The sequence below is a fragment of the Faecalibacterium prausnitzii genome (assembly GCF_003287405.1).
Taxonomy (GTDB): domain Bacteria; phylum Bacillota; class Clostridia; order Oscillospirales; family Ruminococcaceae; genus Faecalibacterium; species Faecalibacterium intestinale.
Genome location: NZ_PRLD01000002.1, coordinates 230,687 through 288,357, shown reverse-complemented (window position 1 = coordinate 288,357; position 57,671 = coordinate 230,687). Strand labels below are relative to the sequence as shown.

General features: G+C 60.6%; 44 protein-coding genes (2 of these 44 running past the window's edge). 15 read left to right on the top strand and 29 right to left on the bottom strand.

The features are described 5' to 3' along the window. A protein-coding gene (locus tag C4N24_RS03650; protein WP_170126622.1) for a YabP/YqfC family sporulation protein crosses the window boundary here: on the top strand, positions 1 to 102 show its final stretch. It extends 186 nt beyond the left edge of the window; only the last 102 of its 288 coding nucleotides appear in the window; its start codon lies off the left edge, out of view; its stop codon occupies positions 100 to 102. A gap of 9 nt (positions 103 to 111) precedes the next feature. After that, complete coding sequence (locus C4N24_RS03645; protein WP_112090357.1) at positions 112 to 1,248, top strand: sporulation protein YqfD; 1,137 nt, start codon at positions 112 to 114, stop codon at positions 1,246 to 1,248. A 117-nt stretch (positions 1,249 to 1,365) separates the two neighbouring features. Here the strand turns inward: C4N24_RS03645 and C4N24_RS03640 are convergent, their stop codons facing one another. After that, complete coding sequence (locus C4N24_RS03640) at positions 1,366 to 2,685, bottom strand: thymidine phosphorylase (RefSeq protein ID WP_112090356.1); 1,320 nt, start codon at positions 2,683 to 2,685, stop codon at positions 1,366 to 1,368. Between the two features lie 37 nt (positions 2,686 to 2,722). After that, positions 2,723 to 3,901 (bottom strand): phosphopentomutase, encoded by a 1,179-nt coding sequence (locus tag C4N24_RS03635; protein WP_112090355.1) that lies wholly within the window; start codon positions 3,899 to 3,901, stop codon positions 2,723 to 2,725. 421 nt (positions 3,902 to 4,322) lie between these two features. Between C4N24_RS03635 and pyk the strand changes: the two genes are divergently transcribed. Together pyk and C4N24_RS03625 are read left to right on the top strand one after the other, a co-directional pair. Then, positions 4,323 to 6,074, top strand: coding sequence for a pyruvate kinase (gene pyk, locus C4N24_RS03630; RefSeq protein ID WP_112090354.1), 1,752 nt, complete (start codon positions 4,323 to 4,325; stop codon positions 6,072 to 6,074). Positions 6,075 to 6,090: 16 nt separating this feature from the next. Then, positions 6,091 to 6,543, top strand: coding sequence for an S-ribosylhomocysteine lyase (locus C4N24_RS03625; protein WP_112090353.1), 453 nt, complete (start codon positions 6,091 to 6,093; stop codon positions 6,541 to 6,543). A gap of 139 nt (positions 6,544 to 6,682) precedes the next feature. On the opposite strand, the gene C4N24_RS03620 is transcribed toward C4N24_RS03625, so the two are convergent. From C4N24_RS03620 to C4N24_RS03565, 12 genes are all read right to left on the bottom strand, one after another. Beyond that, the gene (locus tag C4N24_RS03620) at positions 6,683 to 7,525 is read right to left on the bottom strand and encodes an HAD family hydrolase (protein WP_112090352.1); all 843 of its coding nucleotides are present in this window, start codon (positions 7,523 to 7,525) and stop codon (positions 6,683 to 6,685) included. A gap of 13 nt (positions 7,526 to 7,538) precedes the next feature. Beyond that, the gene (locus C4N24_RS03615; protein ID WP_112090351.1) at positions 7,539 to 8,531 is read right to left on the bottom strand and encodes a LacI family DNA-binding transcriptional regulator; all 993 of its coding nucleotides are present in this window, start codon (positions 8,529 to 8,531) and stop codon (positions 7,539 to 7,541) included. Between the two features lie 196 nt (positions 8,532 to 8,727). Continuing rightward, positions 8,728 to 9,525 carry a hypothetical protein gene (locus tag C4N24_RS03610; protein ID WP_112090368.1) on the bottom strand — a complete coding sequence of 266 codons (798 nt, stop codon included), beginning with the start codon at positions 9,523 to 9,525 and terminating at the stop codon, positions 8,728 to 8,730. Between the two features lie 73 nt (positions 9,526 to 9,598). Continuing rightward, on the bottom strand, positions 9,599 to 10,654 hold the full coding sequence (locus C4N24_RS03605) for a hypothetical protein (protein WP_112090350.1): 1,056 nt from the start codon (positions 10,652 to 10,654) through the stop codon (positions 9,599 to 9,601). A gap of 27 nt (positions 10,655 to 10,681) precedes the next feature. Further along, complete coding sequence (gene ftsH / locus C4N24_RS03600) at positions 10,682 to 12,826, bottom strand: ATP-dependent zinc metalloprotease FtsH (protein ID WP_112090349.1); 2,145 nt, start codon at positions 12,824 to 12,826, stop codon at positions 10,682 to 10,684. A gap of 30 nt (positions 12,827 to 12,856) precedes the next feature. Next, the gene (hpt, locus tag C4N24_RS03595; RefSeq protein ID WP_112090348.1) at positions 12,857 to 13,405 is read right to left on the bottom strand and encodes a hypoxanthine phosphoribosyltransferase; all 549 of its coding nucleotides are present in this window, start codon (positions 13,403 to 13,405) and stop codon (positions 12,857 to 12,859) included. Next, on the bottom strand, positions 13,389 to 14,825 hold the full coding sequence (tilS, locus tag C4N24_RS03590) for a tRNA lysidine(34) synthetase TilS (protein ID WP_112090347.1): 1,437 nt from the start codon (positions 14,823 to 14,825) through the stop codon (positions 13,389 to 13,391). Before tilS ends, hpt begins: the two co-directional genes overlap by 17 nt. Further along, positions 14,825 to 16,225: a replicative DNA helicase gene (gene dnaB, locus C4N24_RS03585; RefSeq protein WP_015537881.1), complete on the bottom strand. Its 1,401-nt coding sequence runs from the start codon at positions 16,223 to 16,225 to the stop codon at positions 14,825 to 14,827. Before dnaB ends, tilS begins: the two co-directional genes overlap by 1 nt. Positions 16,226 to 16,311: 86 nt before the next feature. Further along, positions 16,312 to 16,767: a 50S ribosomal protein L9 gene (gene rplI / locus C4N24_RS03580; protein WP_112090346.1), complete on the bottom strand. Its 456-nt coding sequence runs from the start codon at positions 16,765 to 16,767 to the stop codon at positions 16,312 to 16,314. A gap of 200 nt (positions 16,768 to 16,967) precedes the next feature. Then, complete coding sequence (glf, locus tag C4N24_RS03575) at positions 16,968 to 18,071, bottom strand: UDP-galactopyranose mutase (RefSeq protein WP_112090345.1); 1,104 nt, start codon at positions 18,069 to 18,071, stop codon at positions 16,968 to 16,970. A gap of 3 nt (positions 18,072 to 18,074) precedes the next feature. Next, entirely contained in the window at positions 18,075 to 20,072 is a 1,998-nt protein-coding gene (locus C4N24_RS03570; protein WP_242983175.1) for a DHH family phosphoesterase, read from the bottom strand. 48 nt (positions 20,073 to 20,120) lie between these two features. After that, positions 20,121 to 21,950 carry a ribonuclease J gene (locus C4N24_RS03565; RefSeq protein ID WP_112090343.1) on the bottom strand — a complete coding sequence of 610 codons (1,830 nt, stop codon included), beginning with the start codon at positions 21,948 to 21,950 and terminating at the stop codon, positions 20,121 to 20,123. Positions 21,951 to 22,353: 403 nt separating this feature from the next. Here C4N24_RS03565 and rnhA point away from each other — a divergent pair, with 403 nt between their 5' ends. Together rnhA and C4N24_RS03555 are read left to right on the top strand one after the other, a co-directional pair. Beyond that, entirely contained in the window at positions 22,354 to 22,818 is a 465-nt protein-coding gene (gene rnhA / locus C4N24_RS03560) for a ribonuclease HI (protein WP_015537876.1), read from the top strand. After that, positions 22,815 to 23,357 carry an ATP-binding protein gene (locus C4N24_RS03555; RefSeq protein WP_112090342.1) on the top strand — a complete coding sequence of 181 codons (543 nt, stop codon included), beginning with the start codon at positions 22,815 to 22,817 and terminating at the stop codon, positions 23,355 to 23,357. Before rnhA ends, C4N24_RS03555 begins: the two co-directional genes overlap by 4 nt. A gap of 68 nt (positions 23,358 to 23,425) precedes the next feature. On the opposite strand, the gene mgsA is transcribed toward C4N24_RS03555, so the two are convergent. From mgsA to C4N24_RS03510, 9 genes are all read right to left on the bottom strand, one after another. After that, positions 23,426 to 23,830 (bottom strand): methylglyoxal synthase, encoded by a 405-nt coding sequence (gene mgsA / locus C4N24_RS03550; RefSeq protein WP_005923510.1) that lies wholly within the window; start codon positions 23,828 to 23,830, stop codon positions 23,426 to 23,428. Positions 23,831 to 23,987: 157 nt separating this feature from the next. Beyond that, entirely contained in the window at positions 23,988 to 26,225 is a 2,238-nt protein-coding gene (locus C4N24_RS03545; RefSeq protein ID WP_112090341.1) for a peptidoglycan D,D-transpeptidase FtsI family protein, read from the bottom strand. Between the two features lie 19 nt (positions 26,226 to 26,244). After that, a complete protein-coding gene (gene mreD / locus C4N24_RS03540) occupies positions 26,245 to 26,778 on the bottom strand; it encodes a rod shape-determining protein MreD (RefSeq protein WP_112090340.1) in 534 nt (177 codons plus the stop codon). Positions 26,779 to 26,793: 15 nt separating this feature from the next. Further along, on the bottom strand, positions 26,794 to 27,624 hold the full coding sequence (gene mreC, locus C4N24_RS03535; RefSeq protein ID WP_112090339.1) for a rod shape-determining protein MreC: 831 nt from the start codon (positions 27,622 to 27,624) through the stop codon (positions 26,794 to 26,796). Positions 27,625 to 27,799: 175 nt separating this feature from the next. After that, entirely contained in the window at positions 27,800 to 28,822 is a 1,023-nt protein-coding gene (locus C4N24_RS03530; RefSeq protein WP_112090338.1) for a rod shape-determining protein, read from the bottom strand. Between the two features lie 162 nt (positions 28,823 to 28,984). Continuing rightward, positions 28,985 to 29,548, bottom strand: coding sequence for a Maf family protein (locus tag C4N24_RS03525; RefSeq protein WP_112090337.1), 564 nt, complete (start codon positions 29,546 to 29,548; stop codon positions 28,985 to 28,987). A gap of 19 nt (positions 29,549 to 29,567) precedes the next feature. Continuing rightward, the gene (gene dut / locus C4N24_RS03520; RefSeq protein WP_055185030.1) at positions 29,568 to 30,014 is read right to left on the bottom strand and encodes a dUTP diphosphatase; all 447 of its coding nucleotides are present in this window, start codon (positions 30,012 to 30,014) and stop codon (positions 29,568 to 29,570) included. A gap of 31 nt (positions 30,015 to 30,045) precedes the next feature. After that, positions 30,046 to 32,115, bottom strand: a complete 2,070-nt coding sequence (locus tag C4N24_RS03515) for a U32 family peptidase (RefSeq protein ID WP_112090336.1) — start codon at positions 32,113 to 32,115, stop codon at positions 30,046 to 30,048. A gap of 36 nt (positions 32,116 to 32,151) precedes the next feature. Continuing rightward, entirely contained in the window at positions 32,152 to 32,619 is a 468-nt protein-coding gene (locus C4N24_RS03510; protein WP_112090335.1) for a cell division protein ZapA, read from the bottom strand. 425 nt (positions 32,620 to 33,044) lie between these two features. Here C4N24_RS03510 and C4N24_RS03505 point away from each other — a divergent pair, with 425 nt between their 5' ends. From C4N24_RS03505 to C4N24_RS03485, 4 genes are all read left to right on the top strand, one after another. Further along, positions 33,045 to 35,450, top strand: coding sequence for a glycogen/starch/alpha-glucan phosphorylase (locus C4N24_RS03505; RefSeq protein ID WP_112090334.1), 2,406 nt, complete (start codon positions 33,045 to 33,047; stop codon positions 35,448 to 35,450). A gap of 73 nt (positions 35,451 to 35,523) precedes the next feature. Continuing rightward, a complete protein-coding gene (locus C4N24_RS03500; protein ID WP_112090333.1) occupies positions 35,524 to 37,380 on the top strand; it encodes a glycoside hydrolase family 13 protein in 1,857 nt (618 codons plus the stop codon). Positions 37,381 to 37,551: 171 nt separating this feature from the next. Further along, positions 37,552 to 38,013, top strand: a complete 462-nt coding sequence (locus C4N24_RS03490; RefSeq protein WP_097779655.1) for an NfeD family protein — start codon at positions 37,552 to 37,554, stop codon at positions 38,011 to 38,013. Positions 38,014 to 38,028: 15 nt separating this feature from the next. Beyond that, complete coding sequence (locus C4N24_RS03485; RefSeq protein ID WP_112090331.1) at positions 38,029 to 38,934, top strand: SPFH domain-containing protein; 906 nt, start codon at positions 38,029 to 38,031, stop codon at positions 38,932 to 38,934. Between the two features lie 96 nt (positions 38,935 to 39,030). Here C4N24_RS03485 and C4N24_RS03480 read toward each other — a convergent pair whose 3' ends face one another. From C4N24_RS03480 to C4N24_RS03465, 4 genes are all read right to left on the bottom strand, one after another. Beyond that, positions 39,031 to 39,429 (bottom strand): hypothetical protein, encoded by a 399-nt coding sequence (locus C4N24_RS03480; RefSeq protein WP_112090330.1) that lies wholly within the window; start codon positions 39,427 to 39,429, stop codon positions 39,031 to 39,033. Between the two features lie 25 nt (positions 39,430 to 39,454). After that, a complete protein-coding gene (locus tag C4N24_RS03475) occupies positions 39,455 to 40,741 on the bottom strand; it encodes a diaminopimelate decarboxylase (protein WP_112090329.1) in 1,287 nt (428 codons plus the stop codon). 84 nt (positions 40,742 to 40,825) lie between these two features. Then, positions 40,826 to 42,724 (bottom strand): polysaccharide biosynthesis protein, encoded by a 1,899-nt coding sequence (locus C4N24_RS03470; protein WP_112090328.1) that lies wholly within the window; start codon positions 42,722 to 42,724, stop codon positions 40,826 to 40,828. A gap of 149 nt (positions 42,725 to 42,873) precedes the next feature. Then, positions 42,874 to 44,439 carry an oligosaccharide flippase family protein gene (locus tag C4N24_RS03465; RefSeq protein WP_112090327.1) on the bottom strand — a complete coding sequence of 522 codons (1,566 nt, stop codon included), beginning with the start codon at positions 44,437 to 44,439 and terminating at the stop codon, positions 42,874 to 42,876. Positions 44,440 to 44,647: 208 nt separating this feature from the next. Here C4N24_RS03465 and C4N24_RS03460 point away from each other — a divergent pair, with 208 nt between their 5' ends. From C4N24_RS03460 to C4N24_RS03440, 5 genes are all read left to right on the top strand, one after another. Next, the gene (locus C4N24_RS03460; protein WP_181573043.1) at positions 44,648 to 45,481 is read left to right on the top strand and encodes an Mrp/NBP35 family ATP-binding protein; all 834 of its coding nucleotides are present in this window, start codon (positions 44,648 to 44,650) and stop codon (positions 45,479 to 45,481) included. A gap of 393 nt (positions 45,482 to 45,874) precedes the next feature. Beyond that, positions 45,875 to 47,227 carry an NADP-specific glutamate dehydrogenase gene (gene gdhA, locus C4N24_RS03455; RefSeq protein WP_112090326.1) on the top strand — a complete coding sequence of 451 codons (1,353 nt, stop codon included), beginning with the start codon at positions 45,875 to 45,877 and terminating at the stop codon, positions 47,225 to 47,227. A gap of 113 nt (positions 47,228 to 47,340) precedes the next feature. Further along, positions 47,341 to 48,918, top strand: a complete 1,578-nt coding sequence (gene hcp, locus C4N24_RS03450; protein ID WP_044960262.1) for a hydroxylamine reductase — start codon at positions 47,341 to 47,343, stop codon at positions 48,916 to 48,918. A gap of 264 nt (positions 48,919 to 49,182) precedes the next feature. Next, positions 49,183 to 53,718, top strand: a complete 4,536-nt coding sequence (gene gltB / locus C4N24_RS03445) for a glutamate synthase large subunit (RefSeq protein ID WP_181573042.1) — start codon at positions 49,183 to 49,185, stop codon at positions 53,716 to 53,718. 14 nt (positions 53,719 to 53,732) lie between these two features. After that, complete coding sequence (locus C4N24_RS03440) at positions 53,733 to 55,211, top strand: glutamate synthase subunit beta (RefSeq protein WP_112090325.1); 1,479 nt, start codon at positions 53,733 to 53,735, stop codon at positions 55,209 to 55,211. 76 nt (positions 55,212 to 55,287) lie between these two features. On the opposite strand, the gene C4N24_RS03435 is transcribed toward C4N24_RS03440, so the two are convergent. Together C4N24_RS03435 and C4N24_RS03430 are read right to left on the bottom strand one after the other, a co-directional pair. Next, complete coding sequence (locus C4N24_RS03435; RefSeq protein WP_112090324.1) at positions 55,288 to 56,994, bottom strand: PASTA domain-containing protein; 1,707 nt, start codon at positions 56,992 to 56,994, stop codon at positions 55,288 to 55,290. 169 nt (positions 56,995 to 57,163) lie between these two features. Beyond that, positions 57,164 to 57,671: the final stretch of a TRAP transporter large permease gene (locus C4N24_RS03430; protein ID WP_055184998.1), read on the bottom strand. 833 nt of this gene lie beyond the right edge of the window; only the last 508 of its 1,341 coding nucleotides appear in the window; its start codon lies beyond the right edge, outside the window; its stop codon occupies positions 57,164 to 57,166.

Here is a 57,671-nt window from a genome sequence, read left to right as displayed (position 1 = left end):
CGTTTCACGGTATACGGCAGCGGGCTGCGCATCTGTACCCTGACCGCCGCCCGGCTGACGGTGCAGGGGCAGTTTTTGCGTACCGATTTTTCCGATGAATAGGAGGCTGCCATGGAAGCTGCAAGCCTTTGGGCGGGGGTACGCTTTACCGCCCGGAACGGCAGCCCCGAGGCGCTTTTGACCGACGCTGCCGGGCAAGGGCTGCATTTATATGGCATTTCTTCCCTGCCCGGCGGCTTTTGCGCCCATTGCGCAGCTTGGCAGTACCGGCGGCTGGCCGCACTTGCCCGGCACAGGCGGGTACGGCTGCGAGTGGAAAAACGGATGGGGCTTTATTTTTTGCTGCGTCCGCTGCTGCAGCGCAAGGGGCTTTGGGCGGGGCTTGTCGCTTGGGGGCTGGTGCTGGTCTGGCTGCAAGGATTTATATGGGCGGTGGACTACGGCAGCCTGACCACCGGGCAGCGGGCGCGGGCGGGTGCAGTGCTGCGCAGCTGCGGCCTGCAGCCCGGCACTGCCGTAACCGAGGAGCTGCTGCGCTGCGGAGAGTATGCCCTGCTGGAAAGCGGCGAGTTCTCTTGGGCAAGCCTGAATTTTGAAAAAGGCCGGCTTGCGGTGGAAGCCGCCCCTGCCCATGCCCGCCCCGAGATCGCCGCAGGCACGCTGCACGGGCTGCGGGCAAAGTGCAATGGGACGGTGCTGCGTACAAATCTTACCAGCGGCACTATGCTGGTAGCTCCCGGGCAGACTGTGGAAGCCGGGCAGGGGTTGATCGGCACTGCGCGCAGCGAGCGGGACGGCACCTTGATTTTTGCCCCGGCGGCGGGCACGGTGGTGGCGCAGCTGGAGTGGCAGACAGACCAGAGCGTTCCGCTGGCAGAGACGATGCCGCAGCTGACCGGCAAAAATACAACGAATTACAAGCTGTTTTTTGCAGAGCATTCTGCCGCGCTTTCCCCCTCTGCGCCTGACGGGGACGGGCTGTGCCGCACCCGGCATCTGCAATTAGAGGTTTTCGGCCTGCCCCTGCCCTGCGCGGTGGAGGAGACCACCTATTACGGGCAGCAGCAGGAAACGATGTACCGCACCGAAGCACAGGCGCTTACGCTGGCACGGCTGCAGGGGCTGCGGGCGCTGCACGATGCTTTCCCGGATGCGGAGATCTTCGCCCGCCGGGAGGAGTGCACCGTGCAGGAGGATGCCCTGCACTATCATGCAGTGTATACCGTGGCGGCAGATATCTGCACATAGCAGCCCTTAAAACGCATACAAAAAAGCCGAACATCTGCAAAAAACAGGTGTTCAGCTTTTTTACATTTTCGCTTCTATAAAACCGCTCTTTGGGGCACGCCCGCCGCGTAAAAGATCTTAGTACCGCTCTACGCCGTCCTTGGTGACAAGGGCGTACACCAGCGGGGCTTCCTCCGGCTTTTCCGCGCCGTACATAAGGCCGCTGCGGTACTCGGCGGCGGCGGCTTCAAACTTGTCCGCTGCGCCGTAGAAGGTGGCAAGGCTTTCGCCCTTATGGACATAGTCGCCGCGCTTTTTGTGCAGGGTGATGCCGGCGGAAAAGTCCAGCGGGTCGCCCTTTTTCTGGCGGCCTGCGCCCAGCAGCACACTGGCAGAGCCGATCTTTTCGGCATCGTTGGCCACAATGTAGCCGTCCTGCTCGGCCAGCAGTTCGTAGCTGGCGGCGGGCTGAGCAAACAGGCTGTAATCATCCAGTACCCGGATATCGCCGCCCTGTGCGGCAAACATTTCCTTGCACTTTTCAAAGGCAGAGCCGTCCGCAATGACAGCCTCGGCCATAGCGCGGCAGTGGACGGCATCGCCCTTGCCCGCCAGCACCAGCATATTGGCTGCCAGTTGCAGGCACACCTCGGTCAGGTCTGCCGGGCCGTGGCCTTTGAGCACGTCCATGCTCTCCATCACTTCCAGACTGTTGCCGATGTTGTGACCCAGCGGGGTGTCCATATCGGTGATCATGGCGGCTACCCGGCGGCCATGGTGGGTACCGATGGCGACCATCAGCTGCGCCAGCTCGATACTCTGGTCGACAGTCTTCATAAAGGCGCCGGTGCCGGTGGTGACATCCAGCAGAATGGCGTCCGAGCCGGAAGCCAGTTTTTTAGACATGATGCTGGACGCAATGAGCGGAATGCAGCTGACGGTGGCGGTAACGTCCCGCAGGGCGTACATCTTTTTATCTGCCACGGCGATACCCTCGCTCTGGCCGATGACCGACAGGCCGATCCGGTTCACCTGTGCAAAAAATTCCTCCTGCGAGAGGGCGGTCTTTGTGCCGGGCACGCTCTCCATCTTGTCGATGGTACCGCCGGTGTGGCCGAGACCCCGGCCGCTCATTTTGGCGATCTTCACCCCGCAGGCTGCCACGATGGGCGCGATGACCAGCGTGGTCTTATCGCCCACACCGCCGGTGGAGTGCTTGTCCACCTTGATGCCCGGAATGGGCGAAAGGTCTACCATCACGCCGCTGTGCGCCATCACATCGGTCAGTTCGGCGGTCTCCTCATTGGTCATGCCGCGCAGATACACCGCCATCATCCATGCAGCCATCTGGTAGTCGGCCACTTCCCCGCTGACAAAGCCGTTGACAATAGCTTCCAGCTCTTCCCGGGTGTGGGTGCCGCCATCCCGCTTTTTTGCGATCAGATCATAAATACGCATCGTTTCACGCTCCTGTTCTTCTTACTTCCGTGGCGTTTTATGCCCGGATCTCCTGCCACACGCTTTTGCCGTCCAGCGTGGAAGCGTCCACTTCCAGATACTCGCAGATGGTCTTGGCAATGGTGCCGAAGCACAGCTTAGTGCCCAGATCCGTACCCGCCTTTATGCCCTTGCCGCAAACCAGATACGGCACATACTCGCGGGTATGATCGGTGGTCTTGGTGTAGGAGGGGTCGCAGCCGTGGTCGGCGGTGATCATAAGCAGGTCACCCTCCCGCATCCCCGGCAGGAAGTCAGCCAGAAAACGGTCGAATTCCGTAGCGGCGGCAGCGTAACCTGCCACATCGCGGCGGTGGCCGTAAAGCATATCAAAGTCCACCAAGTTCACAAAGGCAAGGCCTTCAAAATCCCGGGTCTGCAAGGCCTTGGTAAAGGCGATGCCGTTGGTGTTGCCGGTGGTCTTGATCTTTTCGGTCACGCCCTCACCGTCAAAGATATCGTAGATCTTGCCCACGGCGATCACGTCCTTACCGGCATCCTTCAGCAGATCCAGCATGGTGGCGCGGGGCGGCTTCAGGCTCAGGTCGTGGCGGTTGGTGGTGCGGTAGAAGGTGTCCGCGCTGTTGCCAAGGAAGGGGCGGGCGATCACGCGGCCCACGCCGTACTTGCCTTTGAGCATTTCCCGGGCGATCTCACAGTAGCGGTACAGCTCCTGCACCGGCACAAGCTCCTCGTTGGCGGCAACCTGAAAAACGCTGTCGGCGCTGGTGTACACGATGAGGGCGTTTTCCCGCATGGCCTGCTCGCCGTAGTCCTTCAGCACCTGCGTGCCGGAATAGGGCTTGTTGCACAGCACCTTGTGGCCGGTCTTTTGCTCATACTCCCGGATCAGCTCCTCCGGGAAGCCCTCGGGGAAGGTGGGCAGCGGCTCCGGGCTGACCACACCGGCGATCTCCCAGTGGCCGATGGTGGTATCCTTGCCCATGCTCTGCTCCTGCAGGCGGGCAAAGGCAGCCGCCGGGGCATCCGTTTTCTCCCCTGCGGTCACGCCGTCAATGTTGAACAAACCCAGCTTGCGCAGATTGGGACAGTTGAAATTGGGGTGGTTCGCAATGGCACCCAAGGTGTTGGTGCCTGCATCGCCAAAGGCAGCGGCATCCGGCTCTGCGCCGATGCCAAAGCTGTCCAGAACGATCAGAAAAACACGTTTTTCCATAATGGTCACTCCATTCTCCGGGCGTACCCCGGAACAGTACTACTTTATTACCCTTATTATAAGCAAAAAGCTCCTCAGATGCAAGAGGAAACAGCCTTGTGCGCTCTTATCAGTTTTTACGTTTTACAGCAGTTTTCCCCCCATCAGGCAGTCCACAGAAAGCCGCGCCACATCGTTAAGTTTTCTACAATCCCGCTCACAAACATAAACAGATACAAAAACTTGTATTCAAGCAAAAATTCCTCTTGCTCTCTTGCGCCGGAACGATTATAATAATAAGTGGTAGAGTTTTGTGTTTTCCGCTCTGCCACATAAACCGACCCGCTGTACCGGGAGCTTTTGCTCCCATTGGTCATACACAGCAGCCTGCAGGGATGCTGTGCCGGATATAGGTAAGAGAGAGTTGACGGAGGTATATTGCATGAGAAAGACGAAAATTATTTGTACCCTTGGCCCTTCCACCGATAAGGAAGGCGTGCTGCGCGATCTGATCGCCAACGGCATGAACGTGGCCCGCTTCAATTTTTCCCACGGTTCCCACGAGGAGCATCTGGGTCGCCTTGAAAAGCTGAAGGCTCTGCGCGAGGAGCTGGGTAAGCCCGTGGCCGCACTGCTGGACACCAAGGGCCCCGAGATCCGCCTGAAGGACTTCAAGAACGGCGTTGAGAATCTGGTTGCCGGCCAGACCTTTACCCTGACCACCCGCGATGTGGAGGGCACCAACGAGATCTGCTCCATCACCTACAAGGATCTGCCCATGGACGTGGAGCCGAACGGCACCATCATGCTGGACGACGGCCTGATCAAGCTGCAAATCCAGACCGTGAACGACACCGACATCGTCTGCACCGTACTGAATAGCGGCAAGATCAAGAACAAGAAGGGCGTCAACGTGCCCGGCGTGCATCTGTCCATGCCGTATATGAGCCAGCGCGATAAGGATGACATCATCTTCGGCATCCAGCAGGGCTACGATTTCATCGCCGCCTCCTTTGTGCGCACCGCACAGGACGTGTACGAGATCCGCAACCTGCTGAACCAGTACGATTCCAACATCCGCATCATTGCAAAGATCGAGAACCGCGAGGGCGTGAACAACATCGACAGCATTCTGGCTGCTGCCGATGCCGTGATGGTGGCCCGTGGTGATCTGGGCGTGGAGATCGACTTCACCGAGCTGCCCGGCATCCAGAAGACCATCATCGAGCGCTCCTTCTCCTTCGGCAAGCCCATCGTCACCGCTACCCAGATGCTGGACAGCATGATGGTGAACCCCCGCCCCACCCGCGCCGAGATCTCGGACGTGGCAAACGCCATCTATGACGGCACCTCTGCCATTATGCTGTCCGGCGAAACCGCTGCCGGTGCCTACCCCGTGGAGGCACTCAAGACCATGTCCGCTATTGCCGAGCGCACCGAGCAGGAGGGCTTCCATCTGCGCGGCCGCACGATGGATTCTAACCCCGGCAAGATCAGCGTCTCTGACGCTACCGCCCATGCTGCCTGCCTGACTGCACGGGACGTGAACGCCGCCGCCATCGTGACCGTGTCCGAGTCCGGCACTACTGCCCGCCTGCTGAGCAAGTACCGCCCGCAGCAGCCCATCATTGCCTGCGTCATGCGCGAGCAGGTGCAGCGTCAGCTGTCCCTGAGCTGGGGCATCACCCCGCTGATGATGTCTCTGGCACACAGCACCGATGAACTGATCGAGATGTCCACCGCGCTGGCCAAGGAGAACGGCTACCTGCACAACGGCGAGCTGGCTGTTGTGACCGCAGGCGTGCCCGTGGGCGTTTCCGGCACCACCAACATGATCAAGATCCACATGGTAGGCAACTGTCTGGCTACCGGCGTAGGCGTCGGCCCCGAGAACAACGATGTTGCCAGTGGTAAGGCCTGCGTCTGCCGCACCATGGACGAGGTGCGCGCCAAGTTCAAGCCCGGCATGGTGCTGGTGGTGCCTTCCACCAGCAACGAGATGCTGAGCTTTGTGCGCGATGCTGCCGCTCTGGTGGTAGAGGAGCCCGGCCTGAACAGCCACGCCGCCATTGCCGGCAAGGCACTGCTGAAGCCCACCGTTGTGGGTGCCGCCGGTGCTACCAGCCACATCCGTGATGGCCTGATGGTGGCTGTGGACTGCGCACACGGCAGTGTGCAGCGCCTGCAGGGCTGATAAAGGAGAACGTAGTATGGAACGTATCGCAAGTTTTTGCGTGGATCACACCCGGCTGGAGCGCGGGATGTATCTGAGCCGTCAGGACGGCGATGTGCTCACCTGGGACATCCGCATGAAAAAGCCCAATCAGGGCGATTACCTGACCACCGCTGCTGCCCACACGCTGGAGCACCTGTTTGCCACCTACGCGCGCAACAGCGCCGTGAAGGACGGGGTGATCTATGTTGGCCCCATGGGCTGCCGCACCGGCTTTTACCTGCTTACCCGGGGGCTGACCCCGGCGCAGGCGCTGCAGCTGACGGTGGATGCCTACCGCTTTATGGCTGGCTTTGAGGGCGCTGTGCCCGGTGCCAGCGAGGTGGAGTGCGGCAACTACCGCGATATGGATCTGCCCGCCGCCAAAGCCGAAGCCGCTGCCATGCTGCCCGTGCTGGAAAGCCTGACCGCAGAGGATCTGCACTACTGATTTATGAACCAAAAGGAGCACCGCACAGTTCTTTGTGCGGTGCTCCTTTTATTGCAAAACAATGCGGGAGAATTATTTATAATTTTAGGGCAGGGGAACATCTGCGGACGTTCCCCTGCCCTATTTTTACAAAGATATGTCAAATCAGCCCCAAGGCTGCAAACTCCTTGGCGATGCCGTCCTCGTACACCGAGGGAGCAATGCGGTCGCAGCGCTGCTTCAGGCTTGCAGAGCCGTTGGCCATACAGACACTGATGCCGACCACATCGGTCATTTGCAGGTCGTTGTCACTGTCGCCAAAGCCGATGCTGTCCTGCAGGGGCACGCCCAAATAGTCGCAGACAGCCTTGATGCCGCGTCCCTTGTCAAATTTACGGTTGATAAGCTCTCCGTTCACATAGCCGCCATCCAGACCGTCCAGCTTGCTCTCACAGAACACGAATCTGTCCTCGTACAGGCGCTTCGCCTCGTCCAAGTCCTCGCTATGCTCCGCGATATACACGATCTTATACAGCGGCTCGCCCTTGTAATCGGCCAGCGGGCTCATGGTCATGCCGTCCTCCATGGCCTTGCGCCAACGGGCGGCTTCGCTGTTCAGATTGCCTGCATCCCGGTGGGTAAAACTCCAGCGCTCGATCATCTTCAGGCTGCCGTAGGTGGCGTCCCGCGCTTCCAGCGTGCACTCCACGCCGTGGCGCTCCATGGCGTTGCGCACACCCTCTGCCAGCTCCGGCTCCATAGGCAGGTCTACCAGCACCTTGTCCCCGCAGAACACATAACCGCCGGCACTGCACACCGCGCCGTCAAAGCCGTAGTCCAGCAGCGGCTGGGTCATGCGCAGGTTGCGCCCGGTGCACAGAAACAGTTTATGGCCGTTGGCGTGCGCCTTGCGCAGCGCTTCCACCGTGCTTTGGGGGATCAGCATCTCGCCCGGGGGCAGCAGAGTGCCATCGATATCTAAAAAAATCAGCTTTTGTTTCATTCGTTCCTCTTTTTTACAGTGAGCCGCGCTCTACCAGCGTATAGCCCAGCGTGGTCTGGCGCACCGGTGCAGCGTCCGGCTCAGTATGTTCTAAGCTTTGCAGCAGCATCCGGGCAGCTTCCTGCCCTACCTGCCGCTGGTAGAAGCGGATGGTGGTCAGTCCGGGCTCCACCACCTTGCCCGCCCAGTTGTCTCCGATACCGGCAAGGCCGACATCCTGCCCTACCCTGCGCCCGGCAGCGCGGAGCACCTGCAATGCGCCAAAGGCCACGGTGTCGGTCACGCAGACCACACCATCCAGCTGCGGGCAGCGTGCCAGCAGCTCCTCCATGCAGCGGTGTCCCTCTTCCATGGAAAAGGCAGCGCAGTAGGCGCGGGGCAGACCATCCGCGTTTAGTCCCACCTCCCGCAGAGCGTCCTGCACACCCTGACGGCGGGCAATTCCGGTGGCGGCGTCCTGTTCGCTGCCGCCGATGTACACGATATTTCTGCGGCCATGCTCCAGCATCTTCCGGGTCAGGTCGCGGGCGGCAGCGCGGTCGTCGTTATAAACGCAGGGCAGGTCTGCAAAGCGCTGTCCTGTTACCACCACGGGCACACGGCAGTCCTTCAGTGCCTTGCACAGCTGCGGGCTGGAATCATAGCCCAGCAGAATGATGCCGGCTACATGGTTGCGCTGCAATGCTGTAAGATATTCCAGTTCCATCTGCTCGTCCAGTTCGGTGTCTGCCAGCAGCATCAGGTAGCGCCTTGCGCCCAGTTCGGCTGCAATGCCGCTGGTGATCTGCCCCACCGACTGGGAGCTGATGCTGGGCACGATGACCCCCACCTGACGCACCTTGCCGGTGCGCAGGGTCTGGGCGGCAGTGTCCGGGCTGTAACCGGTCTTTTCCACTACGGCTTGTATCACGGCACGTTTCTGTTCGCTGAGGGGGCCGCCGTTCAGATAGCGGCTGACCGCAGCGCTGGAAACACCTGCCAGCTTTGCAATATCACTGATGGTCATGGGGTATTTTCTCCGTTCCCTCTTCGGTGGCAATGTGTAAACGTTTTCATGCTTATTATAAATCCGTTTCACATTTCCCGCAAGAGGTGCAATGACCGTTTTTCTGCGGGACAGTCTGCTGTTTTTTTTGGTTGTTTTGTACAGCACAAACGTTTTTGCTTTCCAATTTACCGCCAGAATCGCAAAAACATTGCAATTACACAAGTCCCATGCTGATGGCGCGTGCGATAAGTCCCAGCACCAGCGCCGCCAGAATAATGCCCAGCGCCACCCTGCTCTCGCCGCCGGTCTGCTGCTTTTTGCTGCGGGATGCCGTGCTGCGGCTCTGTTTTGTACCGGTGCTGCGGCTGCGGGCAGAGGTATTCTGCCGCCCGGCGGTACTTTTGGCGCTGCGGGTTTGCTGGGTATCGCGGGGCTTGCTGCGTGCGGCAGCCTTCCCCTGCTGTGCGTTCTGCGGGCTGCTCTGGCGCGCTTTAAGGGGTTTGCCCTCGCTGCATCGGCTCAGGTAGTCCTCGGCTTCGCGGTAATACTGCGCCAGCTCATTTTCTTTAAAGGCGGTACCGGCGTAGCCCTCCTCCAGCGCCTCGATGGCTTCATTAAACAGCAGCGCCGCCTGTGCGCCGTCCGCTGCAACCGCCGCGTGGGCAGCTTCGTTGCGGGCGGTGCGGATGGCGTTGCAGGCATGGCGTGCGGCAGAGGGGTGTGCCGTGTTGCCCAGCAGATCCAGCGGGCGGGCGGCATCGGTCTCCGGGTCCAGCAGCACCCGCATACACAGGGTGGTGTCCAGCTGCTGCCAGCTGGTCTTACCGGTAAGGTCCGGCATACGGTCGTAGTAATCAGGGCTTTCCTGCTTGCGGGCGACAATATGCTCCAGCAGTGCATCCAGACTGTGTGCCCCGGGCTTGCGCTCCCAGTGCCAGCGCAGCAGGCGGCGGCTGATCTCATCGCAGGCGGTCTTGATCTCAAAAGCCACCTGTAAAGCTTGTTCCGGCATGGTATTTCCTTTCTGTGCAATGCACACAAAAGGCGGAGAAGGCACGCTGCCCCCTCCGCCGGGATAGTTTATTTTACAGCACGAACTGGTAGTACACAAAGCCGCACAGCGCAATGGCTGCACACAGGATGGCCGTAATGGGCGGCACCCAGCGGATCAGCGCTTCTGCCACGCTGTCCCGGCTGTCCTCGTACTCCTCGTCCTCTTCCACAGGCGCAGGCTGACGCACCGGAGCCGGAGCCGGACGGCGGGCGGCGGCGGGCATCACGCGGGTGCCCTCGTCTGCCACAGCAGCGCCGGAATACGGTGCGCGGGCGGGGGCATCCAGCACCCGGGTAGGCTCCGAGATGGGCTGGACGGGGGCTGCCTTCGGCTGGTAAGCCGTTGCGCCCATGACCCGGGTGGGCTCCTCTGCGGGCGCTGCCGGGGCGGCAGGAGCTGTACCCACGATGCGGGTAGGCTCCTCCACCGCAGCAGACGCTGCGGGAGCCGCCGGGGCGCTGAGGGGCATTTCCATCTCGTCTGCCGGGGCGGCGGGCTGCAGCAGGGTGTTCAGCGCGTTCTGCAGCAGAATGCGGTCACAGCCGCACTCCGAGCAGTAAACGGTATCCTCCTCGGTGGGGTGGAAGGCACCGCAGGCGCAGTACCAGCCGTTCTCGAACACCTGCGGCTGATACTTGAGCCCGGTGCGGTTCATGCGGGCTTCCAGCGCCTTTTGCAGCTCCGGGGCCAGACGGCGGGGCGCAGGCAGACGCACACGCTTGATGCCGTCCAGATGCACCACACGCTTGCCGTTGTACACATTGCACAGCGAAACATCCACGCTGGTGATTGCCTTTGCCGTGATGAACACGGCATCGTCCTGTCCGAACAGCTCGCCGGGCTTTACCTGAAGATCCCGGTACTCGAACTTGTCCTCGCACAGGATCACACCGTCCACGCCCTTGCACTTGAAGTGGATCTCCAGTGCGGTCAGGGTCACGCGGGAAATATTCTTGAAGGTCAGGCAGACAGCGTGCTCGCCGCTGACATCCCCTTTGAGCAGTTCCACGCAGACGAACTGCACCGGACTGCCGGGGGTATAGTAATTTGCACGGGTCTGGGCGACCGGGTTAAAATTTTCCTCCACGATGCTCGCTCCTTTCCTAAAAAAAGCTTAGTCCTGCTGCTCCGGGGCATCCGGCTGCGGCACTTCCGGCTGGGCAGGCTCGGCCTGCTCGGCGGGTTCGGCGCGCTCAGCGGTCTGGGCAGGCTCTGCGGGCTGCACCGGGGCAGGCTGCACGGTCTGGTCGGGCTGTGCCTGCTCGGGCTTTGCGTCCTCGCAGGGGGGCAGGGTGCCGCCGGCCATAATGGTGTTGAACTGCTCCTCGTTGAGCTTTTCGCGCTCCATCAGAGCCTTTGCCAGCGCATGGAGCTGGTCGATGTGCTCGGTCAGGGTGCGGCGGCAGGTCTCGTAAGCCTCGTCGATGATATCACGGGTCTCGCTGTCGATCTCGGCAGCGGTGGTCTCGCTGTAACCCTTGCCCTGACCCAAGTCGCGGCCAAGGAAGGTCTCCTCCTGCGAGGTGCCGTAGACCACGGGGCCCAGACGCTCGGAGAAGCCGTAGCGGGTGATCATCTGGCGGGCGATGTTGGTGGCCTGCTGCAGGTCGTTGGAAGCACCGGTGGAGATGTCCTCCAAGATCAGCTGCTCGGCCACGCGGCCACCCAAGCTGGACACGATGTCCTCAAACATTTCACCCTTGGTCACATAGCTGCGATCCTTCTCGGGCAGATACATGGTGTAGCCGCCGGCCTGACCGCGCGGGATGATGGTGATCTCGTGCACGCGGGGATGGTGCTTGCAGTAGAAGCCTGCCACAGCGTGACCGGCCTCGTGGTAGGCGGTGAGCTTTTTCTCCTCCGGGGTGACCACGCGGCTCTTCTTCTCGGGGCCAGCCATCACCTTCATGGAAGCTTCCTCGATGTCCTCCATGGTAATGGCCTTGCGGTTGCGGCGGGCTGCCAGCAGCGCGGCCTCGTTGACAAGGTTCTCAAGGTCTGCACCGGCAAAACCGGCGGTGCGCTGGGCAATGACCTTCAGGGAGACGTCCGGTGCAAGGGGCTTGTTGCGGGTGTGCACCTTCAGGATCTCTTCGCGTCCCTTGACATCTGGCAGACCCACATAGACCTGACGGTCAAAGCGACCGGGGCGCAGCAGCGCCTTATCCAGAATGTCGGCACGGTTGGTAGCGGCCATGACGATGATGCCGTCGTTGGCTTCAAAGCCGTCCATCTCCACCAGCAGCTGGTTCAGGGTCTGCTCGCGCTCATCGTGACCGCCGCCCAGACCTGCGCCGCGCTGGCGACCCACAGCATCGATCTCATCAATAAAGATGATGCAGGGCATGGTCTTTTTGGCCTTGTCGAACAAATCGCGCACGCGGGATGCACCCACGCCGACGTACATCTCCACAAAGTCAGAGCCGGAGATGGAATAGAAGGGCACCCCGGCCTCGCCTGCACAGGCGCGCGCCAGCAGGGTCTTACCGGTACCCGGAGGGCCTACCAGCAGCACGCCGTGAGGGATGCGGGCACCCAGCGTATTGAACTTATCCGGGCTCTTGAGGAACTCCACAACTTCCTTGAGTTCCTCTTTTTCCTCGTCCTCACCGGCCACATCGGCAAAGGTAGCAGTCTTTTTGTTCTCGTGCTCGTCCTTCACCTTGGCCTTGCCTACGTTCATGATGCCGCCGCCACCGGCACCGCCGCGCATCATGGAGAACAGCAGGAAACCTGTGCAGCCCAGCATAGCCAGATAGAACAAAATCTCCATCCAGGGGATGGTCTCCTTGGCGGGCACATAGTCGTACACCATGGGTGCATCGGGGTTGGCTGCATCGTATTGGGCGATGTAGTCCGACACATGATCCACGAACATCCGGGCGTAGGGCAGCTTATAGCTGACCGTCTCGGTGCCGTCATCGTTCTTCTTTACCCCGGTGGGGGCAGAGGAAGAGGAGGACAGCAGGCCGGAAAGCAGCCCGCCCGTGGACTGGGTGGTGCTCTGCTCGGCAGCGTTGGGCAGCTCCTGTGCGCCCTCCTTCAGGGTCATGGTGATCACGCCGGTATTCAGATCCAGCGAGAATTTGGTGACCTGATTGCTCTCAAAATAGTGTACCACCGTGGAATATGCCATAGAGGAGCCGCTGGCGCTGCCGCCAGTGCCGCCCAGCACCGACCACACCATCAGCACGGCTGCCAGCACAATGGCGATCACCAGCGGATTGAAACGGGGTTTCTTCGGTTGCAAAAAAATCAACTCCAGTTCTGGATTTTTATAATGGACAGGTTACTTCGTGTAGACCTCGGGCTTCAGCACGCCGACATAGGGCAGGTTGCGGTATTTTTCATCGTAGTCCAGACCGTAGCCCACCACGAACTCGTCCGGCACCTGAAAACCCTCGTAATCCGGCTGGATGTCGGCCTTGCGGCGGCTGGGCTTATCAAGGATGGTGCAGATCTTAACGGAGTTCGGGTTGCGCATCTTGAGCATGGGCACAAGGTTGGACAGGGTGACGCCGGTGTCCAGAATGTCCTCCACGATCAGCACGTCCTTGCCAGACAGATCACCGTCCAGATCTTTGATGATCTTGACCAGACCGCTGGTGATGGTGTTGCTGCCGCCGTAGCTAGAGACCACCATAAAGTCGATATTGCAGGGAATGCTCACAGCCCGCATCAGGTCGGCCATAAAGACCACCGAGCCCTTGAGGATGGACACCAGCACCAGATTTTTACCGGCATAATCCCGGCTGATCTGAGCGCCCAGCTCTGCCACCTTGGCCTTCAGCTGCTCTTCGCTGACCAGAACGGTCTTGATATCATCGTGCATACTCATTTGTTTTTTCCTCCTGTGTTTCGATCTCTGCATCCAAGTGCAGGATCCATCTGCTTTCCGTGTCCGGTGCAAGGCCATCGGCAAAGCCTTCTCCACACACCCATAAAATTTCGCTTCCGCTGGCAAGCAGCGGCAGCGTATCCCGCAGTTCGTTCGGGACACCGGCCTCGTTCATCCACTTACGCAGCGGCTTGCTCAAGCCCCGCCCCGCAGGCCGGAAGCGGTCTCCCGGCTGTCGGGCACGCAGAACAAGACTAGTGTACAACGTAGTTATTCTAGCATAATCCGCCCGATTTTTTAAGTCTTTTTTATGAACGACTTGTATTTTTTCTTCAAAATCGGCTTTTAACAGCTCTGCTTTCCCTTTCCATCCCCCGCGCAGCCGGAATTCCGGCTGTTTTTCGGGTAAAAAGGGCAGCTGCGGCGGCAGGTTCTCCGGCTGTCCGGGCAGCGCCTGCAGCAGCGTTTCCTGCCGCAGACAGCCGTTCCCGGCGCAAAAGCGTACCTGTCCGGTCAGCTGTACTGCGCCGCTGCCCTGCCGCACCACGGCACACAGCAGCTGCACATATTTTTCCTCTGCGTCCCGCACCGGAGCCACAAGGCTGTGCAGCGCAGTTTCCAGCAGCAGCGGGTCTGCCGCCTGCAAAAGCGCCAGCTGCCACGCTGGTTCTGCGCCGGGCAGGCGTGCCGCCGCCAGAAGCTTTGCAGCCCCGGCGGCAAGGTAGGCATCTGCCCGCGCGGCCTTTTCACAGAACCGTGCCAGATTCTGCACCGCTGCCGCGTTGGTGCTTTCCAGCGCGGGCAGGGCGCTGTGGCGCAGCCGGTTGCGGGCGTAGGCATCGGTGTCGTTGGTCTCGTCGGTGACCCACGGCTGCCCCGCCGCCCGGCAGACGGCCTCGGTCTCGGCGCGGCTCAGGCAGAGCAGCGGACGCAGGTAGCATCCGCGCCTTGGCCGGATGCCGCCCGCCCCGTGCAGCCCGGTGCCGCGCGCCAGCCGCAGCAGCAGCGTTTCCGCCTGATCATTTGCAGTATGGGCCGTGGCGATGGCATCTATCCCCTGCCCTTGCAGCTGCACAAAGGCCGTGTAGCGCAGACGGCGCGCCCAGTCCTCCCCGGCGTGCGCCGGGGGCAGTGCCAGCTCTGCGGCATGGAACACCCGCAGCGGCACACCCAAGCGGGCGCATTCAGCCCGCACAAAGGCTTCGTCCCGGTCGGCGCTCTGCCCGCGCAGACCGTGATTCACATGGCAGGCAGAGAGCGTATAGCCGAACCTCGGCTGCAGCTGCCGCAGCAAAAGCAGCAGCGCCATGCTGTCTGCCCCGCCGGAGACCGCCGCCGCCAGCTGCAGCGGTGTGCCGGGCTGCAAAAGCCCCTCCCGGGTGCAGAAATCCTCCACCCGGGCAAGAATCGCGGTATCCATCAGCGCTTGAAGTCCACATCCATAAAGCGGGTGTGGGCACCATCCCAGCCCAGCGGCACGGTGCTGGTCTCGCCGTGACGGTTCTTTGCCACGATACACTCGGCGGTATCGGCATCCACCTCGGCACCGTCCGGGTTCTGGCTGGCGTAGTAGGAATCGCGGTACAAAAACAGAACGCAGTCTGCGTCCTGCTCGATGGAACCGGAGTCGCGCAGGTCAGAAAGCTGCGGGCGGTGGCTGGAGTTGTTGCCCTGCTTTTCCACCGCACGGGACAGCTGGCTCAGCGCGATGATGGGCACGTTCAGTTCCTTTGCCATGATCTTCAGGTTTCGGGTGATGGAGCTGATCTCCTGCACGCGGTTCTCGCTGCGCTGGCCGGTGGTCATCAGCTGTAAATAGTCGATGACGATCAGGCCCACATTGGGGCGGGCAGGGTCCTGATTCACCCGGCGGATCTTGGCCTTCATCTCGGTGATGGTAATGCCGGAGGTATCATCCATATAGATCGGTGCATCGTGCAGTTTTTCAGTCGCCAGCGCCAGGTACTCCCAGTCCTCGGCACGCAGCGCACCGGTACGGAAGGCCTGACTGTCGATACCGGCCTCCGACGAGAGGATACGGTTCGTCAGCTGCTCCTTGGTCATTTCCAAACTGAAGATAGCCACCGGCACCTTCTGCTGCATGGCCACGCGGGTGGCGATGTTCAGCGCAAAGCTGGTCTTGCCCATACCGGGACGGGCTGCCAGAATGACCAGATCGCCGCGGCCAAGGCCGGTAAGCACGGTGTCCAGCAGACGGAAGCCGGTGGGGATGCCCTTGTACTTGTCCGCATCCGGGCCGCTGATCTTTTGCAGGTTGGTCAGCGTTTCCACCATGCTGGACGAAAGCGGGGTCAGGGCGCTGGAATCGCGGCCGGAGCGGATCTCGTAGATGCGCTGCTCGGCGTTTTCCAGCAGAAGGTCGGCGTCCGGCTCGTCCCCGGCGTCCTGCAAGATGTCCTTGGCGACACCCATCAGCTGACGCACCAGATATTTTTCCTGCACGATCTGGGCGTAGGCCTTTACATTGGAGATGCTGGGCACTGTTTCTGCCAGACCGGTCAGGTAGATCTTAGCTTCGTCTGCACTGGGGAACACACCATCGGACACCACCGCATCCAGCAGGGTGACAAAATCGATGGTCTGGTCGTTGGTGAACAGGCGCAGCATCTCCGTCCAGATCTGGGCGTTCTGCCGGGTGTAGAACATTTCCGGCTTGATGATCTCCACCAGATCGGTCAAAGTGTCTGGCTTGAGCAGCACCGCGCCCAGCACGCTCTGCTCCGCCTGCATATTGTAGGGCAGGTTGATGCCCACGCTCTCCAGATTCAGTTCATTGGAATAACGTCGTTCGTTCGGCATAGTAGTTTGTCCTTATCCAAAATCCAAAGCATCCTGTAAAGCCAAAAAGCGCCCCCTGCTGTGAGGGGGCGCAAACGGCACACAGATCAGGCCTGTTCCACTTCCACCTGGATCTTGAAGGAAGCCACGACGCCAACGTACAGACGGACCTTGCCGTTGAACACGCCGGCATCCTTGATGTCCTTGGTCTCCAGCTCGATCTTCTTTTTGTCGATGGGTGCACCTGCCAGTGCAGCCAGTGTCTCGGCAACTTCCTTGCCGGTCACCTTGCCGTGCAGACGGCCGGATGCGCCGCCCTTGGCCTTGATGGTCACGGTCTTGCCTTCGATCTTGGCAGCCAGAGCCTTGGCAGCTGCCACATTCTCGGCTTCGTGGAAATCGGCTGCGGCCTCCTTGCCGCGCGCCATGTTCACAGCGCTGGCATCCGCCACAGCGGCCAGCTTGCGCGGGAACAGGTAGTTGCGGGCGTAGCCGTCGGAGACCTCGTGGATCTCGTCCTTCTTGCCGATGCCCTTGATATCCTGCTTCAGAATCACTTTCATGATAGTATCCCTCACTTCTCACCGGAAAACCGGTGCAGTCTTATGGTAATAGTATAGCGCATTTGTCGTTTTTGGGCAAGAGGAAGCGGGGCAGCATTTCAAATGTCCTCCGCTGCACCCCTACTCCCTCAGTCGTCTGCGGCGACAGCTCCCCCAAGGGGACGCCTTTTTGCGGCAGCAAACCGGAGCATTTATGCTCCTTATGCCAGTTCCTTTGCGGCCACGTCCAGCGCTACCTCGATGACCTTATCCATATCGTAGTACTTGTACTCGCCCAGACGACCGCCGAAGATCACACCCGGCTCGGCATCGGCCAGCGCCTTGTACTGCGCATACAGGGCACCGTTCTTCTCGTCGTTGACGGGATAGTAGGGCTCGTCGCCTTTTTTCCACTCGGCGCTGTACTCCCGACTGATGACGGTCTTGGGCTGGGTGCCGAACTCGAAGTGTTTGTGCTCGATGATGCGGGTATAGGGGGTCTCGGCATCGGTGTAGTTGACCACCGCGTTGCCTTGATAGTTGTCGGTGTCCAGCACCTCGGTCTCAAAGCGGACGCTGCGGTACTGCAGCGCACCCAGACGGTAGCCGAAGTAGGCGTCCACCGGGCCGGTGTAGACCACCTTCTCAGCCAGTGCGTCCAGCGCAGCCTTGTCGGCCAGATAATCCACGTTCAGGCGCACCTCGGTATCAGCCAGCATCTTTCCCACCATGGCGGTATATCCGCCATTGGGGATGCCCTGATACAGGGCGTTGAAGTAGTTGTCGTCGTAGGTAAAGCGCACCGGCAGGCGCTTGATGATAAAGGCAGGCAGCTCGGTGCAGGGGCGTCCCCACTGCTTGCCGGTGTATCCCTTGATGAGCTTTTCGTAGATATCGGTGCCCACAAGGCTGATGGCCTGCTCTTCGAGGTTCTGCGGGTCGGTGATGCCTGCAGCGGCCTTCTGCTCTTCGATCTTGGCCTTGGCTTCGGCAGGGGTCACAACACCCCACATCTTGTTGAAGGTGTTCATGTTGAAGGGCAGATTGTAGATCTGGCCATGGTAGTTGGCAACCGGGCTGTTGGTGTAGCGGTTGAACTCTGCAAACTGGTTCACATACTGCCACACGGCCTTATTGTTGGTGTGGAAGATATGCGCACCGTAGCGGTGCACATTGATGCCCTCCACGGCTTCGGTGTAGATGTTGCCCGCGATATGGTCGCGCTTATCAACGACCAGACACTTTTTGCCTGCCTTTTTGGCCTCGTGGGCAAACACGGCGCCGAACAGACCGGCACCAACGATAAGATAATCATACTGTTTCATGTTTTATTCCCCTTTTGCCGGTCGTGCTTCCGGCGTAGTCTTTTTCTGGGAGAGATAATATTGGTCGATGGCGTCCTGAATACGGCTGCGTGCCGCCTGCGGGGTGATATGCTTCAGCTGCGCTGCTGCCATGGTCTGATGACCGCCGCCGCCCAGCGACTCCATGATCACCTGCACATTCACGGCACCCATGCTGCGGGCAGAGACGTTGACCCCGTTGCCCACCTGCACCGCCACAAAGCTGGCGTCCACGCCCTGAATGCGCAGCAGATCGTTGGCGGCCTGCGCAATGGCGACCCGGGCTTCCGGGGCCACCTCGCCGCCAATGGAGATGGCACAGTTTTTGTACATCTGCGCCTTTTCCACCAGATCGGCCTTGGCGTTGTACTCCACCATGGTCACATCGAACAACCTGCGCACCCGCTCGGTCTCTGCGCCGTAGCGGCGCAGAGCAGCAGCAGCTTCAAAGGTGCGCACACCGGTGTGCAGGGTAAAGTCCTGCGTATCCAGCAGGATGCCGGCAAGCAGACCTTCGGCTTCCACGCGGTTGGGCTTGTCGTCCCGCTCGCCCACATACTGCAACAGCTCGGTGACCAGTTCGCTGGCCGAGGAGGAATAGGGCTCGTGACAGACCAGCGCCGGGTTTTCGATGTAGCCCACGCCCTTGCGGTGGTGGTCGATGACAGCCACCTTACCGCATTTTTCCAGAATGTCCTTGCTTTCCACAAGACCCACCTGATATGTATCCACCACGATGCACAGGGTGCGCTTGGAGATGATGGGCAGGGCGTCCTTGGGGTCGATGAAGTCATCCTTCTGCCCCGCCTTGCACAGTGCATCGATCAGGCTGGCAGCCAGTGTAGCGTCCCGCCGGACGGCGATGACCGCCGGCACATCGCAGATCTTACAAATGCGCAGCACGCCCTCGGCTGCGCCGATGGCATCCAGATCGCTCATGCGGTGACCCATGATGACTACATGGTCGGCTTCCTTGATCAACTTGACCAGCTGGTCGGCCACAAGGCGGCTGCGCACCTTGCTGCGCTTTTCCACACCATGGCTCACGCCGCCGTAGAAGGTAAAGCCATCCAGCGTCATCTCAGCGGCCTGATCGCCGCCGCGTCCCTGCGCCATATCCAACGCGTGCTCGGCCATGTCCTGCGCTTCCCGCAGGGTGCGTGCACCGCGTCCGATACCAATGGACATCGAAAGGCTCACGCCGGGGTCCAGTGCGCGGATCTTATCCAGCACATCGTAGCCGCGGTTGGCGAACTGCTCCAGCTGGCGCTCCTCCACCACTGCGATGTAGCGGCCGCCGCTGCCTACCCGGCGCAGAAAGCCGCTGCCGCGCCCGATCATCTCCTCCAGAATGCGGTTGACGCCCTCCAGCAGGCGGGCGCGCTCGCTGTCCATCAGATCCCCGAACACATCATCGTAGCCGTCCAGCTGAAAGGCAAGATATCCCGGACGGCTGGCCTTGTACTCTGCCTCGATGCGGCGCAGCTCGGTCTCCTCGTTCAGCACCAGCAGGGTCATGCTTTCGGCTTCGCCGGGCACGGTGGAACTGTGCACGCTCCAGTAGCCGTCGGCAAGGGTCAGCAGCTGTCCCTCACGCTTGCGGCACAGCTGCAGATCCAGCCCGGGCAGAAGCTTCTGCACCCGGCTGGCCAGCACATCCTGCCCGCCCAGCAGGCGGGTGCGGAACTGGCTGTTGTACCACAGCACCGTCTCGCCGGAGAGCAGCGCCGCAGGCTGGGAAAGGGGCTCCAGACTGAACTGCACCTTGGATTTTTCAAAGGTGGTGCCGCTTGTCCAGCGCACCACCCAGCTGCGCAGCTTGCAGCGGAACAGGGTTGCCCCTATGCCCCACAGCACCACCAGCACAGCCAGCAGCGGCCATGCCGTGGGGCGCTGCACCAGCAGCACCAGCAGCAAAAGACCGCACAGCACCGCCAGACTGGCCGTGAGCATTTCCAGTGTCCATCTTGGTTTACGTTTCATTGGTTTTTTGCCTCCTCAGACGCTGCACCGCCTTGCGGTGCGCCCGGGTCAGACCTCCATCAGGATCGGCAGGATCATCGGGCTGCGCTTGGTGCGCCGGTAGATATAACTGCTCAGCGCCTCACGCACACGGGTCTTTACGCTGTTCCAGTCCCGGACGTGCTCGTCCACACAGCGCTCCAGCGCATTTTCCACAATGCTTTGGGCACCGTCCATCAGGCTCTCGTTCTCGCGCACATACACAAAGCCCCGGCTTACCAGATCCGGCCCGGCCAGCACCTTGCCGGTCTTGCTGTCCACGGTAGCCACGATGATGACAAGGCCATCCTCAGAGAGGTGCTTGCGGTCCCGCAGCACCACATTGCCCACATCGCCCACGCCAAGGCCGTCCACCATGACGGCACCGGCGGTCACCGGCTCGCCCAGCTTCATCTCGTCCTGCGAGAGGATAACGTTGGAGCCGTTTTCTGCAATGAGGATATTGCTGGTGGGGATGCCCAGACTTGCAGCGGTGAGGGCGTGCTTTTTCAGCTGCTTATACTCGCCGTGCACGGGCAGGAAATACTTGGGTTTGGTCAGGGTGAGCATCAGCTTCTGCTCCTCCTGACAGGCGTGGCCGGAAACGTGCACATCATACATACTCTCGTAGATGACCTCTGCGCCCAGCAGCAGCAGACCGTTGACGATCTTGGTCACGCTCTTTTCGTTGCCGGGGATGGGGTTGGCAGAGATGATGATGAAGTCGCCGGGGCCCACACGCACCTGACGGTGGCTGCAGGAGGCCATACGGCTCAGCGCGCTCAGGGGCTCGCCCTGACTGCCGGTGGTCACCAGCACCACCTGCTCCGGCGGGTACTGGTTCAGCTCGTCCACGCTGATCAGAGTCCCCTCCGGGATGTGCATATAGCCCAGCTCCTGCGCCATGGCGGTGTTGTTGACCATGCTGCGGCCGCTGAAGGCCACCTTGCGGCCATCCTCCACAGCCAGATCAATGATCTGCTGCACGCGGTAGATGTTGGACGCAAAGGTCGCAATGATGATGCGCTTATTGCGGGCGCGGGCAAACAGGCTGCGCACACCGGCAGCCACCTTCTGCTCGGTGGCGGTAAAGCCCGGGCGCTCCGCGTTGGTGGAGTCGCTCAGCAAGGCCAGCACACCGCGCTGCCCGTACTCGGACAGGGTGGACAGGTCGGTCACGCCGCAGGCCAGCGGGGTGTAATCGATCTTAAAGTCGCCGGTCTGGATGATGGTACCGGCGGGGCTGTCGATGGCAAAGGCCACGGCATCCGGGATAGAGTGGTTCACATGGATGGGCTCCACAGTAAAGCAGCCCAGCTTGATCTTCTGACGGGGCACGATCTCCACAAACTTGGTCTTACCGGCAAGGCCGAACTCCTCCAGCTTGTTTTTGATCAGGCCGCAGGTCAGGCGGGTGCCGTACACCGGCAGGCTGAACTTTTGCAGCAGATAGGGAATGCTGCCAATGTGGTCCTCGTGGCCGTGGGTGATGAGCAGACCCTTGATCTTATCCTTGTTCTGCACCACAAAGGTGAAGTCCGGAATGACCATGTCCACGCCGAACATCTCGCTGTCCGGGAACACCAGACCGCAGTCCACGATGATCATATCGCCGTTGCACTCGTAGACGGTCATGTTCTTGCCGACCTCGCCCAGACCGCCCAGCGGGTAGATATGGATAGGGGTCGCTGCCTCCTTGGGCTGCTGCGCACGGCGCGGGCGGCGGTTATAGTAGGGGCGGCGGGTAGTGGGACGGGTGTGCTTTTCCCCTGCGGGAGCAGTGCCGTTTGCGGCAGCCGCCTTGGGCGCTGCCGGGGCTTTTGCACGGGGTGCGGGGTTATTTTCTTTTGTTTGAGCCATTCTTTACCTCCAGATTCAATTGCAGGTCAGGCCGCGCCCCCACCGGGGAGAGCAGCCGCACCTAGCACAGGGGAAGCACCTGAAACTGCATCGGCTTCCGGTTGATGCATCGTATAGAATTTATCGTTCAGCGTGCTTTTTGCGGCAGCGCTGTTGGTTCCGCAAGAGGTTCTTGGCCAGGTAAGTCCATCTGTTCGATGCGACCGTGGCGTTTCTGCCGGAACAGCCGGGCGCACACCTTTGGTGCACCCCTATACGCATTTTGTTACGCTAAGTATAGTATCTCGCACCGGTTTTGTCAATTCCAAGGTTTGGCAAAACTGGGCCGGCGTATACATTGGCTCTTGACATCCCGGGCAAAATAGCGCTAAATAAAGGTATTCTATTCTATAAGGAGAACCCCATGAAACAGGTAGAGGTGTACACAGACGGCGCTTGCAGCGGCAACCCCGGCCCGGGCGGCTGGGGTGCGGTGCTGCGCTACCGCTTTGACGGCAAGGTGTACGAAAAGGAACTGAGCGGCGGCGACGCCAGCACCACCAACAACCGCATGGAGCTGACGGCCTTTATCGAGGCGCTGCGCCAGCTCAAGGAGCCCTGTGAGGTGCGGCTGTGCTCTGACAGCCAGTATGTCATCAACGGGCTGGAAAAGGGCTGGGCCAAGGGCTGGAAGCGCCGGGGCTGGAAAAAAGCCGACGGCTCCCCTGCCCTGAACCCGGACTTATGGGCACAGGCGCTGGAGCAGGAAGCACGGCACAAGATCACCTACGTCTGGGTAAAAGGCCACGCAGGCCACCCGGAAAACGAACGCTGCGACCAGCTGGCCGTAGCACAAAGCAAAGCACATGGCGGGAGGCAAGGAACATGAGCGACGCATTTTTGCCCGGCAACGGGTTCGACACCTACGAAACACAGGACAAGGTGCTTGTCAGCATGGACGGCACTGTGGACTGCGGCGTTGTTGTGCGCATTTTGCAGCAGCAAGGCTTTGGCGTGGCCGGGGCTGTGGTGCAGCTGGATGCTGAGCAGAACGCTTGGGCCGCAGCCGCACGGCAGGCTGCCGAGGCTCTTGGCATCGAGTGCATCGTACTGAAGGCAGAAGCACTAGCAGACCAACCCGCCGAGGTACTGGGCAGCGGCAACGACGCCCGGTTTGCCGCCCTGCTGACCGCTGCCGACAAGCTGGGCATCCAGTATATTGCCACCGGCCACCACGCCCGGGTGGAGCTGGGCAGCGACGGCGTGCACGCCGTCTGCCCCGCTGTGGACGCCGCACTGGACGAGAGTGCCGCACTGGCAGCGCTGCCGCAGGACACCCTTGCCCGTCTGCTGCTGCCCTTGGGCGAGTTTACCTCCGCCGATGTGCAGGAGATGGCACAGGATTTTAAGGTGAACGGAACGGTCTGATCCAACCGCTTTCCACACAAAAAAGAAGCGCCGCATCTATACGATGCAGCGCTTCTTTTTTGCATACTTTAGTTCTGCGGATGCACGATATCGCGCCAGTCCAGATCTCCGCGCTCCAAACCGTGGATCAGCACCTCGGCGGTGGCGATGTTGGTGGCCATGGGGATGTTGTGCACATCGCACAGGCGCAGCAGGGTCATCTCATTCGGCTCGCTGGGCTTGGCATTGATGGGGTCGCGGAAGAACAGCAGCAGGTCGATCTCGTTGCAGGCAATGCGGGACGCGATCTGCTGGTCGCCGCCCTGCACACCGGCCAGAAAACGCTGTACCTGCAGGCCGGTGGCCTCGGAAATCAGTTTGCCGGTAGTGCCGGTCGCCACCAATTTATGCTGGCTCAGAATACGGCAGTACGCCGTGCAGAACTGAACCATCAGCTCCTTTTTGGAGTCATGCGCGATCAGGGCAATCGTCATCTGTAGATCTCTCCTCTATTGAAACATTTGTATATAAAACGCTTGATAAATTTCCTTTGTTATACATGATATCACAAACGCAACTCATTTACAACAGGTTTTTGGACACAATATTCAAATTTTCGTTCAAGTTCAGCACTTTGCACGCAGCTGCGCTTTACTGCGCAAGCATTGCATCGTTGTTTTCTTCCTCCGCTGCCGCTGCGGGAGCAGCTGTCTGCTGCGGCTCTGCGGCCGCTGCATCGGTCTGTGCATCATTCGCAGCATCCGGGGCGGTCTGGGCGGCGGTATCTGCCGCTGCGGCGTCCTCCTGCACCACGGTGCGCGGGTCTACATAGGGGTCCACCTCCAGCGTGCCATCCTTCATGGCAAAATAGGCGTTGGCGATATCCACCACCAGATCACCGGTACGGGCACCGTAGCCGCCGTACTCCACCGTAATGCCGATGGCGATCTCCGGGTCGTCTGCCGGGAGGTAGGCGATCATTATGGCGTTCAGGTAGTGCTTGCCCGAAGCGTAGGTCTCGCTGCGCTGGGGGGTGCCGGTCTTGCAGGCGATGGCAATGGGGTAGCTGGAGATCTTGCCGCTGATGGTGCTGGGCACCAGTGTCATGCCCTGCCGCACCAGCGCAAAGGTGTTGCCGTTGCCCTCGATGACATCCATCACCTCCGGCTGGGTCTCGCTGAGCACCTCGCCGGTGTTGGTATCCAGAATGGCCTTGACAAAATGGGTGCGGTAGCGCACGCCGTTGTTGGCCAGCGTGGCGGCGTAGGTAGCCAGCTGGATGGGGCTTACTACCGTGTTGCCCTGCCCGATGGCGGCCTGAATATCCAGCGATGAGGTGTAGTTTTTGTCTGTCTTTTTGGTCAGCCGTCCCACGGCCTCGTTTACCTCCACGCCGGTGCGCTGCCCAAGACCCAGCTTGTAGGCGTAGGCATCGTAGACGTCACTGGTCAGGCGGCGGCCCACATCGTAGAAGAAGATGTTGCAGCTCCACTTGATGGCAGTGACCACGTCAATGTTGCCGCTGTGGCCGTGGCGGGTGCAGCGGGGGTGGTAGTCCTTATAATAGGTGTACACGCCGGTGCAGTTGACGGTGGAGTACTGGTTGATCAGGCCGCTGTCCAGCGCTGCCACCGCCACCGCAGGCTTAAAGGTGGAGCCGGGGGTGTACAGGCCCTGCAGCGCCCGGTTGAACAGGGGCAGGCTGGGGTCGGCGCTGTACTCGGAATAGTTGGTGGCGTACAGATTCTGGTCAAAGCTGGGGTAGTTTGCAGCCGCCAGCACGCTGCCGTCCTTTACGTCCAGCACCACCGCAGCGCCGGCGGCAGCTTTCATATCGCCGGTGTTGTACACCCGGTTGATCATGTCGATATTGTTGGCAAGGGCCTTGTCCACCGCCCGCTGAAAGTCGCTGTTGATGGTCAGCTGCACGGTATGCCCCGGCTCCGGCACGGTGGTGATCTTGGTGTCCACGATCACGCCGTCCGAATTGCGGGTGATGGTTTCCACGCCGTCCTTGCCGCGCAGCTCGTCCTCGTACATGGACTCAAGGCCGGAGATGCCGATCACATCGTTCATGTTATAGCCTTTTTCCTTGAGCGGATAGGTCACCTGACCATTTTCGTCGGTCACCTTCCACTTTTCGGCGGTGATCTTGCCCACACGCCCCAGCACGGCGGGGAGGATATCTCCCTGCTCATAGCTGCGGGTGCTGGTCTCCACGATCTCCACACCCGGCAGCGTGAGAGAGTGCTCCTTGATGGTAGCCACCGTCACCTGACTGACGTTTTCCGCCATGACAAAGTTGTTCACGTTGGAAAAGGCCTGCCGGTCCATCTCGTAATGGATGCCCGCCAGCACCCGCTGCCACGGCAGGGAGAAGCTTTCCAGATGGTTTTTCTCCACCAGCATCTCCATCACATCGTTGGCGGTGGCGTACTGCTGCAAGCCCAGCGTCTCCTTCATGTCCGCCAGCGTTTTCTGGTCGCTGGTGCTGTCGGCGCTGTCCGTAAAGGTATAGTTCCCGGCGGCATCCGGCTCGCTGATGAGCAGGGTGTCCAGCCATTTTTCATCGTTCTTGCGCAAAAGTTCCACGATCTGCTGCAGCATGGTGTCCAGATCCTGATCCCCCATCTGCAGCTTGTTCAGCACCACATTATAGCCGGTGCTGGTGGTGGCAATGCGCTTGCCGGTGCTGTCCACGATATTGCCGCGCGCGGCGGTGACCGTGAACTTATAATCCGTGGTGTTGGTGGCTTTTGCCTTGAAGCTATCCCCGTTGACCAGCTGCAAAAAGATCAGCCGGAAGGTGTACAGCCCCATGATGATGCAGGCCACTGCGATGAGCAGCAGCATCCGCTGCACCACGACCTTGCGTTCATTTTCGTTCATCTGGTTCTCCTTTTACGGGTTAGACCACGCCGTTGTCGATCCTGAACCCGTCATGGATGCGCTGCACCAGCCAGAAGGCCAGCAGCGCCGCCGGGAGGGTCAGCACTGCACTGGGCAGTACAAAGGCAATGTACCGCAGCGCAGCGCCGGCATAGCCCGGCATATAATAGAAAAACAGCCAGTCCAGCGAGAGCACCAGCAGCGCCGTCATAGTATTTACGGCGGCAAAGTTGCCGGGGTTCACCTGCAGATACAGCTGCACCAGCACCGATACCCCAAAGCAGAGCAGCAGCAGTTCCAGCGCCAGCATACCCACCGTGCGCCCGGCGGCGTAGTCCCACAAAAGGCCGCCCACCGTGCCCAGCAGCGCCCCGGCGAACTCCCCTTCAAATACTGCCACCGCCAGACACAGCGGCAGCACCAGCAGCGGCTTTGCCTGCCCCAACTGAAAAAGCCCGGGCGTGGTCTGCAACGCGGCGCACACAAACAGCGCCAGCACATAGCAGCCCCACTTCAGCAGCTGGCTACGGCTGCGCTTGCGGCGAGATTCCATAGCAGTGTGCCCTCCTTAGTACGCAGTAATGATAAAAACGTGCTTGGCGGTGCGGGGGTCGGCACCGGGGCGCACCACCGCAATGGAGGATTTGCCGCTGGCTTCCGGCACCACATCCTGCACCGTGCCCACCAGAAGATCCGGCGGGAACACCCCGCCCAGACCGGTGGTGATGACCTGATCGCCCGCACGGGTCTCGGTGCTGCGCTCCAGATTGGTCAGAGTACACAGGCCGTCCGGCGCATAGGTGGTGTTGCCGTTCAGGATGCCGTTTTCCCGGGTGCGGGAGACCACGCCCGCCGCATTGAAGCTGGGGTGCAGGATGGTCATCACCTTGCAGCTGGTCGGGTCGGCTTCCACTACCATGCCCAGCAGATAGCCGCGGTCGCTGATGACGGCATTGTTCACCGCCACACCGTCTGCGGTGCCCTTGTCCAGCGTGAAACCGCCAAACTCGTCCAGCGGGTCGCGGCCAATGACAAAACCGGACACATAGGTGGCGTTGCTGTTCTTTTTCTGAATATTGGCCAGCGCCTTGTAGGCTTCGTTTTCAGCCTTGATACGGTCGTAGTCCACCATCTGCTGGCGCAGCTCGGCGTTTTCCGTTTCCAGCTGCTCGTTCTGCTCCATGACTTTGTCGATGCTGGTGTATTTTTCCCACACCGTACCTACGCCGCCGCTGACCACAGCCGCCGCCTTCTGGAAAGGGGTCAGGATCACGCCCAGCAGCTCCTGCGGGGCAGCGGTCAGGCGTCCGTTGGCACCGGCGTAGGCCATGATGCCCACCAGAAATACCGCCACGGCCACAAGGATCTTGAATTTCCAGGTATCAAAAAAATCTTTCAAAGGGTCCTTCCCTCCTGTCGGGATGCCCGCGTCCTACCGCAGGCCCTTGCATGAAAAAAGCGCGGACAGCCGTGCCATCCGCGCAAGATGCAGTGTTTGCAGCGGAAAAAACGCACAGCTGCTGTGTCTGAAACCTTTCCGCATTCTGAGCAGCACTCTCCCCAGAGAGCCGCTCTTACATATGTCCTCCATCGGTGTCCAGCACATCATGCAGCACGTCCACATGATCCAGCACCGCACCGGCACCCTTGGCCACGCAGTCCAGCGGATCCTCCGCAATATGCACATCAATACCGGTCTCGCTCTGGATCAGCTGATCCAGACCGCGCAGCAGAGCGCCGCCGCCGGTCAGGGTAATGCCGCGGTCGATGATATCCGCACTCAGCTCCGGCGGGGTGCGCTCCAGCGTCTCCTTGATGGCAGTGGTGATCTTGACCAGACACTCCAGCAGAGCGCCGCGCACATCCTCAGAGTGCACCACGATGTTCTTGGGCAGGCCGTCCACAAGGTTGCGGCCCTTGATCTCCATGGTCAGCTCCGGGTCCAGCACATAGGCAGAGCCGATCTCGATCTTGATCTGCTCGGCAGTGCGCTCACCGATGAGCAGGTTGTACTTGCGCTTGATGAAGGCGATGATGGCCTGATCGAACATATCACCGGCCATGCGTACGCTGCGGGAGGCCACGATGCCGCCCAGAGAGATGACGGCGATCTCCGCCGTGCCGCCGCCGATATCCACGATCATACTGCCGGTGGGCTCGCTGATGGGCAGGCCTGCACCGATGGCAGCAGCCATGGGCTCCTCAATCACAGACACCTGACGGGCACCGGCCTTCAGGGTAGCTTCGCGCACAGCGCGGCGTTCCACCTCGGTAACGCCGGAGGGGATGCAGATGACCACCCGGGGACGGGAGAACATACTGTTGCCGCAGGCCTTTTTGAGGAAGTTCTCCAGCATATTTGCGGTGATGTCGAAATCAGCGATGACGCCGTCCTTCAGGGGACGCACCGCCACGATGCTGCCGGGGGTACGGCCGATGACAGCCTTTGCCTCGCCGCCCACGCAGCGCACCTCGTCGGTCTTGGTGTCCACCGCCACGACCGAGGGCTCACGCATGATGATGCCCTTGCCCTTCATGTAGACCAGAGTATTGGCAGTACCCAGATCAATGCCAACGTCCTTTGACAGAAAACTCATTGTTCCAAATCTCCTTACGATCGTTCCTTAAATCTATCCCAGAATGCCGGACAGTCTGCTGTAAACAGACCCTCCTGCGCAGAATAACACGGTTCTATTATAGCCGCAAGTGCTTCATTTCTCAAGCGTTTCGGCAAGTTTTCTATCATTTTTCCATTTTTCTCACAAAAAATGCGCCAGCAGCTGTACGGTGCGGCTGACCGGCAGCCCCATAATGGTGTAGTAGTCGCCCTCGATGCGGTCCAGCCACAGAGCCGCACGCCCCTGAATGGCATAGGCACCGGCCTTATCGTAAGGCTCCGGGGTAGCGGTGTAGAACGCGATCTCCTCCTCCCCCAGTGGGAAAAAGGTCACCTTGCAGCTGTCCACAAAATGCTCTGCCCTGTCCCCTTTTGCAATGCACACGCCGGTGTGCACCTGATGGGTCTTGCCGGAAAGGGCACGCAGCATCCGCTTGGCGTCCTCTGCATCGCGGGGCTTACCGAACACGGTGCCGTCCACATCCACTACCGTGTCGCAGCCGATGACCACGGCATCCGGGTGCTGCTTTGCCACCGCAAGGCACTTGCCGATGGCCAGCTGCTCCACCAGCTGCGCCGGGGTGGGTGCTGTGACGGCGCTCTCGTCAAAATCGCTGACGCAGACCGTAAAGTCGGTGGTATATAGGGAGAGCAGTTCCCGTCTGCGGGGACTGCCAGAGGCTAAGATCAGGTTATTTTCCTTCATTTTCTCCGTGTTCCCTTCTTTAGCGGCCGGTAGAGCCAAAGCCGCCCGCGCCGCGCTGGGTATCGCCCAGCTCCTCGGCGGGCACAAAGGCGGCGGTGTACACCGGAGCGATGCACAGCTGCGCCACCCGCTCGCCGGGCTGGATGGTGTAAGCCTCGGCACCCAGATTGACCATGGGCACCTTCAACTCGCCGCGATAGTCGCTGTCCACCACGCCCACGCCGTTGGCCATGCACAGGCCGTGCTTGATGGACAGGCCGCTGCGGGCGTACACCAGCGCTACGCTGTGGGCACCCGGCAGCTCGATGGCAAGGCCGGTGGGTACCAGCACCCGCTGCATGGGGGCAACGGTCAGCGGTGCGTCCAGCACAGCGCACAGGTCGGCGGCAGCTGCGCCGGGGGTGGCATAAGCGGGCACCTTTGCCCGGGCATCCAGTACCTTATATTTTACAGTGATGGGTTCCATCGTATAACCTCGTTTCGTTTTTCTGTTTTCGTCAATTCGTCCCTTTAAAATACAGGCCGCGGGTAAAATCGCCCTCAAAGGGGGCGTGGGTGCGGATCATTTCCAAAATCTGCGCCGCATCCTCGCGGGATTCCAGCGTAAAGTAGGCCACGCCGTAGTCCACCGCCAGTGCACCGGGCTTGTCACCCATGTAGATGGGCACAGGGTTATAGATAGTGCGCACCCCAAGGCCGCAGCGCACCGGGAACTTTTTGGCCTTGCGGTCGGTCAGCACGCCGGTCTTGTCGCAGTGGGCGCAGTCGTGGATGTTCTGCAGCGGGCAGGCGCGGGTAAGCATCAGCGGCATATGACCGTAGATCATCACGCCGGTGGGCACAGGCTTCCCGTTCCGGGTGGGTGCAATGGACGCAATATCGCTGTCTTTCACCTCCGGCAGAATAAGCAGGCTGGAAAGCCCCTGCTCTGCATAGAACTGCGCCGCCGCATTGTTGGTGATGTTCAGCCCGAAACCGCCGGTCATGGGCAGCCCACGGCACAGCCGCAGATGGGCGATGTTGCTGACCTCGTACCCGGCAAAGCCCGCATCCTGCGTGGCTGCGATGCGGCGGGCGGTGTCCTGTTCCAGCGCACCAAACATGACCCGGGGCAGCTCCAGAATGGTCTTAGCCCGCCACTCCCGGGGCACACGGTCGGCCTGCGCAATGGGCAGGATGAGGTATTCCACCCCGTCAAGTGCCCGCTCCGGCACCTGTTCCCAGCGCTCGAACCGGGCGCGCAGGGTGCGGCGAGGCGGCAGGGTACGCTGCGGCAGGGCGGCAACGTGTTCCTCGGTGGTAGGCCACGGGCGCAGCACCTCCCGCTTTTTGAGCAGGACATCCAGTGCTTCCCGGCGCAGCTCGTTTACGGCGCTGCCGGGGATGAACCACGACCCGCCGTCCATTTCCACGGTGATCTTCTCTGCCGTAAAGGGCGTGCCGCCGGTCTTTGCCAAGCTGCGGTTCAGGCTCTCGGTGGGGTCGGTGCGGGCAGGCTGCGGCTCGGCGTCCCCATAGGCAAAGGCCTTGTTGCCATCGGCATCGGTAACGGTCAGCTTTTCGCCGCCCTCTTCGATCTCCAGCTTCATCTGCACCGGCACGCGGGAGCGCTCGCGGCGGTAAAGCTCGCGCAGCATGGGCAGGGTCTTTTTGGTCAGCTCGGCGTCGGCTTCGCTGCGCACACCGAACATCGTGCCGTCGATTTTTCCGTCCAGATACCCGGAGGTGAAACCGGAGCGGCTGAAAGCGTTCTTCAGCAGGTCGCGGTCGTAGGCGCGGCCCTCGCGGCCCGCCAGACAGGCGCTGACTGCCGCCGCCACATACTCCGGCGTGCGCAGACGGCCCTCGATTTTTGCCGATGCTACGCCAAGCGCCTGCAGCTTGTCCAGCTTGTCGATGGCAGAGTTATCCTTGAGGGAGAGGTGATGCAGCCGCCCGGGCTTGCCCTCCGGCAGGGCGTTGGCTTCAAAGGGCAGACGGCAGGGACCCGCACAGGAGCCCCGGTTGCCGCTGCGTCCGCCCAGAAAGGCGGACATATAGCACTGGCCGCTCACGCTCATGCACAGCGCACCGTGGATGAAGCACTCAGTCTCGATGCCGCAGTGCTTTGTGATATGCTCCACCTCGGGCAGGCTCAGCTCACGCGCCAGCACCACCCGGGTAAAGCCCAGCTCCTTCAGTTCCAGTGCGCCCTGCAGGGTGTGGACGCTCATCTGGGTGGAACCGTGCCGGGGCAGCTGCGGAGCGATCTTACCAATTAAGGTAGCCACTGCCAGATCCTGACAGATGACCGCATCTGCGCCGCTGGCCGCCACCGCCCGGATAGCCTGCTCCAGCGCCGACAATTCCGTGCCGTACACGGTCGTATTCAGCGCAACGTGCACCGCCACGCCCCGGGCGTGGCAGAAGCGCACCGCCTCCTGCAGGCTGTCTGCATCAAAGTTGCCGGCACCCGTGCGGGCGTTGAAACCCGAAAAGCCCAGATATACTGCGTCCGCGCCGCTGAACACCGCCGCGCGGAGCATTTCTTCACTGCCCACCGGGGCTAAGATCTCGATCCTTGCCATAGTTCTCCTTCTGACTTCTATTTATATAAGGTACATTCAGTTGGTCTCGTCTGCCGGCGCGCTGTCTGCCGCCGGGGTTTCCGGGGCTGCGGACTGCTCCTGTGCCGTCTCTGCCGCAGCGCGGGCGGCGCGCTCTTCCCGGCGGGTCTCGCGCTGGCGCTCCTTGGCAAGCTGCTCCCGCAGGGCGGCAGCTTCCCGGCGCAGCACGGCATTCTCGGCCAATGCCTTGTCCTCGGCCAGCTTTGCCCGGGCTGCATCTGCAATGTAGTCCTGGATCTGGCTGCGCATATTCTCGGCACTGCCGGTGCTCTTGCGGTATTCGTCCAGATAATCCATCGCGCAGAACACCGCCGCCTTGGTCACCGAGAGGTTATCATTGGTGTCCAGCAGCTTTGTGATGTCCTCGTCCAGCTTTTTGGCAAGACCGAGGATGTACTTTTCCGAATCTGTGGTGGCGATGGCATACGGTGTGCCCGCGATGTTGACCCTTACCTTGTTTACCATGGTGTTTTCCCCTTTTTATCCTGTATCTGTACGGCGCAAGGCCGTTTGTTCTACATTTTACCGGGATTTTGCACTGTTCCCGGTAACGTTTCGGCTTTCGAAAACGTTTCGGCGGAGTTTCCTGTGCCATTACTGCCGGAATTACTCCCCGAAAAACGTTTCGCGGTTCAGTTCTACCCTCTATTATAATATAAATACGCCGCAAGAAAAAGTGTAATTTTTGAAATTTCGGCATATTTGTCAGAAAGTGGCCTGAAAAAATAGCAGTTACGGAAAAAAAGCGCCTGTTTCCTTGCATTTATAAATCGTTCATATTATAATAACTTTGTTATGTTGGCAGCCGGGCGAAAGAGGGAACGTTTCTGCTGCTATTATCTACTCAATTATTTTAGCAAAGCAAACGCTTATGCGGATAGGAGCACACTATGACATCAAAAGAATTTGGCAAAATTCTTCAGGACAAGCTCACCAGTGAGTACGGTGTGGAGCTGAATGTTGCCTCCAACCAGCAGATCTACCGCTCTCTGGCTCTGATCTGCCGTCAGATGATGAGCGAGAACCACAAAAAGTTCCAGTCCAAGGCTATCGGCACCGGCACCAAGCAGGTCTACTACCTCTGCATGGAGTTTCTGATGGGCCGCAGCCTGAAGATGAGCCTGTTCAATCTGGGTCTGGACGAGGTTGCCAAGAAGGCACTGGCTGACGCTGACATCAATCTGGACAGCATTTTTGAGGAAGAGCCCGATGCAGGTCTGGGCAACGGCGGTCTGGGCCGTCTGGCAGCCTGCTATCTGGACGGCATGGCCACCACCGATATCTGCGGCACCGGCTACTCCATCCTGTACGAGTACGGCATCTTCAAGCAGAAGATCGTGGACGGCTGGCAGCAGGAGCGCGCCGACAACTGGCTGCCCGGCGGTCAGGTGTGGTTGAAGAGTCACCCGGATCAGGCTGTGGAGATCCGCTTTGACGGCGAGATCCACGAGAACTGGGACAACGGCTTCCACTACATCCAGCACACCAACTACAACAGCGTCATGGCTATCCCCTCCGATATGTATGTGCAGGGCTACGACGGAAAGGGCGTTGCAAAGCTGCGTCTGTGGCAGGCAAAGGCCCCGGACTTTGATATGTCCAGCTTCTCTCTGGGCAACTACAACACCGCTATGAGCAAGAACGCCAACGCCGAGCTCATCTCCAAGGTGCTGTACCCCAACGATAACCACGTTGAGGGCAAGATCCTGCGCCTGCGTCAGCAGTACTTCCTGTCCGCTGCTTCTATCGGCGATATCGTGCAGAACCACCTGTCCAGCTACGCTACGCTGGAGAACCTGCCCGACAAGGTCGCCATCCAGCTGAACGACACCCACCCCACCCTGGCCATCCCCGAGATGATGCGCATCCTGCTGGATGAGTGCGGCTTTGACTGGGACAAGGCCTTCAGCATCTGCCAGAAGGTGTTCTCCTACACCAACCACACCGTTATGGCCGAAGCTCTGGAGAAGTGGAACGTGGACATCTTCAAGATGACCCTGCCCCGCATCTACCAGATCGTGGTGGAGATGGACCGCCGCGCCCGCGAGGAGCTGGCAAAGGCCTTTCCCGGCGATCAGGGCAAGATCGACTACATGGCACTGATCGGCGACAATCAGGTGCGCATGGCCAATATCTGTGCCTACACCGCCAACAGCATCAACGGCGTTTCCAAGCTGCACAGCGAGATCATCAAGGAAAGCGTTTTCCACGATTACTACCTGTTCAAGCCCAACGCCTTCAAGAACGTGACCAACGGCATTGCATACCGCCGCTGGCTGCTGGCTTCTAACCCCGGTCTGTGCAAGCTGCTGGACGAGACCATCGGCGACGGCTACAAGCACGATGCTTCCGATCTGACCAAGCTGAACAAGTACGCCGACGACAAGACCGTGCTGAAGAAGCTGAACGAGATCAAGCTGGCCAACAAGAAGGATTTTGCAAGCTATCTGGCAAAGAGCACCGGTCAGGTCATTGACCCCAATTCTATCTTTGACTGCCAGGTCAAGCGTATGCACGAGTACAAGCGCCAGCACCTGAATGCGCTGAACATCGCTGCACAGTACCTGTACCTGAAGGAGAACCCCAACGCCGACTTCATCCCCAAGACCTACATCTTCGGCGCAAAGGCTGCTCCCGGCTACTACATGGCAAAGCAGATGATCCGCATGATCTGCAAGCTGGGCGACCTGATCAACAACGACCCCGCCGTGCGTGAGAAGCTGCGCGTGGTGTATCTGGAGGAGTATTGTGTCTCCCTGAGCGAGCACCTGATGCCCGCTGCCGAGGTCTCTGAGCAGATCTCTCTGGCAGGCACCGAGGCTTCCGGTACCGGCAACATGAAATTCATGCTGAACGGTGCCATCACGCTGGGCACTCTGGATGGTGCAAACGTGGAGATCGCCGATGCTGCCGGTAAGGAGAACGAGCTGATCTTTGGTATGCTGACCCCCGAGGTGAACAACCTGAAGCAGGTGGGCTACCACCCCAACGCCTTTATCATGGGCGACGACGTGGCCAACAGCGCCCTGAACTTCCTGGAGCGCGGCTGGAACGGTGAGAACTTCCACGAGGTCACCGAGAATCTGCGCAGCAGCGACCCGTACATGGTCATGGCAGACTTCAAGGACTACCGCCGTGCACAGGCCGACCTGCAGAAGCTGTATGCTGACCGCGAGACTTGGGCCCGCATGAGCCTGAAGAACATTGCCAACAGCGGCATCTTCAGCGCAGACCGCGCCGTGCTGGACTACGCCCGCGATATCTGGTACGCTTCCCCCGTGCCCATGGGCAAGTAATTTTCCCCTGTAAAACCGCAAAGCCCCGGTGGCATTTCGCCCGCCGGGGCTTTTTTGAGAAAGGACGATCTTTTTGTCTTGTCTGTTCAACAGCTACGACCCCTACTTTAAGCAGCCCTTTGGTGCCGTGCGCGCCGGGCAGAGCGTGCACCTGACCCTGTGCATCCCCGAGGAGCTGGGCTATGTGGACCCACACCTTGTACTGCAAAAGGAGGGCAAATACGATGTGCCCGTGCACTACCGCATGAAATTTGACGGTCAGACACCCCACCAGAACCATTTTTCGGTGGATGTTGTGCTGGGCGACCCGGGCCTATACTTTTATTACTTTGACCTGTATACCGACTTCCGCCGCATCGTGCGCGGGGCAGACAACTGCGGCGTTGTCAGCTGGCAGGAGGGCGAAAGCTGGCAGATCACGGTCTACGAGCCGGATTTCCAGACGCCGGAGTGCATCAAGGGCAAGGTGTTCTACCAGATCTTCCCGGATCGGTTCTGTGAAGGCATTGAGAACAAGCCCATGCCCTTCCCGGACCGGCTGTATCAGGCCGATAAGCACGCCGAGCCCTTCTGGCAGCCCAACGAGACCGGCGGCCACCTGAACGAGGACTACTTCGGCGGTGATTTAGAGGGCATCCGCATAAAGCTCCCCTACCTGCGGGAGATGGGCGTGGATTATTTGTACCTGAACCCCATCTTTGAAGCGCACTCCAACCACCGCTACAACACCGCCGACTACCTGAACGTGGACCCGCTGCTGGGCACCAACGAAGAGTTTGAGGTGCTCTGCCGCGAAGCCGCCAAGTACGGCATCGGCATCGTGCTGGACGGTGTATTCAGCCACACCGGCTCCGACAGCCGGTACTTCAACCGCGAGGGCCGCTACGGCGAGGGCGGCGCTTACCGCGACCCCAACTCCCCCTACCGCAGCTGGTACGACTTTGACCCCAAGTACAAGGGCGGCTATCGCAGCTGGTGGGGCTTCGAGACCCTGCCGGAGGTCAATGAGGAGACCCCCTCCTTTGTGGAGTTCATCACCGGCGAGGGCGGCGTCATCGACACATGGCTGCGTCGGGGTGCTGCCGGTTTCCGGCTGGATGTGGCCGACGAGCTGCCGGACGAATTTATTGAGAAGATCCGCACCGCCGTCAAGCGGGTAAGCCCGGAAAAGTTTTTGCTGGGCGAGGTGTGGGAGGACGCCACCACCAAGTTCGGCTTTGACCACCGCCGCACCTACCTGCTGGGCAAGGGGCTGGACAGCGTGATGAACTACCCCTTCAAGAACTCCGTGCTGGATTTTGTCAAGGGCAAACCTGCCCAGCAGGCCGCCAACGAGATCCTTTCCATCTGCGAGCACTACCCTGCCCCTGCCATCAACACGGCACTGAACTTTTTGTCTACCCACGACACCGAGCGCGCCCTGACCGTGATCGCGGACGAGCCCGCCAACGGACGCGGCCGGGAGTGGCAGAGTGGCCGCAGCGTGACCGGCGAAGCCTACGAGGAAGGGATGCTGCGCCTGCGCATGGCCTATGCCATCATCTACACCCTGCCCGGCGTACCCTGCCTGTACTACGGCGACGAGATCGGGATGCAGGGCTACCGCGACCCCTTCAACCGCGCCTTCTTCTGCTGGGACAGTCACGAGGAGCGGCTGCGCCCGGTGCTGGCACAGCTGGCGCAGCTGCGCCACAGCTGCGAAGCCTTCCGCACCGGAGAGCTGCGGGTGCTGCGGGCTGAGGACGGCATCCTGCACTACCAGCGCATCGGCAAGACCGAGACTGCGGAGATCATCGTGAACCGCTCTGAGCACATCATCGTAGAGCCGCTGGCTTCCGGCAAGCACACCGAGGTAAACCCCATGGGCTTTACCATCGTGGTGGAAGAAAACGGCCACAACCCCAACCACAGCTACTACGATATCCAGTAAATCAATTTTTCGGGACAGCGAAATACCTTTTGGGTGTTTTTCTGTCCCATTTTCATCCTTTCTTTTCCATTTTTGTCTATATTTTGTTTTCTGTGCAACGTTCCAGTAAAAAACTCTTGACCTTCCCCCAAGGGGATGCCGTATAATAGCAGCATAAGGAGGTAACATACCATGCAGATCTCCCCTATTCTCTGGCTGGCTGCAGCCGTGGGCTTTCTGGCACTGGAGGCCAGCACCTTTAATATGACCTCCATCTGGTTTGCCATCGGCTCTGCCGCCGCATTGCTGTGCTGCGTGTTCACCGGGTCGTTCCGGGTGCAGGCGGTGGTCTTTCTGGTGGTAAGCATCCTGTGTCTGGCAGCCTTCCGCCCGCTGGCGGCAAAGCTGCGGCTCAAGCATACCGCCACCAACGGCGACCGCAATCTGGGACGGGAGGCCATCGTGCTTTCCCCCGTCACCGCCGAAGTCCCCGGCCGGGTGCGGCTGGACGGCGTGGACTGGAACGCCCGCTGCGCCACCCCCGGCGACACCCTTGACCCCGGTGCGCTTTGCCGCGTTACCGAGATCCACAGCACCCTGCTCATCGTAGAGCCTGTTCTGACCGAAAGCCGTAACCCCCACACAACAACCTGACAAAGGAGATGCACTATGGTTCTGTTTTTTGTCATCCTTGCGCTTGTTTTTGTTCTGGTACTGGTCATTGTTTCCAACATCGTCATCGTGCCGCAGTCCAAGGTATATGTCATTGAGCGGCTGGGCAGCTACTCCGATACATGGACTGCCGGCCTGCACGTCAAGATCCCCTTTATTGAGCGCATTGCCAAAAAGGTAAGCCTGAAGGAGCAGGTTGCAGACTTTCCCCCTCAGCCTGTGATCACCCGCGATAACGTGACTATGCAGATCGACACCGTGGTGTTCTTTCAGGTCATGGACGCAAAGCTGTACACCTACGGTGTCAACCAGCCCATTGCCGCCATCGAGAGCCTTTCTGCCACCACCCTGCGCAACATCATTGGTGAGATGGAGCTGGATCATACCCTGACCAGCCGCGATGTCATCAACGGCAAGATCACCGCTATCCTTGACGAAGCCACCGACAAGTGGGGCATCAAGGTGAACCGCGTGGAGGTGAAGAACATCATCCCGCCGCGGGAAATTCAGGAAGCCATGGAGAAGCAGATGAAGGCTGAACGCGAGAAGCGCGCCGTCATCCTGAAGGCAGACGGTGAAAAGCAGGCCGCCATTACCGCCGCCGAGGGCGAAAAGGAATCTGCCATCCTGCGCGCCGATGCTGTGAAGCAGCAGCGCATTCTGGAGGCTGAGGGCGAAGCGCAGGCCATTCTGGCTGTGCAGAAGGCCAACGCTGATGCCATCCGTCTGCTGAACGAGGCCATGCCCAGCGACAAAGTGCTGGCCATCCGCAGCCTTGAAGCGCTGGCGAAGGTTGCCAACGGCAAGGCTACCAAGATCATCATCCCCTCTGAGCTGCAGAATCTGGGCGGCGTTGTGCCCAGCATCAAGGAACTGATGACCGACCCGAAGGACGCCGAGTAAACGCTCATCCACAAGCAGTAAACTAAAACAACTCCCGGTCACGTTAGCGGCGTGACCGGGAGTTGTTCTTTTGCGATCTATGCTTTATCCGGGGGATCACTTCTCCCCTTTTTCCTCGTTCTCCTGTGCCTGCTGTTCGCGGCGCAGTTCTTTAATGCGCTTTTTCTCGCTCTGGACGTGGGGCCACGGCCATAAGAAGCCCTCGTTCTGCTTGCACCAGCGGGTAAGGGGGTAGAAGGCAAAGGCCAGACCAAAAATGTACAGCAGCGCGTACAGCAGGGCATCCAGCGTGACCAGCGCATCCAGTGCACCGATCACCGCCACAACACAGCCCGCCTTTAAAAAGAACTGGCCGTTCTGACGGCAGTATTCCTCAAAGTTTTCGGCCTTGACCGCCCTGCGCCCCTGATCGCCCCACACGCGGGGATTTTTGATCACCGAAAAACCGTAAAAGGCCATCATCAGGCCAAGGGTAAGCTGAAAGCCAAAAAACATGGTTCATACCTCGTTTTTATCAGAATCAGTCCTCAAACAGGGGCTTCATAAAGGGCAAAAAGTCCAGCGTTGCAAAGTAATCGCGGGGGGTCTGGGCGCGGCGGATCAGCCGGTGAGAGCCGTCCTCGCACAGCAGCACCTCGGCGCAGTGCAGCTTGCCGTTGTAGTTGTAGCCCATAGCAGAGCCGTGGGCACCGGTATCGTGGATGTAAAGGATATCCCCGATGTCGATCTTGGGCAGCATCCGGTCAACGGCAAACTTGTCGTTATTCTCGCACAGACCACCCACCACGTCGTACTTGTGGTCGCAGGGGGCGTTCTCCTTGCCCAGCACGGTGATGTGGTGGTAAGCACCGTACATGGCGGGGCGCATCAGGTTTGCGGCGCAGGCGTCCAGACCGATGTACTCCTTATAGATGTGCTTTTCGTGGATGACGGTGGACACCAGCGCGCCGTAGGGGCCGGTAGTAAAGCGGCCCATCTCGCTGAAGATGGCTACATCCCCCATGCCGGCAGGCACAAGGATCTCTTCAAACTTCTGGCGCACACCCTCGCCGATGGCCATGATGTCGTTCTCGGTCTGCTCCGGGCGGTAAGGGATACCCACACCGCCGGACAGGTTGATGTAACTGATGTGCGCACCGGTAGCCTGCTGCACCCGGACAGCCAGCTGGAACAGGATGCCTGCCAGCTCCGGGTAGTAGGCGTCCGAGATGGTGTTGGAGGCTAAGAAGGCATGGATGCCGAACTGCTTTGCGCCCTTCTGCATCAGCTTTTTGTAGCTGTCGATCATCTGCTGCTCGGTCATGCCGTACTTGGCATCGCCGGGCTTGTCCATGACCTGAAAGCCCTCTTCGCTCTCGCCCAGCTGGAAGGTTCCGCCGGGGTTATAGCGGCAGAAGATCTCCTGCGGCACACCGGCCACCCGCTCCAGAAACTCCACCATGGTGGCATCGTCCAGATTGATGTAGGCGCCCAGCTCGTAAGCCTTCTTCATATCCTCCACAGGGGTCTGGTTGGAGGAGAACATGATGTCGTGGCCGGTAAAGCCGCAGGCCTCGCTGAGCATCAGCTCGGTCAGGGAAGAGCAGTCCACGCCGCAGCCCTCTTCCTTGAGGATCTGCAGGATGACGGGGTTGGGCAGTGCCTTGACCGCAAAATACTCCTTGAAGCCCTTGTTCCAGCTGAAGGCTTTGTTGATGCGGCGGACATTCTCCCGGATGCCCTTTTCGTCGTAGACGTGGAACGGCGTGGGCACATCCTCGATGATCTGCTGTGCCATCGCCTCGGTCAGAAACGGTTTCTTTTCCATAATAACATCCCTCTCGTTTTGCGCAGCCCGGCATTTTCCGGCCTGCGGTCTATCCCATGCGGCCCAGTGCCGCAGTTCAAGCTGTTACAGTTTCAGGTTCTCCCGGGTGGGGGTAAAGGTGGGGATCATAGCCGCCAGCTGGCGCACCACGCCCTCATCGTTGTGGGCGGCAGCGGCTTCCAGCGCCTGCAGCTGCCCGTAGAACTCGGCAAGATCAATGGTGCGGGGGCTTGCCACAAAGATCTTGTTGTGCTGGGTGCGGCGCATCTTGTCCTGCTCCTCGTCCATCATCAGCTCTTCGTAAAGCTTTTCACCGGGGCGCAGACCCACGATTTTTATCTCCATATTCACGCCCGGCTCATAGCCGTAAAAGCGGATGAGCTGCTTGGCCAGATCCATAATGCGCACCGGCTCGCCCATGTCCAGCACATAGATATTGCCGCTCTCGGCCAATGCGCCCGCCTGCAGCACCAGCTGGGCTGCCTCCGGGATGGTCATAAAGTAGCGCACGATGTTGGGGTCGGTCAGGGTGACCGGCCCGCCCTTTTTGATCTGGGCTTCAAACAGCGGGATAACGCTGCCGTGGCTGCCCAGAACGTTGCCGAACCGCACCGCCACACACTTCATGTCCGTGTTGCCCGCAAAGGTCTGGATAAGCATCTCGCAGATGCGCTTGGTGCAGCCCATGACGCTGGTGGGGTTCACGGCCTTATCGGTGGAAAGCTGCACAAAGCGCTCCACCCCGTGCTCGCTGGCGCTGACCAACAGGTTTTTGGTGCCCAGCACGTTGTTCTTTACGGCTTCGGCAGGGCTTACCTCCATCAGCGGCACGTGCTTGTGCGCCGCAGCATGGAACACCACCGTGGGGTGGTAGGTATCAAATACCTCGTCCAGACGCTTTTTATCCCGGATAGAGCCGATAAGCACCGTAACCGGGATATCGCGGCCGTACTTCTGCTGCAATTCCATCAGCAGCTCGTAGGCGCAGTTTTCGTAGATATCAAAGATGAGCAGCTTGCCGGGCTTAAAGCGCATGACCTGACGGCACAGCTCGCTGCCGATAGAGCCGCCGCCGCCCGTTACCAGCACCGTTTTGCCGGTAAGGTAGCCGGAAATTTTGTCGGTATCCAGCGTGACCTCCTCGCGGGAGAGGAAGTCGGCGGGGTTCAGCTCGCGGAACACCTCCTGCTGGGGTGCACCGCTGCCCACCAGCTGCGGATCGCTGAGCACCTGCACCGCGCAGTGGGTGCTGACGCACAGGTCGATGACGTGGCTCAGGCGGCTGCCCTTTAAGGTGGGGATGGCAATGATGATGCTGTGGATGCCGTAGCGTGTGCACAACTCCGGGATATCCTCCAGCGTGCCCTTCACCGGCACACCGTGGATGGTCTGGTTCAGCTTTGCGGGGTCATCGTCCACCGCCACCACGGCGTGGCCGTATTCCTTGTTGGATTTACACACGTTGATGGCCCATGCACCGGCTTCGCCCGCGCCCACGATCATTACAGGGCGGTTGGGGTCTTTGGCGGGTACCTTGCGCAGCTGCTCGCCCAGCGGGTGGTTCAAAAACAGCCGCCATGCCAGACGGCTGCCGCCGATGAACAAAAAGATGAGCACGGATGCCATGCAGTTGGCGGAATTGAACAGCACACCGTGGATAAAGTGGCGGTTCACCACATACACCACAGCGGTGGGCACGGCGATCATCCCGGCAAGACGGATCAGATCCCGCTCACCGGCGTACTTCCACAGCACCGAGTACAGCCCGCCCGCCAGAAAGCAGACGATATACACCGCCACGATCCACGGCAGATTTTCGTACAGCAGAGCGCGGTTGTGGGGCCACCACACGGCATCTACCGCACCGTCTGCCCGCAGCAGCAAGGCAAAATAAAAGCTGAATGCCACAATGGCAGCATCCATCAGCACCAGCAGCGCACGGCGCAGCAGCACCTGCGGGGTATTCTTGGTTTTATCTTTCACTTACGATCCTCTTTTTTCCTCTCAGCGCCAAAGGCTTTTGCCCAGCGCTGCTTTTTCGGCAGTGTTCCCCGGCAGTGCCGGAAGGATACAACTACACGTTTGTATTATACTCACAATCCCCGCCTGTGTCCAGAAAATTTACGTTTTTATCACTTTCCCCTGTTTTTCCCGGTCTTTGCCTGCCGCAGCACCGCCCGCACTTCCTCCCAAAGCCCCAGCGGCAGCGCCGCCAGTAAAAACACGATGGCCGTCACCGTACCGCCCGCCGTCAGCACTGCCAGCTGCCCCGCCAATTCCTGTGTCGGAAAGCCCGCCAGCACCCGGCGCACGCCCCGCCCTGCCGCCCCGGCGGCGGCAGCAGCCAGCAGCGGTGCACCCAGCCAGCGCCGGAAGGCGTGCCCTGTGCCGCTGGAAAGCAGCAGCCACCCGGTGTTGGCCGCACAGGTGTAGAAGCTGGAAAGCAGGATCACCGCCAGAAAGCCCCGCATCCCGTACCGGGGCAGCAGCACCGCCACCCCGCCAATGCGCAGCACGGCGTCCCATACGCTGTACCGGAAAGCGGCTTTCTGCTCCCCGATGCCCTTCATGGCACCGTCCACCATGCTTTCCAAGTACATCAGCGGCATGGCCGGGGCAAGGGTCTCCAGATAGAACCCGGCCTCCGGGCTATGGTAGAGCAGCTGCGCCAGCGGCCTGCCCCACACCCAGAACAGCGTGCCCGCCAGCGCGGAGAAATACCCCGTGAGCCGCAGCATCCGGTCCAGCAGTGCGTTCAGCCGGGCGGTCTGTCCCTCGATATGCGCCTGTGTGATCTCCGGCATCAGCAAAACCGCCAGACTGCCCAGCAGCCCAAAGGGGAAATTGATCAGCGGCAGCGCCATGCCTTTTAAGGTACCGTACTGCTCCAGCGCGGCGGTGCGCCCGCCGGAAGCCGCCAGATATACCGCAAGGCAGGTGGGCACCAGCATATTCTCGGCCGTGTGCAGCGCGCTGGAAAGCGCCCTGCCGCCCTCCACCGGCCAAAGGATGTCCCACAGCCGCCGGGACACCTCCCTTGGCGGGCGCGGCGCTGTGCTGCCGAAGCAGCGTGCCGCCTCCCGCCGGTAAAACAATGCCATCAGGGCGGTGGATACGGCCTCGCTCAGGGCAGTAGCCGCCAGCACCAGCGCGCAGCGGCTGCCGTCCGGCCAGCCCTGCGTGCGGGAAAGCGCCCACACCACGGCGGCAATACGCACCGTCTGCTCTGCCAGCTGGCTGAGCACGTTCGGCTCCACCCGCCGCCGTGCCAGAAAAAAGCCGCGCAGCACCGCCGAGATTGCCATCCACGGCAGCCCCAGCGCCGAGGTGCGCAGCGCGGCAGCGGCGCGGACATCCCCCAGCCACCATTTTGCCGCAAGGCCTGCGGTGGCAAGCTGGGCGACCATGGCAAGCCCGCCCAGCGTAAGCCCTGCCAGCACCAGCCGCACCAGCATCCCGCGCGCAGCGGCCTTGTCCCGGCTGAGCTCCTCGGTCAGCAGCCGGGTAGCCGCCACCGAGATGCCCGCCGTAGCCAGCGTGACAAACAGCCCGTACACCGCCAGCACCAGCTGGTACAGCCCCATACCCGCCCCGCCCAAGGCGTTAGCCAGCCAGATGCGCAGCCCCATGCCTGCCAGCCGCAGCACCACGTCCGAGCCGGTAAGCAGCGCCGCATTTTTAAAGTAATTCTGCCGCACCCTGCACCTCCCCCTGCCCCGGAACGGGCGTTCACGGTTCAGCCTATGCAGCGGCTTTGCAAAACATGAGCGGCGCTATGGGTTGTTTCTGCGCACTTTTTATGGTATAGTTAACAGTGGTCAGGCAGGGCGCAAGCCCGCGCCTGTATTTTGAGCAAGGAGGAAGCGCACCGCCCGGGTCCTGCCCCTGCCGTGCGCGACAAAGAGAATGAGCGAAGAATGTACCCATGACTGCTCTAATTGCAGTGCAGCCTGTTCTTCCCGCGATGCCGCTCCGCAGCACGATGCCCCCAACCCTAATAGCAGTGTGAAAAAGGTCATCGGCGTTGTTTCCGGCAAGGGCGGCGTGGGCAAGAGCATGACCAGCGCCCTGCTGGCCTGTGCCATGGCCCGCCGCGGCTACCACTGCGGCATTCTGGATGCCGATATCACCGGCCCGTCCATCCCCAAGCTGTTCGGCATTCACGGCCGTGCCATGGCGGACGACAAGGGCTGCTGGCCTATCCAGAGCCGTATGGGCATTGATGTGATGAGCATCAATCTGCTGGTGGAGAATGAGGAAGATCCCGTTGTGTGGCGCGGCCCGGTCATTGCCGGCGCGGTCAAGCAGTTCTGGACCGATGTGGTCTGGAAGGACGTGGATTTCCTGTTCGTGGATATGCCCCCGGGCACCGGTGATGTGCCCCTGACCGTGTTCCAGAGCCTGCCGGTGGATGGCATCGTTGTGGTGGCAAGCCCGCAGGAGCTGGTAAGCATGATCGTGGCAAAGGCTGTGAACATGGCCGAGATGATGAAGGTGCCCATGCTGGGCATCGTGGAGAACATGAGCTACATCGTCTGCCCGGACTGCGGCAAGCACATCAATGTGTTTGGCAACAGCCATGTGGACGAGGTGGCCGCAAAGCACAACCTGCCCGTGCTGGCCAAGTGCCCCATCGACCCCAAACTGGCCGAGCTTTCCGACGCCGGCATGATCGAGACCTACGGCGGCGAATTCTTGGAAGGCGCAGCAGACGCCTGCGAAAAGCTGCTGAAGAAGTAATGCACCCTGCCCTGTGCCCGTTGCGACACAGGGCTTTTTGCTTACCAAAGCCCGCTGCTGCGGAAAAGACATTCTTTTCCGCACGGCTTTGGGGCGGCAGCGCACTTTAAAAAACAAGGTTCGCGGCCCATTCCTGCTTTTAATTTTCGTTTTGTGAAGCAGCTGTTACTTTTTATCTGTTTTTTTAAACAAATTCTGCTTTTTGCTATTGTAAAACCCACCGCAAAGCTTTATAATAGTAAAGTAAGCATTGCCCGCTTGTGCGGGCGTGCCGTGCAAGCATGGAGAACCGGAAGCGCCCGGCATCTGCAAGGATACCCCGCTGTGCGGCGGGCAAAGGCATTTCCGCTTTTTCAAATTTATAGAGTAATTGGGAAAAAGGAGTATTCTATTATGCTGACGAATGAATACCTGAAGCGTGTTTACGAGGGTCTGGAAAAGCGCAACGCCAACGAGCCCGAGTTTTTGCAGGCTGTGCGCGAGGTGCTGGAGAGCATCCAGCCCGTTGTGGAAAAGCACCCCGAGTACGAGAAGGCCGGTCTGATCGAGCGCCTGGTGGAGCCGGAGCGCATCATCACCTTCCGTGTGCCCTGGGTGGACGATGCCGGTAAGGTGCAGGTGAACCGCGGCTACCGCGTGCAGTTCAACAGCGCCATCGGCCCCTACAAGGGCGGCCTGCGCTTCCATCCCTCTGTCAATCAGGGCATCCTGAAGTTCCTGGGCTTCGAGCAGACCTTCAAGAACAGCCTGACCACCCTGCCCATGGGCGGCGGCAAGGGCGGCTCTGACTTTGACCCCCACGGCAAGAGCGACATGGAAGTGATGCGCTTCTGCCAGAGCTTTATGACCGAGCTGTACCGTCACATCGGCCAGTTCGTGGACTGCCCCGCCGGTGATATCGGTGTCGGCGGCCGCGAGGTCGGTTATATGTTCGGCCAGTACAAGCGCCTGACCAACAGCTTCCAGGGCGGTATGCTCACCGGCAAGGGCCTGACCTTCGGCGGTTCTCTGGCTCGTACCGAGGCTACCGGCTACGGCCTGTGCTACTTTACCGCTGAGGCTCTGAAGTGTATGCGCAACGACAGCTTCGAGGGCAAGACCGTGGTCATCTCCGGCTCCGGCAACGTGGCTATCTACGCCTGCGAGAAGGCTACCCAGCTGGGTGCCAAGGTCGTGACCATGTCCGACTCCAACGGCTACGTCTACGATCCCAACGGCATCGATCTGGCTTACGTCAAGGATCTGAAGGAAGTGCGCCGCGGCCGTATCAAGGAGTACGCCGAGACCCACGAGGGTGTAACCTATGTGGCTGATTGCAGCAAGGTGTGGACTGTCCCCTGCGACATCGCCCTGCCCTGCGCTACCCAGAACGAGATCAACAAGGAGTCTGCCGAGGCTCTGGTAAAGGGCGGCTGCACCGTGGTCTGCGAGGGCGCTAATATGCCCAGCACCCCGGAGGCCATCGAGGTCTACCTGTCCAACGGCATTCTGTACGGACCCGCAAAGGCTTCCAACGCAGGCGGCGTGGCCACCTCCGGTCTGGAGATGAGCCAGAACTCCGAGCGCCTGAGCTGGAGCTTTGAGGAAGTGGATGCCAAGCTGAAGGGCATCATGGAGGGCATCTTCCACGCTTCCTACGACGCTTCTGTGGCTGCCGGTTCTGAGGGCAACCTGATGGTCGGTGCAAACTGCGCCGGCTTCCTGAAGGTTGCTACCGCCATGATGGCACAGGGCATCACCTACTAAGTCATACTGCATCGTCCAAGAGCCGCGCCCGCAGGGGTGCGGCTCTTTTTGGGTATAACCCCGCCCCGCTCTGCCCACACTGGCAGTATCTTATGGCAGAAAGGGAGTTTTGTATGGACGAGCAGATGTTTTGTTTTCAGTGTGAGCAGGCGGCGGGCTGCACCGCCTGCACCGGCGCAGCGGGGGTGTGCGGCAAGTCGGCCGAGACAGCCGCCGCACAGGACCGGCTCACCGGGGCGCTCATCGCGTTTGCCGGGCAGCTCATCGCGGCGGGGCGCGGCCCGGCCCCGGAACAGGCCCGGCTGCTGATGCAGGGGCTGTTCACCACCATTACCAACGTGAACTTTGACCCCGCCGCCGTGGACGCGCTGACCCGCCGGGTGCACGACGCCAGCCCCGGCACCGGCCCGGACTACGACATGCAGGCCCTCTGGCGGGAACCGGATGCCGACCGGCGCAGCCTGAAATGCTTTGTGCTGTTCAGCCTGCGGGGCATGGCCGCCTACAACTACCACGCCCGAGTGCTGGGCCGCATCGACCCGGAGCTGGACCGGTTCTTCTGTACCGCCCTGCAGGCCGTGGGCGACCCCGGCCAGACCACCGACGCCCTGTGGCAGCTGGTGCAGGCCACAGGAGAAGCCAGCTACCGCTGCATGGAGCTGCTGGACGCGGCCAACACCGGCGCGTTTGGCGATCCGGAACCGGTGCAGGTGCCCCTGACCATTGAAAAGGGGCCGTTCATCGTGATTTCCGGCCACGACCTCTACGACGCACAGCAGCTGCTGGAACAGACTGCAGGCCGGGGCGTCAACGTCTACACCCACTCGGAGATGCTGCCCGCCCACGGCTACCCGGAGCTGAAGCGCCGCTACCCCCACCTCAAGGGCAACTTTGGCACCGCATGGCAGAACCAGCAGCGGGAGTTCGAGGACATCCCCGCGCCCATCCTGTTCACCACCAACTGCATCATGCCCCTGCGCGCCAGCTACGCCGACCGGGTGTTCACCACCTCGGTGGTGGCTTACCCCGGCGTGCCCCACATCGACGAAGGGCGCGACTTTTCCCCGGTGATCGAAAAGGCGCTGGAGCTGGGCGGCTACGCGCAGGACACCCTGCTGCCCGGCCTGAACGGCGGCTCCACGGTGACCACCGGTTTTGCCCGCACCGCCGTGCTGCAGCACGCGGACGAGATCGTGCAGGCGGTGCGGGACGGTAAGCTGCGGCACTTCTTTCTGGTGGGCGGCTGCGACGGCACCCGGCCCAGCCGCCGCTACTACACCGAGTTTGCCCGCCTTACCCCGCCCGACACCATCCTGCTGACCCTGGCCTGCGGCAAGTTCCGCCTGAACGACCTGCCCCTTGGCACCGTGCCGGGCACCGGCCTGCCCCGCATCCTGGACGTAGGCCAGTGCAACGACGCCTACAGCGCCATCCGCATCGCATTGGCGCTGGCCGACGCCTTTGGCTGCGGCGTCAACGACCTGCCCCTCTCGCTGGTGCTGTGCTGGTTTGAGCAGAAGGCCGTGTGCATCCTCATCGCGCTGCTGGCGCTGGGCATCCGGAACATCCGGCTGGGGCCTACCCTGCCCCCGTTCCTCTCGCCGGGGGTGGTGCGCACCCTGCAGGAACGGTACGGCCTCAAGCCCATTGCCACCCCGGAAGCCGACCTGCAGGCCATTCTGGGCGGGTGAGGTTTTGCTTGTATGCCGCGCACAGCTGCGGGGGCTCGCGGCGTTTCGCACAAGAAGCGGCGCAATGTGTGTAGCATATTTAGTGCAGCTGTCACTTGAAATTTTTTCAGGAATCTGTATAATATCAGGTATCGGAACAAAGGCGTTCCGCAGGGGCACCCTGTGCCCTTGCGGGGCGCTTTTTTCTTTTTTGCAGGGGATAAAAAGCTGCGGAGGGTGCCGCAGCCCCCGGTAAGCAAACAAGTAAAAAGGATGGGAAAGACTATGGAAAACTTTACAGAGCAGAAAACCACCCTTGGTCTGTACGACCCACAGTTCGAGCACGATGCCTGCGGCATCGGCGCTGTGGTGGACATCAAGGGACGTAAAAGCCACCAGACGGTGGACGATGCACTGTCCATCGTGGAGCGGCTGGAGCACCGCGCCGGTAAGGACGCCGAGGGCAAGACCGGCGACGGCGTGGGCATCCTGCTGCAGATCAGCCACAAGTTCTTCTCCAAGGTCGCCGAGGAGCTGAACATCCGGCTGGGCAACGAGCGGGAGTACGGCGTGGGCATGTTCTTCTTCCCCCAGAACGAGCACCTGCGGGCACAGGCCATGAAGCTGTTCGAGGTGGTCACCCGCAAGGAGGGGCTGGAGTTTCTGGCATGGCGCGAAGTGCCCGTTGACCCCGATGCCGTGGGGCAGAAGGCGCGGGACTGTATGCCCGCCATCTGGCAGTGCTTCATCAAAAAGCCCGCCAAGGTAAGCAAGGGCATTGAGTTTGACCGCCGCTTGTACATCGTGCGCCGCGTGTTCGAGCAGGCCAGCAACGGCACTTATGTGCCCAGCCTGTCCAGCCGTACCATCGTGTATAAGGGTATGTTCCTCGTGCACGACCTGCGCCGCTTCTACGCTGATCTGCAGGACCCGGATTATGAATCCGCCATCGGCATGGTGCACAGCCGTTTTTCTACCAACACCAACCCCAGCTGGATGCGTGCACACCCCAACCGCTTTATCCTGCACAACGGCGAGATCAACACCATCAAGGGCAACACCGATGCCATGCTGGCGCGCGAGGAGAGCATTTCCAGCCCCATTCTGCAGGACGATATGAACAAGATCCTGCCCATCATCAACACCTCCGGTTCGGACTCTGCCATGCTGGACAACACTCTGGAATTTATGGTGATGAACGGCATGGATCTGCCGCTGGCTGTGATGATTACCATCCCCGAGCCGTGGGAGAACAACAAGAACATCAGCCAGAAAAAGCGGGATTTCTACCAGTACTACGCCACCATGCTGGAGCCTTGGGACGGCCCTGCCGCCATCCTGTTCTCGGATGGTGACGTGATGGGCGCGGTGCTGGACCGCAACGGTCTGCGTCCCAGCCGCTACTACATCACCAAGGACGGCCGCATGATCCTGTCCTCTGAGGTGGGCGTGCTGGAATGCGACCCGGAGAACATTCTGGTCAAGGAGCGCCTGCGCCCCGGCAAAATGCTGCTGGTGGATACCGTAAAGGGCGAGGTGGTGGACGATGAGAAGCTGAAGGAGCTTTACGCCAGCCGCGAGCCCTACGGCGAGTGGATCGACCGCAATCTGGTGCAGCTGAGCGGGCTGAAGATTCCCAACGTGAAGGTGGAGGGCTACACCGGCGAGCAGCTGACCCGGCTGCAGAAGGTATTCGGCTACAAATACGAGGACGTGAACACCATGATCCTTGCCATGGCGCGGGCGGGCGCAGAGCCTTCCGGTGCCATGGGTACCGACACTCCGCTGGCTGTGCTCAGCAGCCAGCATCCCCCGCTGTTCAACTACTTTAAGCAGCGGTTTGCACAGGTGACGAACCCCCCTATTGACGCCATCCGGGAAAAGGTGGTCACTTCCACCAGCGTTTACATCGGTGCCCACGGCAACCTGCTGGAGGATAAGCCCGAGAACTGCAAGGTGCTCAAGGTGCACAACCCCATCCTGACCAACACCGACCTGTTGAAAATCAAGTACATGAACGTGCCGGGCTTCAAGGTTGCTACGGTGTCCATCAACTACTACAAGAACACCAGTCTGGAAAAGGCCATCGACCGGGTATTTCTGGAGGTCGACCGCGCCTACAAGGAGGGCGCAAACATCATCATCCTGTCCGACCGGGATGTGGATGAATACCATGTGACCATCCCCAGCCTGCTGGCTGTTTCGGCGGTGTCCCAGTACCTCATCCGTACCAAAAAGAGCACCGCACTGGCACTGATTTTGGAGAGCGCCGAGCCCCGGGAGGTGCACCACTTTGCCACCCTGCTGGGCTACGGTGCCTGCGCCATCAACCCCTATCTGGCACACGAGACCATCGGGCAGCTGATCGACGAAGGCCTGCTGGACAAGGACTATTACGCCGCCGTGCAGGACTACGACAACGCTATCCTCAGCGGCATCGTGAAGATCGCCTCCAAGATGGGCATTTCCACCATCCAGAGCTACCAGAGCAGCCAGATCTTTGAGGCTGTGGGCATCTCGAAAGAGGTCATCGACAAATACTTTACCGGCACGGTGAGCCGTGTGGGCGGTGTGAGCATGGCAGACATTCAGGCCGATGTGGAAGCGCAGCACAACGCTGCCTTTGACCCGCTGGGACTGGATATCAACATGGAGCTGTCCGACAGCGGTGCCCACAAGTTCCGCAGCGGCAAGGAAGAGCACCTGTTCAACCCCCAGACCATCCACCTGTTCCAGAAGGCCTGCCGCACCGGCGATTACGACACCTTTAAGCAGTTCACCCAGACTGTGGACAACATGGGTGCCGAGGGCGTGCATCTGCGCAGCCTGCTGGACTTCAACTACGCCGCAGACGGCGGCATCCCGCTGGAGGAGGTAGAGCCGGTCTCCAGCATCGTCAAGCGGTTCAAGGGCGCTGCCATGAGCTACGGCGCACTGAGCAGCGAAGCACACGAGACCATTGCCATCGCCCTGAACCGTCTGGGCGGCCGCAGCAATACCGGCGAGGGCGGCGAGCCCGAGGAGCGTTACCACAGCGAGAGCAATTCCAAGATCAAACAGGTAGCTTCTGCCCGCTTTGGCGTGACCAGCAAGTATCTGGTAAGCGCTGAGGAGATCCAGATCAAGCTGGCACAGGGCGCAAAGCCCGGCGAGGGCGGCAACCTGCCCGGTGCCAAGGTATATCCGTGGATCGCCAAGACCCGCCACAGCACCACCGGCGTAGGACTCATCTCTCCCCCGCCCCACCACGATATCTATTCCATCGAGGATCTGGCAGAGCTGATCTACGACCTGAAAAACGCTAACCGCAACGCCAACATCAACGTCAAGCTGGTCAGCGAGGCGGGTGTCGGCACCATTGCCGCCGGTGTTGCCAAGGGCGGCGCACAGGTCATTCTGGTGTCCGGCTATGACGGCGGCACCGGTGCTGCACCCCGCACCTCCATCAAGCACGCCGGTCTGCCCTGGGAGCTGGGCATCGCCGAGACCCACCAGACCCTGATCCTGAACGGTCTGCGCACCCGCGTGCGCATTGAGAGCGACTCCAAGCTGCTGTCCGGCCGGGATGTGGCCATCAGCTGTATGCTGGGCGCAGAGGAGTTCGGCTTTGGCACCACCCTGCTGATGGCAGAGGGCTGTGTGATGATGCGTGTGTGCAATCTGGACACCTGCCCCATGGGCATCTGCACCCAGAACCCCGAGCTGCGCAAGAACTTCAAGGGCAAGCCGGAGTACATCATCAACTACCTCACCTTTGTGGCCGAGGAGCTGCGGGAGTACATGGCAAAGCTGGGCGTGCGCACCGTGGACGAGCTGGTAGGTCGCACCGACCTGCTGCGGGTCAAGCCCGCCGCCCCGGGCAGCCGCGCCGCGGAGCTGGATCTGGACTGCATCCTGCACAACCCCGCCATTGCAAACAGTAACGTCCACTTTATCAAAGAGGACAGCTACGACTTCCATCTGGAAAACACGCTGGATATGAAGGTGCTGATGAAGAAGTTCAAGCTGGGCAGCAAGGCTCCCCAGAGCGTCAGCCTGAATGTTTCCAACGTGGACCGCGCCTTTGGTGCCATCTTTGGCAGCGAGATCACCCGCAAATACGGCAACGACCTGCCGGACGATGTGTACACCGTGCACTGCACCGGCGCAGGCGGCCAGAGCTTTGGTGCCTTTATCCCGAGCGGCCTGACGCTGGAGCTGGTGGGCGACTGCAACGACTACATGGGCAAGGGTCTTTCCGGCGGCAAGATCGTTGTGCGTCCGCCGCAGGGCATCGACTTCAAGCCCGAGGAGAACATCATCACCGGCAATGTGGCGCTGTACGGCGCTACCAGCGGCAAGGCGTTCATCTCCGGTGTGGCCGGTGAGCGCTTCTGCGTGCGCAACAGCGGCGCTACCGCCGTTGTGGAGGGCGTGGGCGACCACGGCTGTGAGTACATGACCGGCGGCACCGTGGTGGTGCTGGGACAGACCGGCAAGAACTTTGCAGCCGGTATGACCGGCGGCATTGCCTATGTGCTGGACGAGAACTGGGACTTCTACCAGCGCGTGAACAAGGAGACCGTCAGCCTTGAGCCGGTGGAGCATAAGTACGATGTTGCCACCCTGAAGGAGCTGATCCGCGCCCATGTGGAGGCCACCGGCTCTCCGCGCGGCAAAGAAATTCTGGACAATTTCAGTGCGTTCCTGCCCAAATTCAAAAAGGTGCTGCCTTACGATTACGACCGGATGCTGCGGGTCATCGCCTCGGTAGAGGAGCGTGGTCTGGACGGCGAGCAGGCACAGATCGAAGCATTCTATGCAGTGCAGAAGCATAAGTAAGGAGGGGCAGCAGCATGGGTAAGACAACAGGATTTATGGATTATGCGCGCAAGACCAGCACGGACGTTGCGCCGCTGGAGCGCCTTGAAAATTTTAACGAGTTCCACATCTGGCTCTCGCGGGAGCAGCAGCAGACGCAGGCCGCCCGCTGCATGGACTGCGGCGTGCCCTTCTGTCAGGCGGGCATGATGATCGGCGGCATGGCCTCCGGCTGTCCGCTGAACAACCTCATCCCGGAGTGGAACGATCTGGTATACCACGGCAAGTGGGAGCTTGCGCTCCACCGCCTGATGGCCACCAACCGCTTCCCGGAGTTTACCAGCCGGGTGTGCCCCGCCTTGTGTGAGGCCGCCTGCACCTGCGGGGATGTGACCGGCAGCAGTGTCACCGTGCGCGAAAACGAGCACGCCATCATCGAGACGGCTTATGCCAAAAACTGGCTGACCGCCACCCCGCCGCCGACCCGCACCGGCAAGAGCGTTGCCGTGGTGGGCAGCGGCCCTGCGGGGCTTTCGGTGGCCGAGTACCTGAACAAGCGCGGCCACGCCGTTACGGTGTTTGAGCGCGCCGACCGTGTGGGCGGTCTGCTGATGTACGGCATCCCCAACATGAAGCTGGACAAGGCGGTCATCGAGCGCCGTGTCCAGCTGATGCAGGCCGAGGGTGTGGTGTTCCGCACCGGCATGGATGTGGGCGGTGCCGTGCCCGCCGAGCAGCTGCTGGCAGATTTTGATGCCGTGGTGCTGTGCTGCGGCGCAAAAAAGCCCCGCGATTTGAACGTGCCCGGCCGGGACGCCAAGGGCGTGCACTTTGCCGTGGACTACCTGACCAGCGTGACCAAGAGCCTGCTGGACTCGGGTTTTGCAGACGGCAGAGCTATCAACGCAGCCGGTAAAAACGTGCTGGTCATCGGCGGCGGCGACACAGGCAACGACTGTCAGGGCACTGCCCTGCGGCAGGGCTGCACCGACCTGATGGCACTGGAAATGATGCCGCAGCCTCCTGTCGAGCGCACCGCTGCAAACCCGTGGCCGGAGTGGCCCCGGGTGCTGAAGGTGGACTACGGCCAGACCGAGTGCATTGCAAAGTTCGGCAAGGATCCGCGCGTGTACCAGACCACCGTGAAGGAGTTTTTGAAGGACGAGGCCGGCAATCTGACCGGTGCCGTCATCAGCTGCCTGAAACCGGAACGCGACCCCGAGACTGGCCGCACCAGCATGGTGCCCACCGGCAAGGAATTTACCTACGACTGCCAGCTGGCGTTTATCGCCGCAGGCTTTACCGGCTGCGAAAACTACACAGCCGATGCCTTTGGGGTGGAGTTGACCGCCCGGGGCAATGTAGCCGACCACAGCTTTAAGACCAATGTGGACAAGGTGTTCGTCTGCGGCGATATGCGCCGCGGCCAGAGCCTTGTGGTGTGGGGTCTGCGCGAGGGCCGCGATTGCGCCGCCGAGGTAGACCGCTGCCTGATGGGCTACACCAATCTTTAATTTGCCATTCTCTTTCCTATCCTAAACAAGCAGAAGCGGGAGCCCGTTGCAAGGCTCCCGCTTCTGCTTTTATTTTTTAATCTGTATCGTATTCCGGCTCTGTGCTGCCCTCCGGGGGCGTTTCCGGGGTGGTAGGCTCGGTAGCGGCAGGCTCTTCCGGGGTGGCGGTGATCTGCACACTGGGGTCTGCGGCGATATATATGGTGATCACCGTACCCACCGTGACCATGGCGCCCTCTTCCTCGCTGGCAGAGACCACGCAGCCCGTAGCGTAAGAGCCATCGTTCACCACCATGAAACAGCTGGCCACAAGCCCCCGGCTGCTCAGGATCTCAATGGCCTTATCCTGCGATGCACCGATGATCTTTGGCATCTCCACCTTTTCCGGGCCCTGACTGACCACGATCTGGATCACCTCGCCGTTCTCCATCACCTCGCCAGCCTCCGGCTCCTGCCGGATGACCTGCCCGGAGGGCACAGTATCGCTGTACTCCAGCACCGCCCGGAACAGGTACATACTGGTGTACTCGCGGTTATTCTTGATCTGCTCGTAGTCGATGCCCACAAAATTGGGCACAAGGTTCTGTGGCTTCATTTCCTCGCTGCTGGCAGCTTCCGAACTCGGCACCGAGGTTGCAGGCTGCTCCTCCTTGCTGCTCACGATGCCCCACAGGGTGAGCAGGATCAGAACGGAAAGCAGGATCAGGATGCCCGCCAGCAATCCCTTCAAACTGAGCAGATGTTCCCTGCCCTGCCCGCTCTGCTCTGCCCGCACCGGATGCATCGGGGTCTCCGGCTTCATGGTGCGGGTCAGCTCGGCGGTATATTCCTTGGAAGAAAGCGCCTGATACAGCTGCGGCACGGTCTGGATTCGCTCCATGACCTTGAGCCGCAGCCCCAGCTGCAATACATCGGAAACGTAGGCTGGCACGGCAGGCTCTACGGTGCGTGCCCGGGGGTTAGAGTCCGACACCACGCGCTGGGCAGCGGGCATGGGTGCCTGCCCGCACACCATGCGGTAAAAGACGGCGGCAAGGCTGTATTCGTCGGTGTAGCGCCCCTCAAAATCGGCGGTGGTGTACTGCTCCGGCGCAGAGTAGCCCTCGTACAGCTGCTCGTGCAGGCCGCTGCCTGCGGTGCGCAGACCCACAGTGGCGTACCCGGCCAGACGGCAGCGGCCATCTGCCATCACCCGGATATTCTCCGGGCAGATGCCGCGGTGCACCAGCCCTGCCTTGTGCATGGCTGCCACGCCCTCAAACACCGGGCGCAGCATGGCGCAGGCCTCCTCTGCCCGCACCGGGGCAGGACGGTTTTCCAGCCATTGCTCCAGCGGGGTGCCGCCTAGGTTTTCCAGCACCGCATACACGGTGTTGTTGGCTTCCACCACGTCCAGCACGGCCTCCAAGCCGCTGGCGGGGGTAATACGCTGGATGGCGCGGTACAGGTCTGCAAAGTCCATGCGGGTGGTCTTGAACAGCACTTCGCTGCCCTGCTTGGGGCGCAGGATGCAGTCCGCACCCCGCTCCGCAGAAAGGGTGACGGGCAGGTACTCCTTGATGGTCACCCGGAAACCGCCCAGATTCTCCACACCGCTGTACAGCACACCCTCGCCGTCCAGACTGCGCATCTCGCCCACGGTATAGCGCCCAGCCAGCACCGTGCCCACCGGCAGGCAGCCCGCCGGGTTGCAGCCCTCTAAGATCTTCCCGCAATGGGGGCAGACGGTTGCCGCAGGCGGCAGTTCCCCAATGCAGAACGGACACAGGCGTTTTTGCTCCATAGTGTTCTCTCCCCTTCCAAGCTTCTATGCTTTTTATTTTATCATAGTGTTCCCCGCCGTGCAAGCTGTCCGCATTTTGGTGCAAACGCAAAAAAGACCGGGGCCCGCAGCCCAAAGGGCTGACAGGCTCCGGTCTTATAGATGTAAGGGGTATTCCCTTATGCTGCGCTTAGTGGATGAACACAGGACCCAGCGGGTTTGTGATGGGGCTTACATAGCCGCCCAGCAGCTTGGGGATAGCAAGGCTGATGTCGGGGACGTAGGTCAGCAGCAGCAGTGCAACGAACATACACAGGTAGAACGGCAGGGTCGCCTTGACCACTTTCTCCATGGGGCGCTTTGCAACGGCAGAGCCAATGAACAGAACGGAGCCAACGGGAGGAGTCAGCAGGCCGATGCCGCAGTTCAGAACCACGATGATACCGAACTGGATGGGATCGATGCCGATGGAGGTGGCGATGGGCAGCAGGATGGGGGTAGCGATCAGGATGATGGGAGCCATATCCATGATCATGCCCAGCACCAGCAGGATCAGGTCGATGAGCAGTGCAATGATGTAGGGGTTATCGGTGAGGTCGGTGATGGCGGTTGCTGCCAGATCGGGAACGTGCAGCATGGTCAGGCAGTTGCCGAACACTGCAGAGGTAGCGATCAGGATCAGCACGATGGACAGGGTG

What these genes read in the sequence shown, in the direction of transcription:
- C4N24_RS03475 (WP_112090329.1), bottom strand. Translation starts at nt 40,741, where the DNA reads ATGGAAAAGAAACCGTTTCTGACCGAGGCGATGGCACAGCAGATCATC.
- C4N24_RS03625 (WP_112090353.1), top strand. Translation starts at nt 6,091, where the DNA reads ATGGAACGTATCGCAAGTTTTTGCGTGGATCACACCCGGCTGGAGCGC.
- C4N24_RS03480 (WP_112090330.1), bottom strand. Translation starts at nt 39,429, where the DNA reads ATGTTTTTTGGCTTTCAGCTTACCCTTGGCCTGATGATGGCCTTTTAC.
- mreD (WP_112090340.1), bottom strand. Translation starts at nt 26,778, where the DNA reads ATGGAATCTCGCCGCAAGCGCAGCCGTAGCCAGCTGCTGAAGTGGGGC.
- C4N24_RS03510 (WP_112090335.1), bottom strand. Translation starts at nt 32,619, where the DNA reads ATGGTAAACAAGGTAAGGGTCAACATCGCGGGCACACCGTATGCCATC.
- C4N24_RS03485 (WP_112090331.1), top strand. Translation starts at nt 38,029, where the DNA reads ATGGTTCTGTTTTTTGTCATCCTTGCGCTTGTTTTTGTTCTGGTACTG.
- dut (WP_055185030.1), bottom strand. Translation starts at nt 30,014, where the DNA reads ATGGAACCCATCACTGTAAAATATAAGGTACTGGATGCCCGGGCAAAG.
- C4N24_RS03460 (WP_181573043.1), top strand. Translation starts at nt 44,648, where the DNA reads ATGAGCGAAGAATGTACCCATGACTGCTCTAATTGCAGTGCAGCCTGT.
- C4N24_RS03525 (WP_112090337.1), bottom strand. Translation starts at nt 29,548, where the DNA reads ATGAAGGAAAATAACCTGATCTTAGCCTCTGGCAGTCCCCGCAGACGG.
- C4N24_RS03615 (WP_112090351.1), bottom strand. Translation starts at nt 8,531, where the DNA reads ATGACCATCAGTGATATTGCAAAGCTGGCAGGTGTTTCCAGCGCTGCG.
- C4N24_RS03570 (WP_242983175.1), bottom strand. Translation starts at nt 20,072, where the DNA reads ATGAAACGTAAACCAAGATGGACACTGGAAATGCTCACGGCCAGTCTG.
- hcp (WP_044960262.1), top strand. Translation starts at nt 47,341, where the DNA reads ATGGACGAGCAGATGTTTTGTTTTCAGTGTGAGCAGGCGGCGGGCTGC.
- glf (WP_112090345.1), bottom strand. Translation starts at nt 18,071, where the DNA reads ATGAAACAGTATGATTATCTTATCGTTGGTGCCGGTCTGTTCGGCGCC.
- dnaB (WP_015537881.1), bottom strand. Translation starts at nt 16,225, where the DNA reads ATGCCGAACGAACGACGTTATTCCAATGAACTGAATCTGGAGAGCGTG.
- C4N24_RS03545 (WP_112090341.1), bottom strand. Translation starts at nt 26,225, where the DNA reads ATGAACGAAAATGAACGCAAGGTCGTGGTGCAGCGGATGCTGCTGCTC.
- C4N24_RS03440 (WP_112090325.1), top strand. Translation starts at nt 53,733, where the DNA reads ATGGGTAAGACAACAGGATTTATGGATTATGCGCGCAAGACCAGCACG.
- C4N24_RS03530 (WP_112090338.1), bottom strand. Translation starts at nt 28,822, where the DNA reads ATGAGTTTTCTGTCAAAGGACGTTGGCATTGATCTGGGTACTGCCAAT.
- C4N24_RS03435 (WP_112090324.1), bottom strand. Translation starts at nt 56,994, where the DNA reads ATGGAGCAAAAACGCCTGTGTCCGTTCTGCATTGGGGAACTGCCGCCT.
- C4N24_RS03620 (WP_112090352.1), bottom strand. Translation starts at nt 7,525, where the DNA reads ATGAAACAAAAGCTGATTTTTTTAGATATCGATGGCACTCTGCTGCCC.
- C4N24_RS03635 (WP_112090355.1), bottom strand. Translation starts at nt 3,901, where the DNA reads ATGGAAAAACGTGTTTTTCTGATCGTTCTGGACAGCTTTGGCATCGGC.
- mgsA (WP_005923510.1), bottom strand. Translation starts at nt 23,830, where the DNA reads ATGACGATTGCCCTGATCGCGCATGACTCCAAAAAGGAGCTGATGGTT.
- gltB (WP_181573042.1), top strand. Translation starts at nt 49,183, where the DNA reads ATGGAAAACTTTACAGAGCAGAAAACCACCCTTGGTCTGTACGACCCA.
- C4N24_RS03515 (WP_112090336.1), bottom strand. Translation starts at nt 32,115, where the DNA reads ATGGCAAGGATCGAGATCTTAGCCCCGGTGGGCAGTGAAGAAATGCTC.
- C4N24_RS03610 (WP_112090368.1), bottom strand. Translation starts at nt 9,525, where the DNA reads ATGCCGGAACAAGCTTTACAGGTGGCTTTTGAGATCAAGACCGCCTGC.
- C4N24_RS03645 (WP_112090357.1), top strand. Translation starts at nt 112, where the DNA reads ATGGAAGCTGCAAGCCTTTGGGCGGGGGTACGCTTTACCGCCCGGAAC.
- gdhA (WP_112090326.1), top strand. Translation starts at nt 45,875, where the DNA reads ATGCTGACGAATGAATACCTGAAGCGTGTTTACGAGGGTCTGGAAAAG.
- pyk (WP_112090354.1), top strand. Translation starts at nt 4,323, where the DNA reads ATGAGAAAGACGAAAATTATTTGTACCCTTGGCCCTTCCACCGATAAG.
- C4N24_RS03555 (WP_112090342.1), top strand. Translation starts at nt 22,815, where the DNA reads ATGAGCGACGCATTTTTGCCCGGCAACGGGTTCGACACCTACGAAACA.
- C4N24_RS03505 (WP_112090334.1), top strand. Translation starts at nt 33,045, where the DNA reads ATGACATCAAAAGAATTTGGCAAAATTCTTCAGGACAAGCTCACCAGT.
- rplI (WP_112090346.1), bottom strand. Translation starts at nt 16,767, where the DNA reads ATGAAAGTGATTCTGAAGCAGGATATCAAGGGCATCGGCAAGAAGGAC.
- C4N24_RS03640 (WP_112090356.1), bottom strand. Translation starts at nt 2,685, where the DNA reads ATGCGTATTTATGATCTGATCGCAAAAAAGCGGGATGGCGGCACCCAC.
- C4N24_RS03565 (WP_112090343.1), bottom strand. Translation starts at nt 21,950, where the DNA reads ATGGCTCAAACAAAAGAAAATAACCCCGCACCCCGTGCAAAAGCCCCG.
- rnhA (WP_015537876.1), top strand. Translation starts at nt 22,354, where the DNA reads ATGAAACAGGTAGAGGTGTACACAGACGGCGCTTGCAGCGGCAACCCC.
- C4N24_RS03490 (WP_097779655.1), top strand. Translation starts at nt 37,552, where the DNA reads ATGCAGATCTCCCCTATTCTCTGGCTGGCTGCAGCCGTGGGCTTTCTG.
- tilS (WP_112090347.1), bottom strand. Translation starts at nt 14,825, where the DNA reads ATGGATACCGCGATTCTTGCCCGGGTGGAGGATTTCTGCACCCGGGAG.
- hpt (WP_112090348.1), bottom strand. Translation starts at nt 13,405, where the DNA reads ATGAGTATGCACGATGATATCAAGACCGTTCTGGTCAGCGAAGAGCAG.